Genomic DNA, 56,835 nt, shown 5'->3' with positions numbered 1-56,835 from the left:
ATATTTAATTTTATTAATGTCATAGTCACCAAACATGCCTGAAAGGAGAACAAAAACGGGGCGGATTCGTTTTCCGCCCGCTTGCAGCAAATGAAGACCTGCTTCACTTAATAATGCATAATCAGAGCGAACTGTTTGTTCAAGCTCTTTTTCAATTATATCGATATCATGATTTAAAAAAGAGATCATTGCTTTTAGTTTCATTATCTTCACCCAAATATCGTTTATTCAAAGCTTCTTTCCGATATGTGTTGCTGCTACACCGCCTGTAAATGGATGATACGAGACATCAGACAACCCGGCCTCTTCGAATAGAGCCGCCAGCTCTTTCATACCAGGGAACGTTTTGGCTGATTCTTGAAGCCATGAATACTCCTGATAACTTTTGGCAAACAGTTTACCAAAGAGCGGCATAATGTATTTGAAATAGATGTAGTAGCCCTGTTTAAAACCGATCATCTCAGGCTGTGAAGTCTCAAGACAGACGACCATTCCGCCAGGCTTCACTACTCTTGTCATTTCCTTTAACACCGTTAAATAATCAGGAACGTTTCTAAGTCCAAAACCAATGGTGACATAATCAAATGAGTTATCCTCAAAAGGGAGCTCCATCGCATTGCCATGAAGCAATTCAATTTGTTTGTAGCCCCCAGTCTTCACCTTCGTTTCTCCAACACTCAGCATGTTTTTACTAAAATCAAGGCCTTTGACCTCGCCTTTTTCCCCAACAGCATCTGCAAGCGCAATTGTCCAATCGGCTGTCCCGCAGCATACATCTAATGCTTTAGACCCTTTTTGCACATTCATAAGTTTCATTGTTTTATCGCGCCATTTTTTATGCTGTTTAAAGCTGATGACAGAGTTCATTTGATCATAGTTTTTATAAATTTTTTCAAATACACCGTGTACTCGCTGTTCTTTTGATTGCTGCATGACTTACCCTTCTTCCACTTTCTGATGGTACGCAGGCTCATTTTTCATATGATCCAAGCGATTTAATAGCTCTTTTTGAACGACCGGAAATGACACAAGATGCTCCTTGATCGGTCGTTTGGCCTTTTCATAGCCTTCATTCTCAAAATTGTCAAAACATGAATAGGCGTCCGTATAACGATCGTTCAAAAAAAGTTTTAAATGTTTGTCATTTTCTGCTTGTTTCATGAAGCGTTTATAAACAAGAAAACGACTTGCAATCTCATTCCAATGCGTTAATTGAAAGTGCTCAGAAATCCTTTGGAAAAGCGCAGATTCAACTGTAGCTACACTTTTGTAAAAGTGCGCTGCATCTTGAATGGACCGGTCATACAGTCTAATTTTATGTTCATTGATCTCTTTGATCGCCGTAGCGAGCGTGCGGATCATATAAATGTCTTTCATGTCAGAGAGAAGAGAATAATAGAGACCGCTGAAATAGTCTCCTGCCAGGATGGTCAGCTGACGATTTTTGAATTCGTCTTGCTTGATGGCTGCAGCAGTTGTGACTTCGTCATGGGTATCAAGGGCAATTTGCACAAGCATCGCCGTTAAAATATAATTTTCTTTTTTCTCTGCATCAATTTGAGCTTCTTCAAACATTGCATGAAAAAGAAGGAGCTTATCTTCATCGATGAGTGGTGCGCGTAAATGCTTCGCCAAATAAGGATGAGAAAGCTTTTTATTTAATTTTATATTTAGATTAGATAAAATTCCGTAGATGTCTTGCAAAGATATCACCCTTGTCCCAAAAATTACAGTTTCATATGTAGACCTGCACATTGTATAGAGATTTATTATACCATATCAGCTCTCACTTTTATGCTATCAAGTGCTACAAGTTCTTTATTTCTTTGCTTCGCTTTGAATTTCGCCGAAGCTTGTTTGAATGACAGCATCGCCTCTTACTTTGATCGCTGACGTATGCTCAGTAAATTGTGCAATGATCACTTCACCTTTATCGAGTTTCTCGGAATGGTGAAATCTTGTATCAGAGCCTCTTGTCAGGCCGATGACGTTTACACCATTATCAATGGCTTTAATCACCACAAAATCAGATGCTTTATTTTCACTCATTTTGTTCACCTTCCATCTATTGAATTAGTCGTTTTTAATAAAGGAAAGCACTTCTGCTCTTGCGGCTGCATCATTTGCAAATGTGCCGCGGACTGCTGAGGTCACTGTTTTAGCGCCTGGCTTTTTCACTCCGCGCATAGTCATACACATATGCTCTGCTTCAACGACAATCATCACGCCATGCGGATTAAGTGTTTCCACCATACTATCTGCAATGGTTGATGTAATGCGTTCCTGAAGCTGCGGGCGTTTAGCCACGGCTTCTACAGCTCTTGCCAGCTTACTAAGTCCCGTTACTTTTCCTCCGCGCGGAATATAAGCGACATGGGCTTTCCCGTAGAAAGGCACAAGGTGGTGTTCACACATTGAATGGAAAGCAATATCTTTTACAAGGACGAGTTCTTCGTGGTCTTCGCCAAAAATGGTTTTAAAATGTTCTTTTGGATCTTCATTTAATCCCGAGAACACTTCTTCATACATTTTTGCGACTCGTTTTGGGGTATCAAGAAGTCCTTCACGATCCGGATCTTCTCCGATTGCTTTTAATATATCGCGTACTGCGTGTTCGATTAATTCTTTATTTATTTCACTCATGTATTATATCCTCCAAAGGCGATTACATTTCATTCAGATTCTAGCACACTTCAGATCCTAAAAGCAAAGGAGAGCGTTCTAAACGAACCTTTTGATTCAAAAGGAAAAGCCCCTTATGAAAGGGGCTTTTCTAGACCAGTGTGAAACTGTATATGTATAACTCCTTCAACAGGATCATTACACATAACGATTATTTACCTGCCACCGCGTCTTTAAGTGCTTTACCTGGTTTGAAAGCAGGTACTTTGCTTGCAGGGATTTCGATCTCTGCACCAGTTTGTGGGTTACGTCCTTTACGAGCTGAACGCTCACGTACTTCAAAGTTACCAAAACCAATAAGTTGGATTTTGTCACCATTTTTAAGTGCATCTAAAATTGTATCAAAAACAGAATCAACTGCTTTTGTCGCGTCTTTTTTAGATAACTCGCTTGCTTCAGCAACCGCGTTAATAAGTTCTGTCTTGTTCATGCCTTTCACCTCCTCCCAAAAATATGCATTCAGTAGATTGTTATCATTTCTTCACAATTCGTCTTCTTTCTATACCCTTTTTCAGAAAAAAAGAGCGTCTAGAAAGCGTTATACATGGCTTTTCATTAGAAAACGTCTCTTTGAAGGAATGTTTGTCCAACAAAGTGAAGATTTTCTGTAAGTAGATTAACACATATGAAATACCATATCAAGCATTTTAAAGGGAAGAATCCTTATTCGTCAAGGATTAAGGGCACTTTTGCGAACGAATATTCCTAATTTCAGCCTGAATCTGACTAATCTTTATACAATTGTCTTTTTATGACTCATTCTACACGCAAAAAAAAGACCCCATCAATGAGAGGTCTCACTTGCTATAAAATAATCGCGATCAAACCGCCTGATCCTTCGTTAATGATTCTTTCAAGCGTTTCCTTCAGCTTATATCTTGCGTTTTCCGGCATGAGAGACAGCTTCGCTTGAATGCCTTCTCTGACAAGGGAGCTGAGGGAGCGGCCAAATATATCTGAATTCCAGATCGAAAGCGGATCATCTTCAAAGTCTTGCATTAAGTAGCGGACGAGCTCTTCACTTTGTTTTTCTGTTCCGATAATCGGTGCAAATTCGCTCTCTACATCTACTTTGATCATATGAATAGATGGAGCGACCGCTTTTAATCTCACGCCGAACCTTGATCCCTGCCTAATGATTTCTGGCTCATCTAAACTCATATCGGACAACGCTGGCGCTGCAATCCCGTAACCAGTCTGCTTCACCATTTTTAATGCGTCTGATACTTGATCATATTCTGTCTTAGCATGAGCAAAATCTTGCATCAGCTCTAGAAGATGGTCTTTTCCTCTAATTTCTACACCAACCACTTCTTTTAAAATATGATCATATAGATCATCTGGCGCATACAGGTCAATCTCCGCAATCCCCTGACCCATTTCAATTCCTGCTAAACCCGCTCTTTCGATAAAATCAAATTCACTGAATTGACCAACGACACGGTCGACATCTCTTAATCTTTTAATATCCTTTACAGTTTCCTTTACTGAATCCTGATAGCTCTCTCTCAGCCAGTGATCTTCTTTTAGCACCATCACCCAGCTTGGCAGGTTCACATTCACCTCTAGGACTGGGAATTCATATAATGCTTCACGAAGAACGCTGAGTACGTCTTGCTCTCTCATACTTTCTACGCTCATGGCGAGTACTGGAATATCATACTTTTGGCTAAGTTCCTGCCGGAGCGCTTCTGTTTCAGGATGATATGGCCTCACAGAGTTAATGACCATAATAAACGGCTTTCCAACCTCTTTGAGTTCATCAATCACACGTTCTTCAGATTCAATATAATCATGTCTTGGAATTTCTCCAATGGAACCATCTGTTGTAATCACTACACCTATTGTTGAATGCTCTTGAATGACCTTGCGTGTACCAATTTCCGCTGCTTCATGAAACGGGATTGGCTCTTCATACCACGGCGTATTGATCATTCTTGGGCCATTTTCATCTTCATACCCGCGCGCACCAGGGACAGTGTATCCCACACAATCGACAAGCCTGATGTTGACATCAAGACCGTCACTCACGTGAATTGATGCTGCTTGATTCGGTACAAATTTAGGCTCTGTGGTCATAATGGTTTTTCCTGCTGCGCTTTGCGGCAATTCATCCTGTGCCCTTGCACGATCTGCCTCATTATTGATATTCGGGAGCACCACGAGCTCCATAAACTTTTTAATAAACGTAGATTTCCCTGTACGAACAGCGCCAACGACTCCTAAATATATATCGCCTCCTGTTCGTTCAGCGATATCCTTGAAAATATCGACTTTTTCCAAGTGATCCCCTCCCGGACTTGCTATCCTCGTTTTCAAATGAAATACTCTATTCTTCAATCAAACTGTGCTTGAAAGGTGTCTGGACAATATATGTGTATGACGTTGTCCTATTTGAATATGACACCTTTTTGTTTTGAGAGTAAGTTTAGCCATAAAAAAAACCTTTCTCCTCATTTATATGCAGAGGAAAAAGGTTCATTCTTGTTTATGACGTCTTTTTTTCTAAAAAGGCAGGCTCACCTTTTTTGTTGATGGTATATGGGACAGAAAACGCGGGTACAAACGGGGTTTCCTGCCAATATACATCTTGAATGTTTTCACCTGGTTTCAGCTTTTGCTTCGTATTCTTCAAAATGTGAGCAAAATCACTGCGGTAGTCCACATAGATGTCACCGTTTGATGAAATCAGTAGTGGGAGGGAATTCCCTGTCACAGGACTTATCACCGCAGGCGACGATTTTAATCCTAGTTTTTTTTCATTTAACGTATATAAATTGGCTGATACGACTTTGCCGTATGGCGGATATGTATGTTCATCTTGATACATCTTGATTCTAAGCCGTAATTCATTGATGGTCTGTGTCATTTTGACATCAAGCAGTTTCACAGTGGGTTTCTTTTCGACGTCTGTGAGGACATAAATATATTCGCCCCCGCCTTCATAAGATGTAGACGGTACATCGTGTAAATATCTTGGTGACAAGCGCTTAAAGTCGATGACATATTTCTGATAAACCGGCGTGTCTGCTTCTTTCGTTTCTATAGGCAAAAGACCATTTGTTGCTTTTTGAAATTCCTCAATCGCTGTCTGTACACTTTGCAGCTGCTCTTCGTATGGCACCCGGTTCTCAGCTTTGCGATTTTCTGGATACAGACATCCTGTTAATAAAATAAATGCTAACAGTGTGACACTGACTTTTGCTTTGATCATCATATTCTTCCTTTTTCTTTATTCATTGACCGGTCCGCTAAAGACAACTAAAAACACAATGATACCTGATATCAGCATCAAGCTGTATGCAACGGTCGAGGCCGTTATTTTAAGAAATTTGCTTTTCAGCTTAAACCTGCTGAGATAAATGGTTACTACGGCTAAAAACATGAGCCCCATTGAACCAAGCGCAAACCACATCTTGATTAAAGCAAAACTCATCGTGCCTGTCCCCCTTCAAAACGAACGAATTGTAAGCGTTTATATTTCATTTTAAACCAAAAATAAGGTAAATATCAATCATTTTTCCAATCATTCAGAAAAAAGCGCATAAAAAAACTGAAGCAAAGAGGGGGACTCTGCTTCAGTCATTGGATCGACTATTTTCCTCATTCTGTAGAGGCAAAGCTCTATTCAAACTTCATTGCTATGTTATGCAAGTCTTCCCCTTCTTGCATCCTCTACATGCCTAAGTTCAGTCTTTCCTTTTATTTTGTTTGGTTTTCAAACATGTTCACAAGGTCTTCCATCTCATGTGTTTTCACACGTGCCATCAATGATTCTACAGCATCGTCCACCTTTTTCCCTTCAAACAGGACGCCGTAAAGAGCCTCTGTAATCGGCATGCTGACCTTGTATTCTTTGGAGAGCTGATAAGCGCCTTTTGTTGTGCGGACGCCTTCTACAACCATGCCCATTTTTTCAAGCACTTCTTCGAGCTTATATCCTTTACCGAGTAAATTCCCGCAGCGCCAGTTACGCGAATGAACACTTGTACATGTCACAATCAAATCGCCAACGCCTGTTAATCCGGCAAATGTAAGGGGATTCCCTCCCATTTTTGTGCCAAGACGTGCGATTTCAGCGAGTCCTCTAGTGATAAGCGCCGCTTTTGCATTGTCTCCATATCCAAGTCCGTCTGTGATCCCAGCCGCTAGAGCAATGATATTTTTCAATGCGCCGCCAATTTCCACCCCAATCACATCAGGGTTGGTGTACACCCTAAAATGATTGTTCATGAACAAATCTTGAACAAATTGAGCTGCTTCAATATTTTCTGACGAGACAGTGACAGTTGTCGGATGACGCAGACCTACTTCTTCTGCATGACTCGGCCCTGATAGGACAACGACAGCCTCTCTTTTCTCAGAAGGGACTTCTTGTTCAATCATTTGAGAAATTCTAAGAAGTGTATCTGGTTCAATTCCCTTACTGACATGGACAAATGGCACCTTCGATGAGATCAACTCATTTGCCTGCTTCAATACCTCACGAATGGCCTTTGTTGGCACAGCGACAATAACCGCCTCTGTCCCCTCTAAAACCTGCTTCATATCGGTTGTCGCCTGAATAGACGCTGGCAGTTCGACATTTGGCAAGTAATCATGATTTTCATGTTTCTCATTGATTTGATCAATGAGCTCTTGTCTATGTCCCCACATGTGTACATCATGATGATTATCAGCTAATACAAGCGCAAGAGCTGTTCCCCAGCTGCCTGCTCCAAGTACTGAAATTTTCTTCATCCTGCTCACCCTTTTTATTTTCTCGCTCTCGCAAATATTTTAATCGGTGTTCCTTCAAAACCAAATGCATCTCGAATGCGGTTTTCTAGGAAACGCTCATAAGAAAAGTGCATAAGCTCTGGATCGTTGACAAACACAACGAAGGAAGGAGGCTTAATGGCCACCTGTGTTGCATAGTAAATCTTTAGGCGCTGTCCGTTATGGGTCGGCGTTGGATTCATCGCCACCGCATCCATGATGATATCATTTAAAATATTGGTTTGAACGCGCATTGCATGGTTTTCGCTTGCTGTGATAATGGACGGCATTAATGTATGAATTCTCTTTTTCGTAAGAGCAGACATAAACAAGACAGGTGCATAATCAAGGAATTGAAAATGCTCGCGGATGTTTTGCTCAAATTCCTTCATCGTGCGCTCATCTTTTTCAACAGCATCCCATTTGTTCACAATGATGACAACAGCTTTACCAGCTTCGTGTGCATAGCCAGCAATTCGTTTATCCTGCTCAATAATGCCTTCCTCGCCGTCAAGTACAACAGCGACAACATCAGATCGGTCAATGGCTTTTAATGCACGAAGCACACTGTATTTCTCTGTTGTTTCATATACTTTCCCTTTTTTCCTCATACCTGCTGTATCAACAATGACAAAGTCACGCTGATTGTACGTAAACATCGTATCGACAGCATCTCTTGTTGTACCAGCGATGTTGCTGACAATGACGCGGTCTTCTCCGAGCATCGCATTCACTAAAGAAGATTTCCCTACATTCGGACGGCCAATTAAGCAGAACTGGACAACTTCTTCATCATATTGCGTATCCGGTAAATTTTTAAAATGTTCTGCCACTGCATCAAGCAGATCACCAAGTCCTAATCCGTGTGTTCCAGAAATCGGATACGGCTCGCCAAATCCGAGTGCATAAAAGTCATACACGTCGCTTCTCATTTCAGGGTTGTCCAGTTTATTGACAGCAAGTACAACTGGCTTTTTCGTGCGATATAAAATTTTTGCGACTTCTTCATCCGCAGATGTCACGCCATCTCGGCCATTCACCATAAAGATAATGACATCTGCTTCGTCCATTGCGATTTCTGCCTGATGGCGAATTTGCGCCAAGAATGGCTCATCTCCAATATCAATTCCACCAGTATCTATTAAATTAAAGTCATAATTTAACCATTCAGCAGAGCTATAGATTCGATCTCTTGTTACACCAGGTGTGTCTTCTACAATCGATATTCTTTCGCCTGCGATTCGATTAAAAATTGTAGATTTTCCAACGTTGGGCCTTCCAACAATGGCTACGACAGGTTTACCCATAGTACCCTTCCTTTCAATCCAGCCGCGATTCAATATGTTCATCATCATGTTTCAACCGGGATTTATAATTTTCATTCAGTTTTATGAAATAAACCCTTCAAACATGAAGGGTTCAACTTATATATTATATCAATTTTTAATCAGACCACAATGAATAACTTAAAAATGTTTGACAATCAAGTAAAGATCTTCTCCAATGCCGTGTGCAATTCCGTCTAAAATGGCCTCTAAATTCATGGCATACATGTCGAGCTCTTCTTTATTTTCACAGAAAAAAACCGCTGTTCCGCCAATAACCCGCTCTTTATTTGTTGTTGCCACAGCCAATATAAATTGTTCAATGGTGTTCGCCATGCCTTATTACCTCACTTTCTTTTTAATGAAATCTGTCGGCATTCTTATGGCATTTTCTAAAATAGGCACCTCTTCTAATACACGGACAGCTAAATCTTCACGGTACCATTGCGGTAAAATGAACACACCAAGTGTGCCGGTATTCAGATCACGTTTTGCGAGCGGACAGAGCGATGGTTCACCAGAATCGCGGTACACGCCAAGCACGTTTGATAAATCAAATAAAATCGCTTGCCGCTGTCCAAGATTGGCAATCGTTGTAGCAGAGTTGAAATTTTTCGGTGTCAAAATAAAGCCCATCCCATGTTCTAAAATGAGTTTTTGCTTTTCGGGCAGCCCGATATTCATAATGTATATATCATTCACATAAAGCCCTGCCCCATCAAAGCGAAGCTCCCCTTTTTGAATGCTGACGATATCCTTTAATTGACTGCCTGACATTAAAAGCTTTGCCATGAAAAAACAAAGAATACCGACCACTGTTCCAACAACAAGTGAGAAGAAAATACAGGCTGTCGTTGTAATGAGTGCAGTGAGAATCGCAATATAATTTCGACTTTCAAAGGCAATGGCAATGCCTTCTATATATGTACTGCCTCGTGAGACAAGCTCATACGAATCCATTTGGGTTAACGTATTTCTTTCCATATTTCGGACATCTCGAAATTGCGTGGCTGCCAAAGTGAGAAAGGTAATCGCCGTAAATTCCTCCTGAATCAGTGCAGGCATAATGATCGCACCTAAGCCTGATGCAATAAAACCAAGCGCAATGTGAATCACTTGTCCATGAATATACGTAGGATATTGCCGGTAATCTGTTCTTAACATGTAAAGTCTGGCCGCCATCCCAAAGATGACACCAATAATCACAGGAAACGTATAGTCTGTCATGTTGATTTTGCAGCCCCTTTTACTGATTTTCTTGATGAACGGGCGTTCAAGAGCTTTTCAAGCTGATCGACACCTAATAGGAAGACCGCTCCTTGAACAACGAAGGAAAGAAAAGAGAGATCCCCTATGACAATAGATGATGTGAGGCGGTGAATCGTCAGCGCATAAAGGGCTTCGCCGAGACATACTGACATCATCCATAGGGTGATTCGTTCCGTTAACGGCTGTCCATATGTCATACACATTAAGATCAGCAGGGCAAATACGACCCAATCCACCTTTATTATCGTGAACCAAACAGGGTCATATAATGCAAATATCATAAAAAAGGCATACGCGCTCACCATCGAGCCCAATTGCATGATTCTCATCATTCGGTAACTGGGCCTGAATATGACGAAAGCGGCACATGCATATAAAAAAGTCATCAAGAATCCCGCATTGATTCTTATATCTAAAACGGATATCATGACATGACTGAATATAATATGGACAAGTACACAAATGCCCAGCACGCTGCGCCACAAACTTTTTTCCATGATAAATGTCACCATAATCCAAACGAACCATATAGACCAATAATAGTACAAAGCCTCCAACGCCTCATCACCTCAATTACATTATGGGAAAATCTCCAATTTTTAAACATGCGGATCGTTACCGGCTTTGTATGAAATAAACAAGAGGTGACACCCTAATAACCTGAGGAGGGATACATGATGGGAAAAGATAGACAGGAAAAGCGTTTAAAGGCGTCAAGAAGAGTGGAATCTGACCGCGATCAATCCATTCATCATAAAGGTGCAACAGCATTAGAAGGTCCAGAAAGCGCTCGAAAAAGAAATCAATAAAAAAAGGCATGTGATCATCACATGCCTCTCTTACTATAGTACGTTGTGTCAACGCCTCTTTCTTTGAGCCAATGACTTGTTTCCCCTGAGATCACAACTTGAGCCTGTCTCAGTTCTTCAATCGTCTTCACGCCAAGCACTGTCATCATCATCTTGATATCTTCTTGAAGTTCCATGATATCTGCGATGAGGCCGCTTTCTCCTCCACTGGTCAATGATTTTAAGAAAAATCCAGCTAGACCAGCAGCAGATGCGCCAAGAGCCATTGATTTGGTTACATCAAGAGCATCTTGAATACCTCCGGAGGCTAAAATCGTTTGATTCGGAAAGGCTGTATGTACTTCAGCAAGACTCGCTGCAGTTGGAATTCCCCATTGATCAAAATAACGAAGTGCTTTTTGGCGGCGGAGATTTTCAATCTTTGAAAAGTTCGTTCCACCAAATCCGCCTACATCAACGGCTGCAACCCCAGCTTGGAATAACTTTCCTGCCGTCTCCTTGCTCATGCCAAATCCAACTTCTTTTACAACAACAGGCACACCAACAGATTCAACGATAGCTGCAATCCGCTCAAGCGCTCCCCTGAAATCTCGATCGCCTTCAGGCATGACAATCTCTTGGATGACATTCAGATGAATTTGGAGCATATTTGCCTCGAGCATGTTGACTGCTTCTTGAGCTTGCTTCATTGTCGCTTCACTGCCTAAATTCGCAAATACAATTCCATCCGGATTGACTTTACGAACGACTTCATATGTTCGTCTTTCTTCTTTATCTTTCAGTGCAGCCATTTGTGATCCAACTGCTACTGGGATATTGGTCTCCTTCGCTGCGATCGATAAAGAGCGGTTGATCTCATAGGTGGATTCTCCGCCTCCGCCAGTCATTGCATTGATAAAAATTGGCGAACCGAAAGTCAGTCCGCCAATTGTCGTATGTGTATCAATTTGTGATGTCGCAAGATCTGGTAAACTGGCGTGAACGAAGGAAACATCATCTAAACCTGTTGCTGCATGCTGGCCAGTGGACAACGCATGCTCAATATGCTGCTTCTTTCTTTCTGCTCGCGTCAATTTTGATCACCAAATTATTTTAGTTTATTGAGTTTATCGCCGATCAGGTCACCAAGCTGGAAGCCGCTTGTGTTTTCCTCTTTCGCCTGATATTGACGATAATCCTCTTCGATTTGTTTTTCAGGATTTTCTTCTAAATCACGGATGCTTAGTGAAATGCGCTCTTCGTCTTCATTCACATCAAGCACTTTCACTTTCACAGTCTGCCCTTCTTCAAGGACTTCTTGCGGCGTGCCGATATGTTTATGAGAGATTTGGGAAATATGCACAAGCCCTTCTACACCTGGCAGAATTTCAACAAATGCACCAAAGCTCACAAGACGTTGAACGGTTCCTTCAAGCACATCACCTTGTTTTACCTTTTCACCAATTTGGCTCCAAGGTCCTGGTAATGTTTCTTTAATAGATAGTGAGATACGTTCGTTATCACGATCAACAGCAAGTACTTTGACCTTGACTTCCTGTCCTTCTTCTACTACGTCAGATGGCTTTTCAACATGCGCATGGGATAGTTGAGAAATGTGAACTAATCCATCAATGCCGCCAATGTCAACAAATGCACCAAAATCAGTAAGCCGCTGCACTTTACCATCAATCACACTGCCTACTTCAAGCTTTTGCAGGAAGTCTTGCTTTTTGTCTAATTGCTCTTGCTCAACGACTGCACGGTGCGAGAGAATCACGCGATTTTTTTCGCGGTCAAGTTCTACCACGACAAGTGAGAGTGTTTTTCCTTTGTAATCTGTGAAGTCTTCTACATAGTGTGCTTCTACAAGAGATGCAGGAATAAATCCGCGCACACCAATGTCAACGACAAGACCACCTTTTACAACGTCTTTTACTTCAGCTTCAAATACTTCTTTTGTTTCAAACTTTTTCTCTAGGTCTTCCCAAGCGCGGTCTGCATCAACAGCACGTTTAGATAAAATCAAAGCATCGTCTTCGACCTTTGTTACTTTAAGCTCTAACTCGTCGCCATCTTTCACGACATCTGATGCTTTTTCAACGTGAAGACTTGATAATTCACTGATTGGGATGATACCAGGTTGTTTCACATTGACGATATCTACATTGACATGCTTGTCCTCAACTTTAGAAACAATCCCTTTCACTACATCTCCAACCTCTGGTACCTGAACATCGATTTGATTCATTTCCTCTGTCATTTCGATAACCTCCTTGGTCCAAACCTACACAGCTTAGTTAAAACGACTGGGCGAATATGTGTCTTAAGCATGATGATTGCCAGCCGAATATGTATTATAGAAACATTCAAATCAATATAATTGCTTGAATGATCAATAAAAATAGTATTAGTATAAACTTCTAATAAAAGACCTTGTTTGTCAAGAGATAAACCTCTAACTTATAAAAGTTTTCTAAAATTTCTTACTGTTTCTCCACGCGGTCTGCTGCATCTAAAATTTTCCCTGCCACCTCTTGAATAGAAAGGGAAGTGGTGTCAATTTCAATGGCGTCATCTGCTTTCTTCAAAGGTGAAACTTCGCGCTCAGAATCAAGCTTATCGCGTCTTGCAATCTCTTCGATCAGCTGATCGTAATTGACATCGTAGCCTTTTTTCTGATTCTCTTCAAAGCGGCGTTTTGCTCTTTCTTCTACTGATGCAAGCAAGAAAATTTTCACTTCAGCATCTGGAAGTACGTGAGTGCCTATGTCTCTTCCGTCCATAACGACGCCGCCTCGTTTGCCAAGCTCTTGCTGCCTGCGGACCATTTCTTCCCGAACAGCTCTGTGCTTTGCAACAACCGATACTTGGTTGCTTACGCGGTCTGTGCGAATATCCTCTGTGACATCCGTGTTGTTTAGATGGACTTTTTGACCCTCGTCTGTTGTTACTAGTTCAATGACCGTTTTTTTCAGTAATGAATCAAGTGCCTGTTCGTCTTCAAGGTCTACACCTTGATTGAGTGCCGCAAGTGTAATCGCGCGGTACATAGCACCTGTATCAATATAAATATATGATTTTTTGGCTGCGACAATTTTTGCCACAGTGCTTTTGCCTGCTGCTGCAGGACCGTCAATTGCAATAGATAATTTCTTTTTCATAATACCTCTCCTTGATTGAATCTCCCTTATGAATTGTAACACGATCACCGCTCAAACGGGGGAATTTTCTATCAATCCTTCTGCTTAAACGTTTCAATCCATTCTTCAATGCTCATGTTGTTCACACCCTCATACTGCACGACTTTTGACAAAAAAAGTTCTCCTTTCGTCAAATGAAGTGTGATCTGAACGGTGAGCAATAAAACAAGCTGAATGAACACCACTTTCAATAACCATCTTTCCATTGTCTTCATACAAAAAGCCTCCACGCTAGATTCTTTCCTCTCTAGTATGGAAGCTTTTTACACCCTTTATTCTTATGCTTTTTTCACACGTGTTAAAAGCTGCTGCTGGAAGCAGTATTTCATGATGTGCTGCTGGTGGTCATTTGTGATCTCTGAAAACTCCATGATCGCTCTTGTTTTGCCAGACTGTTCATCTTCATATACTCGATTCATCTCTGCAACCGCTTTTATTTTCACGGGCTCTTTTAGGGGAAGTTCAAACTCTGTGACCACTTCTCCATATTCTTTCAATGACACGCCCTCAGGAACAGAGATTGCTACGCCGCCAGCACTCATATTCACAATAAACGTCTCAAAGGCCTCTTCGTCCGTTTGCATGATAGTAGCTTTGACCATCGTATCCACTCTCAGATATTCTCTTCGCTGAAGGCGAATCATTTTTTCTTTTGGCGGAATGGAAATGACAATCATCGGAATATCTTCTTTTCTTTTTCCGATGACTTCGCTTGTACATTTGTATGGAATTTGGTTTTCGTCAAAAAAGAAGACGGTGATTTCTGTTTGCTGGTTTAAGTAGATGGTGCGTCCCGTTTCTTGATCAGCTGGATAATTAATGCAAATATCATCGTTATTATTTTCCAAAACCTTCGATTTTGCTGTTTTCACTTCTTTGTTCTCATTGACATATTCAATTGTGATTGCATCCCCTATTTGTAACATTCCTCATCACTCTTTTCATCTGTGAAATCGTATCCTCTCCTATATTAAACCATGTCTAAAACAAAAGGAAAAGACTTATTAGCCTTTTCCTCGTTTCCTCTTCTATAGGTCTTTATATATAGGTTCTGCGTTTTTTAGTTTATCTACTCGTTCCTCTTTTCCAGTATCTGCATTAATGAACATGCGATACGTATCGTTTTTTATCGTTCCGAGGAACTCATAGCACAGAACTTCCTCTGACATATCATTTTGTACAATCGCTAAATGAGTATCTTCGATCTTTACATGCTGATTTAATGTTTTCTTCGCTTCTTTTTGCGAGATTTTAGGTGCTTTAATGTCTCGTGTTTTATGATTCGTTAAGTAATCCTTCGCTGAAAACCCAACAACCTCACCATCGTCCAATGCGACTTTCATGCGTATACTATCTGGATAAAGCAGAACATTTTCCTGAAGAGGAACATAGGTAAATACACCGATATTATCAAATTGTGCACTTTCATCTAAATGGAACGATTCTGTGTCAAACCCTTGCTTCTTTAAAAAGCTGAGTGCTTTTTCTGATGCCTCATTTAAACTGATTTTCTGTTTTTTCACGTCACGATTCTGAAGAAGGTAGACTGGGTGTCCTCCTTTTTCAGTTAAATCTAAGTAAAAGTTTGCATGGCTGTCTGGATCAGACATCGATAAGCTGTACACGTCGCGATTGGTTTTGCTGCCGCTTTTTCTCACTTTAAAATGTTGATTATGGTCGGGTGTGAATTGCTGTGCAATGCGGATCGCTTCTTTTTTTGTAATCTTATCGCCTTTTAAATGATTGTAGCCTTGTGTTTCTTTTTCTGTGGACACATTTGTAGGCCCAAGATCGACATCTGCAAATGCATCTGCATTTCTCTCGACTGTTTTCAGCCCGTCAATGATGGTGTTGTCGTTCTTTCGATCGCCGTCAGCGAGCGCCATTTCAACATCCATCCATTTTAAGTTTTTATTAAGTACGAGGTGCTGCACTTGTCTAAGTTCGTTTTGGATATCTGACGCTTGATTATATAGAGCTGTAATGGTTTTGTGTGTATCTTTATTTAATGGTTCATCTGATAAAGATTTGACTGATGATTTGTAGCTAAAATCTCCGACATTCGCCAGAAATTCTTCCGTTTTATTAAAAGGCATCAATGTGAGAGGGAGCTGGCTGACATTGTTATGCGCTTCTGATGACATTCTCCATACATCTGCAAGTGCTGGTGAGATGGATGTTTGGCTGTTCATCGCAAGTGTTGCGCCCAGTTTGTCATGCAGCTGATCCACCTGATACGTTAAATCATGGAAGGCTCTTTGGTAGTTGTTCTCAGCATGAAGCAGCACGGCGTCTTTTTCTTGATGTTCTTTATAGCCCCAGTAACCTGTTGAGATGACAGCAATTCCTAAAATAGCAATCAATATTCCTCTGATCATTTATTTACACCCCTTTTTATTCGCAGAATATATGTTTCCCGATTCGTTTAATTTGTGGTCTTCCCCAAATCCAAGGACTTGTTGCTGTATCAGGATTAAAGTAATAGATGGCGCTCTCAGATGGATCCCAGCCATTGATTGCATCAAATACAGCTTTTTTTGCCGTTTCATCTGGCGTCATATAAAATTGTCCATCTGCTACAGCGGTAAACGCAAGCGGTTCAAAAATGACTCCTGCGATCGTATTTGGAAAGGTCGGATTGTTCAAGCGGTTTAAGATAACGGACGCGATGGCCACCTGTCCTTCATACGGCTCACCTCTTGCTTCACTGTAAACAGCTTGCGACAAGAGCTGAATGTCATTACTAGAAAAGCCACCAGGCATGTTGGCTGCTGTTTGTTTTGGTGTTTGATTTCCCTGCTGGCTGCCTGACTGATTGCCAGACTTCCCAGATGATCCACTTTGACTTTTTTGATTTTCGTTTGTACCTTGGGCTGTCTTTTTTTGCGAACTTCTTTGCGCAGGAGCCTTTGTTTGCTGATCAAGAGGCTTCCCGCCATAATGGGTAAACTGGTTCCCTTGCTGCAGCTGCTTTTGAACAAACTCTTTGTAGTATTTCGTCTTTTGAACTAATAAGTTTTTTGTTTTCTGACCTACAAGTCCATCGACCTTCTTCATGCCAAATTGGCTTTGAAAGTTGCGAACGGCCCAGTACGTCCCCCAGCCATAGACGCCATCGATTTTGCCATTGTAAAACCCATTGTATTGGAGCCGCGCTTGCAGCTCGACTACATCTTCTCCTGTTGCCCCGCGCTGGATGACTTGGCCGGTGAATGCTTCACTTTTACTGGCTGTCAAAAGTGAAGACGCAAGAAGAACGATTGAGAAGATAAGAACAATTTGTTTCATGAAACGAGCTTTATCCATATTTGATCCTCCTGTACTTTTGATGTTTGAATATATGTTTCTTCCGATCCCTATTTTTATACATTCAACACAGGAGAGAATTGGATGGAAAAGACAAAAAAACGCCCTATAAACAAATAGGACGTTTTCCAAAATTAAATTTGCACCATTTTTACCGCACGGGCTTTTTTTGCTTTCCTTAAACCAAACCACCATAAAAAAATCATGAACGGCACCATGATATATCCCCAGTTTTTCATCCCTAATAGAATGAAATCATACAGGCCGTGAAACAGCACAGGGAGCGTTAAAGAAAGGATCAGCCATTTGCGCTGCTCTTTTTTATCAGAGAAGCGGGCTTTTCCGATATAAAAACCCATCACAACACCAAATAATGCGTGACTTGATACAGGTAATAAAGCACGGGTAAACGCATATTCGACCCCGTGACCGACTAAGTAAAGGATATTTTCAAGTGTTGCAAAACCAAGTGAGACACTCGTTCCATACACAATTCCGTCATAGTGTTCGTCAAACTGGGCATGTGCATAAACGCTGACCATTAAAATAAACCATTTTAATGATTCCTCTAAAAAGCCCGACGTCACAAATGAAATCAAGATAGGGTTTGTTGCGATATTTTCCTCTTGAAGGACATATTGAATAAACATGGTTGGAAACACAAGTATGACACCTAGCATAAAAGATCTGATGACCATGTGAACCGGCTCATTGTCGTACTGATCTTTCAAATAAAAATAACTTAAAAGTGCGATGCCGGGAGCTAAACCTGCTGAGATGATTGCGATCATAACCAGACCTCTTTCCCTACATTATCCTTCATTATCGTACCATGATTTACCCTTTTTTTATATGACTCGGGCCCATTTTTCTAAAAATATCTTTCTATATAATCCCAATTTATATAAAAAAGAACCGAACCCCTTTGAAGGGTTCAGTTCTTTTTTTATCCGTTCATTCTTTTGTTGATTTCTTCTGCAATGAGTCCGCCATGAAATCTTCCATTTTCGATGAAAATTTCATTGGCATTATTACCAGCAGCAATGACTCCCGCAATGAAAATACCTTCAACATTCGTTTCCATCGTCTGTTCATCAAATGCTGGACGGCCTGATTCTGGATCAATCTTGACACCCATTTTTTCTAAGAAAGAATGATCTGGGTGATAGCCAGTCATAGCAAATACATAGTCACTTTTCACTCGATCCGTTTGATCTTGCTGGTTTGTAAAAATCACATCTTCTTCTGTGATTTCTTTCACCTGCGCGCCAAACTCCATTCGAATCGTTCCATTACGGACAAGCGCTTCAAACTCTGGCAAAATCCAAGGCTTGATGCTGGATGAATATTCGGTTCCTCTATACAGCACAGTGACTCTGCTTCCGCATTTCACAAGTTCTAGCGCAGCATCCACACTGGAGTTCTTTCCGCCGATCACCGTCACATCTTTATCAAAATATGGATGTCCTTCTTTAAAATAGTGATATACGTGGGGAAGGTCTTCTCCTTTGACATTCATATAGTTTGGATGATCATAATAGCCAGTCGCAATGACGACGTAATCACATGAATAGTCGTCTTTTGATGTACTCACCGTAAAACGGCCATCTTGTTTCGTCACGGCGTTTACTTTTTCAAAAGCATGCACACGCAGTTTTTTTCGTCTGACGACCTCTCGGTAATAAGAAAGTGCCTGAATACGAACGGGCTTACGGTTCTCAGTAATAAAAGCGACATCACCGATTTCAAGTTTTTCACTTGTACTAAAAAAGGTTTGATGTGTTGGGTAATGATAAATACTGTTCACGACATTCCCCTTTTCAATCACAAGTGCATCAATCCCAATTTGCTTGAATGCGATGGCAGCTGATAACCCGCAGGGGCCGCCTCCTATTATGATCGCTTTTTCTTGTTTCATTTGTTCCACTCCTGTCATTTCACTGCAATAACAATTGCTGGGCTGTTTGATTCTTTGTTCCATTCCATAAAAAAATCTCCTATTTAAGGATAGGAGATTTTAAGGCGCGATGCAAATCAGCCGCTTAAATCCAGCCTCTGAATCGAGAAGCTTCAGCCATTTTACGTACACCGACCATATATGCAGCAAGACGCATATCAATTCGGCGGTTTTGCGCCATTTCATAAATATTATTAAATGATTTCACCATCATATCTTCTAAACGAGTTTCAACTTCTTCTTCTGTCCAGTAAAACCCTTGGTTATTCTGAACCCATTCAAAGTAAGAAACAGTTACACCACCCGCGCTCGCAAGCACGTCTGGAACAAGCAGTACACCACGATCTGAAAGAATTTTGGTTCCTTCCAGTGTCGTTGGACCATTTGCTGCTTCTACGACAATTTTGGCTTTAATGTTTGCCGCATTATCTTCTGTGATTTGGTTTTCAATGGCTGCAGGTACTAAGATATCACAATCCAGCTCAAGCAGCTCTTGGTTTGTAATTGTATCGTTAAATAGTTTAGTGACGGTTCCAAAGCTGTCACGTCGGTCAAGCAAGTAGTCAATGTCTAGACCATCTTCATCGTATAATCCGCCGTATGCATCTGAAATCCCTACGATTTTTGCTCCAGCATCATACATGAATTTAGCTAAGTAGCTTCCTGCATTCCCGAATCCCTGTACGACAACACGAGCTCCGTTAATGTCAATTCCTTTTTTCTTCGCCGCTTCTTTGATGCAGATCGTCACACCTTTTGCTGTTGCAGTATCACGTCCGTGTGATCCTCCAAGAACAATTGGTTTTCCTGTAATAAATCCTGGCGAGTTAAACTCATCAATTCTAGAATATTCATCCATCATCCATGCCATAATTTGAGAGTTCGTAAACACGTCTGGTGCTGGAACATCTTTTGTTGGTCCAACAATTTGACTGATGGCGCGAACATAGCCGCGGCTTAGTTTTTCAAGCTCTCTGAATGACATTTCTCTTGGATCACAGATAATACCGCCTTTTCCTCCGCCATAAGGAAGATCCACAATTCCACATTTTAAACTCATCCAAATTGAAAGCGCTTTTACTTCTTTTTCCGTAACGTTCGGGTGGAAACGGATTCCGCCTTTTGTTGGACCGACAGCATCATTGTGCTGTGCACGGTAACCAGTGAAAATTTTCACCGATCCATCATCCATACGTACTGGAATTTTGACCGTTAATAGACGAATTGGCTCCTTCAGCAATTCATACACTTCCTGCGGATACCCTAATTTGTCTAGCGCTTTATGTATGACGGTTTGAGTTGACTTTAAAACATCTAGCTTATCTTCTGCGTTATGAGCGGCGTTTTGATCGGCTGCCATTAAAATAAACCCCCTAGAAATCTTTCATGATCTACTGCTCCCTTTCAAGCAATAGTATACACCTTCGTACTGGTAAAGCAAAGGTAAAAAGCGTTTTTTATCAAAATAAAATATCAGCGTTTATAAATATAAAAAAGGATATAAAAAAATACTGTTGTTTCATCACAACAGTATTAAATATAATAGAAAAAAGTGATTAAAAATACATTTGAATCGTTTTCACAGCATCTTCTTGCATGATCACTTTTCCATATTCTTTTAGCCGGTGAATGGTGAGTGTCGTAGGTGAACCAAACTCTGCTAAAATCGAAATGACTGTATCAGCAGATAATTCTCCAACATCATCCAGGCTGAGATAATATTGACCTTCATAATGGTAAACTGTACCCCCTAAAAGTCCAATACGACTTAAACTATGGGACAGTTGAATCACATCTTCAAACGAGGCAAATTGATAGAGCACATGCTTACTCTCGTCGAGCTTGACTTGCATCTCAATGTAATCTTCATCAAACTCATCATCAGCATCTTCCTGCTGACTCTTTGTGACAATGACGACCATCCCCTGCGCCTGAAGAGAAAATACTTCAACTGCAATCGGTCCATTCGCTTCAAAACCGAGCTCCTGATTCGCTTCGTTCATCATGTCTTTAAACAGCTGATGGACTTTGAACGAATCTTTCCAAAGGTCTTCTTTCGTAAGACCTCGGTCTGTCAGGTCATCTAGTGTGAGAAAAATTTTGATTTTATTATAATTCAGACGCTCCAGTCGCATAACGTTCCCTCCTGCCTCTTCTAAACACACATCATACTGTAGTATATGAGATGATGAGTCATAGGTTCTTAATTTTGTATTCAGTTTACACTGTGTCAAGACGGAAGACAAGCATGAAGCTATGCTTACGGTGACTTTTATGGAAAATATTGAGGGTGCCGCAAGTTAACGTGTTTTTAGAGGCATTAAATAGATCAGATGGGTTTCTGGTTCTGCTCCGAGACGCATGGGAATTTTTGTTGTCCCGTAGCCATTACTAATGAGAAAGAACGCACCCTTGACCTGGCCTGTTCTTCCTTTTTCATATGGACCAAATTTCCCAATTCGGATCTGCCCCCCATGCGTATGACCGCTCAGGACAAGGTCGATTCCCTCTTCTTCACTCATCAAATGATGTACATCTGGATTGTGTGATAAGAGAATATTGACATCATCTTTCACAAACTCAGGCCGTATGGCTTCATAATCTGCTTTTTCAAGCCGAATATCATCAATTCCTCCGATTTTGATTCGCTGGCCTTCGAAATTCCATACAGCCGTTTCATTTTGCAAAGTCGTGACATTGTATGCATGAAGAATCTCTTTAAACCTTTGCTGGTGCAGCTCATGATCATTATTTCCCCAAACAAAATAAACCGGCGCAATTCTTGATAAACGTTTCACATTTTCTTCAATCCTTGCATAGGGTACACCTTTTTCTGCTAAATCTCCGCCAATCATAATCACATCTGGCTCTTCCTGTCTGATTTCTGCTAATAAAGTGTCACTGATGAGACGTCTGTGTGTATCAGAAATAAAGAAAATGACAGCAGGCCGATCTGATTGAAGTGCTTCTATTGTAAAATAATGCTTTTTGATGTTGTTTTGTTTTGCCGTTTTCACCATTTTTGCCGTTACACACACACCTGTTGTAACAGCCGCAATGGCGGCAGTAAATCCGATGGCATATTTCATCACAAATGGCTCCCTTACGTATCTTTCTTTCATAAGACGCTTGAAAGAAAAAAGACGTTTCAACTGTTAAACGTCTTTTTTCTCATTTATTTACTTTCATAATAGAGATTAATGTCATATTGCTTCTGCATAAAGTGAAAAACCGTCTCGCGCTCTTTCCACTGATTTGATTGAGGCCATAAATCTGTGCTTTTTTGTATAATTTCACATCTAAGCCGATGATATTCATCCTCAGCCTTTTCTTCTTTTTTCTTATAGTAATAAGAGGCGTAAAAAGCAAAGACCTCGGCCATGATCCAAAACAGAAATACTTCATGACCAAGCAGTGTTGCAATCATGGCTTCCGGCTGAAGCGAGCCGCCTCCCGCATTTGCCGTGATCACAAAATAAAACAAAAGAATGGCCAGCGATAGAAGGGCTGTCCATTGCCATCTTTTGCACTGCTTGGCAAAACCCTCATATTTATGCTTTCTTTTGATCAATGTTTCCATCATCTTCTGTGTCGGCTGATCCATATATCGGCTGATTGTGTGCAATGTCATCACATACACCCTGTCCCTTTTTTCTACATATGTATGTGCGTGCTTCTCCATTCATGTCAGGTGATTAGTTTTCTAGTGGAATATTTAGCACTTGACCACTGTACACGCTGTTACCTTTTAAATGATTATAGGCTCTAATTTTCTCTTCACCCGAACGGTTTTTGTAATACTTCATTGAAATTCGATACAGGTTTTCCTCTGGACCAACAGTGTGCTGTACGACACGGACTGGCTTTTCTTCCTGCTGCTTTTTCTCTTCGGCTTCTTTTCTTTTTTTCTCTTCCTGTTGCTTTTGCAAGGCTAGCTGCTGCTGTTCACGCTTTTTGGCAGCTTCAGCTCTCTCGCGTTCTTTTTTTTCTTTCGCTGCTTGTTCACGCTCTTCTTTCTCTTTAGCAGCTTTTTCTTTTTTCTTCTGTTCAGCTTTTTCTTTCAATCGCTGTTTTTCTTCCTCTTTTTTTTGCTTCTCATCATCAGACGCATCCGCTTTATCAGTATTAGAATCATTTTTCGTTTCGACAAGTGCTGACGGGACTGGGTCTGTGTCAGCACTTGATGTAGAATCAATATTATATACATCTTGATTATTATTATGGTTGATTTCCTTTGATGTGTAGTAGATCAAAAGGAAGAACACTGTGACAACGATAATAGGAAAGATAATAGCCAGTGTTGTAAATAATGGATTTCGCACCTTTTTCGTGCGCTGCTTTTTATATTCATGGAAATCTTCTCTTGTAGGAAAGTGAGAGTCATCTGAAGGCTGAACTTCTTCTTCAAAAATTTCCTCTGCATCATCATCATGGATGTTTGTCAGCTGCTCCTTCTTTCTCTTCATTCTCGACATTTCTTCCATGTTCATCCCTCCCCCTATATTTCAAACGAATTTGACAAGCAAAGACTAAGTCAATGACAAAATGGGTCATGACAGGAACAAATAAATTCCCCGTCCACTCGTATAAAAGTCCTAAAAAAATACTAATAGAAACCACAAGGATAAACAAGAGTATTTTTGATAAGTAGCGAAAGTGAAGGAGCGCAAACACAATACTGGCAATTTCCAATCCAAATTGCTGCTGGACGATCCCTCGGAATAGAATTTCCTCTGAAAAGGCGATGAGCAGTGTTAACCAAACAATATGCGGGATGCTGCGGTTTTTGAACATTTTTTCATTTAAACCGCCATCATCATACATATGAGCAGGAAACACCTTCATGACAATCGCATCCACGATGATCACAAGCACAGCGCCGCCAATTCCATAAGTCAGTATCCGCGCATCTTGGATCTCCCAAAGGGATGTAAAATCTGTCCAATGATCGAACATAAATATACCTAGTAAAAAGGAAATGACCAGCATCAGCAGCTGCGTGAAATACAGCTGTTCTACCACTTGTCGATCGGTTAATTTTTCGATGATCCGGCGATGTTGTTCAATCAATGCTGCGCCTCTTTTGTCAGATGAAACATACGATCCAGCACGATCTTCCAGTGTTTCATTTCATTCAGCTCCAATGGTTGATCTTTTTTTTCATAATCAGACAGGTCAAGTCCGCAAGAAGAGCAGCAGCTGCCAGAGGATGCGCTCTCCGTTTGATCAAGCTGTTCGTAAAAGTATGATAACAGAGATTGTCTAAAGCAGCTATGATCTGTGATTCGCTCTTTAAATTGCCACACTTTTCTCAGTTTTTCTGTTTGTCTGTCCTGCAATTTCTCTTTCAGTTTCACCAGGAGCACACGCGGCTCGTCAGACTGATACATCCTGTAATAATGGATCAGCATTCTTGCACGTGTCTCCTGAAGCCCTGATTCCATCAATTGTTCACGTAATTTCTTTTCATCATTTGTCTGCATTTGTGTCAGCCTAGCTAAGAAGAAATTAATTTCTGGCTCATCAAAGCCCTCTGCTTGTATTAAATGCTGTTGAATGTCCGCATCCTCTTCTGTATATAAAAGAATGCTGACACTCTTTTTCCCGTCCCGTCCTGCTCTTCCAATTTCCTGCATAAATGCTTCAATTGACTGCGGCGGGCTCATATGAATAACAAATCGTATATCTGCTTTATCAATTCCCATTCCAAAAGCACTTGTACAACAAATGAGGTCAAGCTGTCCGCTGATAAATTGCTGCTGAATAAGCATACGGTCTCCTGCATCCATCCCGCCATGGTAATACTCTACACGCTGATGGGTTTTTTGTTTCATTATGAGCGCCATATCTTCTGTCATTTGCCGGGTCGGGCAATAAATCAGGCCAGGGCTTTGCAGGAATTCCACAAACTCAACGGCCCGTTTCTCTTTTGCTTCTTTCGTTTCGTGCGCTTCTTTGACTAATGCGATGTTTGGCCGGTTGACAGAATGGATATGAAAGTCTGGATGCTGCAATCTTAACGTTTGCACGGTATCTTTTAGCGTTTGTTTCGTTGCTGTTGCCGTCAGTGCTAATGCGACAGGATGACCTAACGCTTCTCTCCATTCTCCCAGCTTGGAATATTCCGGACGGAAATCATGCCCCCATTCCGATATACAATGGGCTTCATCGACGACGAACAGACCAATGTGCATCGATTTGAGCTGTTCTAGCAGCACCTCTGACATTAATGCCTCAGGCGCGACAAATAAAAACTTATATGATGGCAAATGCCGAATGATATGCCGTCTCTCCTGAAAAGACAATGTGCTGTTCAATGCCGCCACTCGTTTTTCTCCGCGCATTTTCATTCGTTCGACTTGATCCTCCATAAGCGATAACAGCGGCGAAATAATGAGAACTAATCCTTCAGTCATATAGCCGGGAATTTGATAGCAGATGGACTTTCCGCCGCCAGTAGGCAGCATGGCAACCGTATCTTTCTGATTCAGTACACTTTGAATAATGTCCTCTTGACCTGCCTTAAATGAGTCGTAACCAAAATATCGCATGAGCGTCTGATGAAGCTTATCCATTTGCTTTCACCATCCTTGTCAGAGCCAATCGTATTTGAAAATAAGTAAATGGATGTTCGAGTTTTTCTTTAATCAGCTTCATTTTATTTGTTTGAAGCTCCCTGGCTACTGCATGAATGGCCTGCTGCTCTTCTTCGCTCACATACGGCTCTATTGAGAAGCTCGGTTCATGTATGGAAAGCTCGACAATATGGTCTTCGATCGTTGCCTTTTTTAATGAACGAATGTGAGCAATCTGATCAATATCATAGCCCTTTTGCACAAGCTCGAGCGTTTTATGGGTAGAGGTTGTTAGCACGCGTTTGAATTCAAGGTCAACTACGAGCTGCTGCATGACCTGCGCTTCACCTTTTTGGGCAACATGAATAAAATAATGGAGGACATTCCAAAAAAGCAGGTACACATACCACACATCTTCTTTTAGCCACTCTGCCATTTGCTGATACGTACGCCCAATTCTTTCATTTGAGGTCAATGAATAAACAAATATCAGCGCCTCTTGATCACTTATACGGCTAAGGAGCTTTTCGAGTTCATGATGCAGCTCTTCCGAAAGCTTATTCTTCTCGTGATGCTGTTTTAAGAAGGATTTCGTCCAGCTTTGTACAGATACATCTCTTTGTATTGGGACATATTGATGCGATCCAGCCAGATGGTGAGACAGCACTTGTACAAGTAACGAGAGCCTCATCCATAGTACCTTTGCTTTATCATGATATTTGGCACCATGAAAATAAGCGGGCATCGGTTTTTCTGAGAAATACTGGTTTAGCATATGCTGTCCTGCATCTGTAACAGTGAATGTCTCCCCTGTTTTTTTGATGTAGTGCTTTTCGTCAAGTTTTATAGTAGAGCGATTCAGCTGATTCCTCGTAAACCCCGGGTAACAGCCGAAATACTTTGAAAGCTGAAACAAACTGGCATCCTGTATGGTTTGTGATGATTTTTTTCCTTTAAAAAGATGGTAGACAGCACTTATGGAGCGTTCGCCGTTCAATTTATGTACGCTGTCCATTAACATGACATCCAAGTAATGAAGAGTCATTCGCCAAAGCACCTGTCTTCCTGACAAAATTCGAATATTTTCTCCCTTTATTTTAACAGATTTCATAGAAGAAGAAATGTTTAAACTCAATTTGTGGGGGAAAGTTATGAACAAACCCTTATGTGATAAGCATTCTCAATCACTTTACAGTTGAAATGTGAAATTAAAATCATTACAATAAGGTTTGAGGAAATTGTTTTTTATCGGTGAAACTAAAAAGGTTAGACCATTTGTTCCATCGAACAATCTGGGAGGTATTTTTTTAACATGGCAAAATATACAATTGTAGACAAAGACACATGTATTGCTTGCGGCGCATGCGGTGCAGCTGCTCCAGACATTTATGATTATGATGATGAAGGCATTGCATTTGTTACGCTTGATGACAACCAAGGGACTGTAGAAGTTCCAGAAGTGCTTGAAGAAGATATGCTTGATGCATTTGAAGGATGTCCAACAGATTCAATCAAAGTTGCGGACGAATCTTTCGATGGTGACCCGCTTAAGCACGAATAGTATAAAAGCCCCTTATGCAGGGGCTTTTTTTATATTAACTATTTTGAAGTCGGCGTTTATTTTCAAACCATGGACGCATTTTCACAAAAATGAGGCTAAACACGATGGTAATGATGATTCCTTTAATAAAGTTAAATGGTAAGATCCCTGCTGTAATGGTCGTCTTGAGCGCATGATCAGATAGTTCTGGCGCGTTTAAGAACCATGTGTAAGCTGGCAGGAATAAGAAGTAATTTAAAATACTCATCATCACAGTCATAAGCAATGTACCCGCGATCATAGACCATGCCATCCCTTTTGCTGATTTGATTTTTTTGAACATAAAGGCGACTGGCAAGATAAATAATGTGCCTGCAATGAAGTTCGCGACTTGCCCAACAGGAACACCGGACATACTGCCTTGAATGAGGTAATGCAGTACATTTTTTAATGCCTCAACAGCAATCCCTGCACCCGGTCCATAAATTAAAATCGCAATAATCGCCGGGATATCACTGAAATCAATTTTCAAATACGCTGGAAGACCCGGGAAAGGAAAATCCAATAAAATTAACACAAACGAAATACTGCTGAGCATACTGGTAACAACTAAACGCTTTACTTTACTTTGATTCAATATTCTCTCTCCTTTTCGATCAAATCTTTCGAAAAGAGGATTGTTCCATTTTAGCCACAAAAAAACCGCCCTTGAAAACAGGAGCGGGGAAATTGGGCTAGACAAATAAACGTGTGAACATCAATGTTTTCAACGTTTACGAACCTCCATCTTCTCCCATCCAGACTATACTGTCGGCTTCGGAATCACACCGAATCCTGCCAAAAAGGCTCGCGGGCTTAGAGACTATGCTCATCACCGCCGGTAGGGAATTACACCCTGCCCCGAAGATTGATCATTATTCAATTCGACATCATTATATATGATATATGAGCATTTGTACAGATAAAAATCCTGAGCAAATTTATCAGTTTTAAGAAATCGTAAAAAACACAAAAATTATAATGACAAATGCGCAAAAATTGGTTATCTTTTGTTTAAAGGTGTTCATTCTTTATAAAGACACAAAGAAATGTTCGTGTTTTCTTTTTCACTTTACTGCTTTAATTTGATTGACACAGTGAAAAGGAATATGGTAAATTATCAGATATTTATGACGTTTATTTTAGGAGGAAATCTTACGATGTTTCGAGTATTAGTCTCAGATAAGATGAGCAATGATGGTCTTCTACCACTTTTAGAATCAGATTTTGTTGAAATTGTCCAAAAAAATGTAGCAGAAGCAGAAGATGAATTACACACGTTTGATGCCTTACTTGTCAGAAGTGCCACGAAAGTAACGAAAGAGCTTTATGAAAAAATGACTTCATTAAAAATTGTCGGCCGTGCCGGTGTGGGAGTAGACAATATTGACATTGATGAAGCGACCAAGCATGGCGTCATTGTAATCAATGCACCAAACGGTAATACGATCTCGACAGCTGAGCATACGTTTGCTATGATTTCATCACTTATGCGTCATATTCCGCAGGCCAATATTTCTGTCAAATCAAAAGAATGGAACAGAGGTGCTTATGTTGGTGCTGAGCTTTACGGAAAATCTCTTGGGATTGTCGGCTTAGGCAGAATCGGAAGTGAAATCGCCCAGCGTGCAAGAGCATTTGGCATGACAGTCAACGTGTTTGACCCATTTCTCACAAAGGAACGTGCAGAAAAAATTGGCGTCAATGCGAAATCACTTGATGAAGTACTCGAAGTATCAGATATTATTACTGTACATACGCCATTAACAAAAGAAACACGAGGACTTCTCAATAAAGAAACGATTGCAAAAACGAAAAAAGGTGTTCGCCTTGTAAACTGTGCGCGCGGCGGCATTATTGACGAAGCTGACCTTCTTGAGGCACTTGAAAGCGGCCATGTGGCAGGAGCTGCACTCGATGTATTCGAGGTAGAACCGCCAACTGATAATCCGCTTGTGGATCATCCACACGTCATTGCAACTCCGCATCTTGGTGCCTCTACAAAAGAAGCACAATTAAATGTAGCGGCGCAAGTATCTGAAGAAGTCCTTCAATTTGCAAAAGGTCTTCCTGTCATGTCATCTATTAATCTACCAGCGATGACAAAAGACGAGTTCAAAAAGATTCAGCCTTATCATCAATTTGCAGGAAAACTTGGACGTCTTGTCTCTCAATCCATGAGAGAACCTGTAAAAGAAGTAGGCATTTCTTACGAAGGCTCTATTTCAAAACTCGAAACATCCTTTATCACAAAGAGTCTCCTGTCAGGGTTTTTAAAAGAGCGTGTTGATTCGACTGTGAATGAAGTAAATGCTGGAATGGTCGCAAAAGAACGAGGCATTAGCTTTAGTGAAAAAATCTCTTCCGGCGAATCTGGTTACGAGAACAGTATTTCTATTGAAGTCAAAGGTGATCTTTCAACCTTTACTCTAAAAGCGACTTACATTCCGCATTTAGGGGAACGCGTTGTTTCTATTAATGGCTTTAATATTGATTTTTACCCAGATGGACACCTTGTCTATATCCAGCATACAGATGCACCTGGTGTGATTGGAAAGGTTGGACAGATTTTAGGCGACCATGATGTCAACATCGCAACAATGCAGGTGGGACGTAAAGAAAAAGGCGGCGAAGCCATTATGATGCTTTCTTTTGACAAGCATCTTGAGGACGAAATTGTGAAAAAATTAACTGAAGTGCAGGATATTCTTTCTGTCCGACTGATTGATCTATAAAAAAACTGTGATAAACCTCATGCAAAAGCATGAGGTTTATTTAGTTGAAACCATTAAACGGTCTCCTGTTCGAATGAGGTGAGTGGTCAGCTCATTGATCTTTTTCAATTGTTCCACAGTCATATCGTGCGCCTTTGCTATCGACCAAAGGGTATCCCCTTGTTTAATGACATATGTATTTTTTTCATGTCCATTTACATGAAGAGCCGGCTCTTGGAAACGTTCCACAGCAATCATTTTGAGCGGATCTATTGCATCCTTTTTGCTGACTGACCAATTGCCACGATGTACTTCAAAATGCAAATGAGTGCCTCTGGAGGCCCCTGTGTTGCCAATTATGCCAATCGGCTGTCCCGCTTGTACATGCTCACCCTTTTTCACAAAACGCTCGTGTAAATGAGCATAGACAGTTTCATATCCGTTTGGATGCTGAATAAATACAACTTCTCCATATGTAGCCGATACATACGAACGCGTGACCACACCTTCACTTGCAGCAAAAATGGATTCTCCTTCTGGCGCAGCTATATCTAATCCCTTATGCGAGCCGCCCCTTGTCCCAAACAAGTCAGTGACTTCTCCTTTCACTGGTTCCACCCATTCGGTTGTCTTCTGCGCATGGGCAAATGGCGCTAAGATCAAGAGCAAAAAGCTGGCACCTATGAAGCAATACCTTTTCATCAGTGACTCCCCTTCTTTGAGGTTCTTTTCATGACAGCTTAGTATACAGCAAGAAGACCATTTTCTATACATCAAAAAAGAACGCAATGAAATGCTTGCGTCCTTTAACGTTCTTTTATGACAACTGGATTCGGCAGAGCCGGTACCTCTATTGGTTCATTTAATTCATATGGTCCTACTTGATCTGTTCCTGCATATTGAATGGTGACATCTGTAAAACCAAAATCTTTCGCTGTGAGCAGCAGACCTTCAATGAGTAGAGTATGATTAATTGAGTCCGATAATTGTGCTGATGCTCCAAACGTGATGGTTACATGCTTACCTTTTGATGTCACTTCTTTAATGGGTTCTTCTTTAATTAATGGTTCAAGTCCAGAATCACTCGTGCGTTTCATGGCCTCTACCGCTTCTTCATAAGTAGAATAATGTGTTTTTGAGGGCACCAAAAAAGTCCCGCTCTTATTTTCTAGCACGTAATAAGCTTTCCTCGTTTGTTTATCAATTGATATCGTGCCAAAGCTGCTAGTCCCTAATTGAAGATGAGAGCCTTTGACTGACCTGACCTCCACTTGTTTATACCTGCTCCATTTGAGCGTTTCTTTTACCATATCTTTAAATCGATTGGCTTCCTTTATCGTATCAAGGGACAAATCATTTTTTAACTGAAAAACAAGTGTATTCCCATTTTCACGAAGGTCCACCATCTCAAGATATGATTGAAGAGGCTTTGTCATTTCAGGCAGCTGCACCTGTTCATATGTGTTCATCATTTCCTGCAAATGGCCATGTTCATTCTCTTTTTCAATACTTATGGGAACCACTTGAGATGTCGATTCATCTATGTATGCAACCGTCATATACTTTTGCTTGTCTTCATGAGAAACAACGTGTGTGGTACCATTTGCCTGTTTGACCGGCTCTAATGTGGCATTTGCCTGTCCTTTGTCAGCACTTGATTCCATTTTCATCTGTTTATGCTGTTCTTGAGCAGCCGGCTGAAATAAATGAGGAGAAATTAAAAACGCCATAAATAAAACTACAACGGTTGCCACCGCTGGACCGATCCATTTGACACTTTTCTTTTTCTTCCCGCTTGCCATCAGCACCTGCTGGTATATCTGCTTAGATGAACGGTTGTCCTCCACCTTTGGAAGCTGACTTAGTAACACCTTGATTCGTTCTTCGCTCCAATCGGACCTGTTCGTTTTCATTCACTAGCTCCTCCTTCAAAAGCTCCATATGTTTTCGGAGCACTTTCAGGCCTCGGTGCTGCGTTGTTTTAACTTTGCTTTCCGAGAACTTTAGCGCCTTTGCCGTCTCCATGATTGAGTAGCCCTGGATAAACCTTAAAATGATGACAGCTCTTTGATCAATCGTGCAGTGATCAAGCGCGGCATAAATTTCTTTAGTATTTTCATCCTGTACAGCCAGTTCGTCTGGGAGCAAGTCTGGGTCTTTTACATCCTGCTTATCCCAATCAAACGTGCCGAGTACCCGTTGTCTTATGGTTTGCTGTTTGCGAAACCAGTCAATCGCTACATGCCTTGCAATTGAAAACAGCCATGTTTTCTCGCTGCTTCTTCCTTCAAAAGTTTTATATGAGTGAAGTACCCGAATGTAAACCTCCTGTACGAGATCCTCTGCCTGATTTTTATCTTTAACCATATAAAATAAAAACTGGTACAAATCTTGATGGTACGAATCATATATTTTTTGAAAGGTTTCATGCATAGGAAACCCCTCCGTTCACTTATTTTTGTCGAGTGACTCTTATAAAACGTTACATTACAACTTTATGACAAATATATTACAAGTTCGACAGTTTGGAAAGGGCTTTTTGTTTAACTTCTCCTTAAAAATTTGAAAATAGAAAAAACACTTCATTTTCTTTACGAAAAGAAGTGTTTCTCATGTAACAAGATTCTTCGTCAAGATTAGACGAGTTCCTGCTTTTTTCTCGGAATATAGAATGTGAAGTGTGTACCTGCACCCGCTTTGCTATGAGCATGTATAGAGCCTTGATGCGCCTCGACGATGTTCTTCACAATCGCAAGGCCAAGTCCAGTACCAGAACGTCCTCTTGTCCTTGCTTTATCGGCTTTATAGAAGCGTTCGAAAATAAAGGGCAGATCCTCTTCCGGAATTCCACTCCCCGAATCTTTTACATCCATTTTCAGTCCGTTTTCCACCGATTGAACCGAGAAGTGAACCTCGCCGCCCTCTGGTGTATGACGAATGGCATTATCAATGAGATTCGTAAACACTTGCTCAATCTTATCTGGATCGAATACAAAGTTCGGTTCATCCACTTGAATATCATACGTAAGGTCGATTTGTTTTTCTTTCGCAATCCCGAGAAACTTACGGTAGATCTTCTCTGTCAGCTCTTCCGTATCTGTTGATTCAAGATTCAGTGTAATATGACCTGCTTCCATTCTCGCTAGATCTAGAAGATCATTTACAAGTCGTCCCATTCGAAGTGATTCATCATAGATAATTTGCGCAATCTCTTTCTTTTCCTCTTCTGATCCTGCAATATCATCTACAATCGCCTCACTGTACCCTTGCAGCATGGCAATTGGCGTACGAAGTTCATGACTGACATTGGCAATGAAGTCTTTTCTCAGCTTATCTAGTCTTCGTTCCTCCGTCATATCACGAAGGACTGCAACTGCTCCCCTGACATCCTGCTGATTATACAGCGGAGACATGAGAAGAACCCAAGTACGCCCTTGCAGCGTAACTTCGATCATTTGCTCTTTTTCTGTGCTGACAGCTGTATGAAATAGCTCGCGCGCTTCTGGCGGCAGTTCATCTCCATCTTTGATCTTCATATTTTGCTCGTAATACCATGCCTGCAAAAATCGTTCTGCTGGAGGATTTGTCATCAAGATCGTTCCATCAATATTGATGGTGATGACGCCATCAGCCATACTGCTTAAAATATTAGATAAATGTTCTTTTTCTTGATTTAAGGCTGTGATATGGAATTTAAGCTGCTTCCCCATTTGATTAAAGGCGATCGCCAGTTCTCCAATTTCATCTTGCGTTAAAATAGGAATCTTTGTATCAAATTTCCCTTTCGCCAAATCTTGTGCACCCTCTCTCATCTTTCTGAGAGGATAGGTGACACGTGTTGACAAGAAGAAAGCGAATATAGTGGTCAGTACAATCGCAATTCCGGCGGCTAAAAAGATGTAGCGTGTCGTATGTTTCGTTGTTTGTTCTACAGCGAGGAGTGACTGAGAAAGAAAGACCATGCCTTTTTTTCCGTTCGCCTCATATGGAACACCGACTACAATCCGTTCATCTTTTTGATTGCCTGCATCAGGTTCTGCACGTTTACTGATTTTTTTACGATCTTGCAGTGCTTGATTTAAATCGCTGTCTGCTTCAATTTGTTTCTTTGTAATCGCAGGAAGCTTGCCGTCTTTTTCAGACGAATACCACTCTAGCCCGTCCTCTTGGATGATCGCAATACTCGTCAATTTGTCAGCGAGCTCTGATGTAATCGACCTTGCAAGCGATTGATCCTCATGGCTTTCTAAAATGACCGCTACTTTGTTTGCCATTTGTGTTAAATCAGATTTTGCTTCTTCTACATGATAATTCTCAATGAACTCTAAAAGAAGCACAGTTAAAATAGATAAAACGATCAGGACGAGGAAAAGAATGGTTAACCATAGCTTTCCTACAACACTTTTCCACAGTTTCATTCAGCGCCGACCTCAAATTTGTACCCGACACCCCATACAGTTACGATTTTTTTCGCTGCTTCTGGTGACACTTTATTCAGTTTTTCACGAAGTCGTTTGACATGGGTATCGACTGTTCGTAAGTCTCCAAAGAATTCATATTGCCATACTTCTTTTAGTAGCTTTTCTCTGTCATAGACCTTATCTGGTGTTTTTGCAAGGAAATATAAAAGCTCATATTCCTTCGGCGTGAGGCTGACTTCTTTGCCATCAGCCGTCACTCTATGTGCATCATGGTCAATAGAAAGATGAGAAAACACAAGAACATCCTTTGTTGTTGTCCCAGTATTCAAATAAGACGTTTGAGACGATCTTCTTAGCAATGCCTTTACACGTAAAACCACTTCACGCGGGCTGAAAGGTTTGACGATGTAGTCATCCGTTCCTGCCTCAAATCCTTGAACGCGGTTGGCTTCTTCTCCTTTTGCCGTCAGCATAATGATTGGAGTCGCTTTTTTGTCTCGAATTTGATTACACACTTCGATTCCATCTGTACCAGGCATCATTAAATCGAGCAAAATGAGGTCGTAATCGGTTTGAAGCCCTTTTTGAATCGCCTCATCTCCATTTTCCGCTTCATCGATTTCATATTTTTCACGTTCTAAATACATTTTTAAAAGGCGGCGAATTCTTGCCTCATCATCTACGACTAATATTTTCGTTTGAGTTGTGTGTTCCATTAGACAGTCCTCCTGCTTTCTCCGTTGTTACATTCATTTTAACAAAAAGCCGAATTGAATCATAAAAGTTGGCTTTTCCTTGTGATTATGCGTAAGAATGAAGCCCCGCAATGACAAGGTTGACAAAGATGAGATTAAACATAATAATGGCGAAGCCGATCACAGCAAGCCAAGCGGACTTTTCACCATGCCAGCCTCGCGACAAGCGAAGATGAAGATAGGCAGCATAAAAGAGAAACGTAATCAATGCCCATACTTCCTTCGGGTCCCAGCCCCAAAACCTAGTCCATGCAATTTGCGCCCAGATCATGGCAAAGATCAGCCCGCCTAACGCAAATACAGGGAAACCAATCGAAACCGCCCTATACCCAATTTCATCAACTAAATCTAGGTTCACCTGTTTCACTAGCGGTTGAAGCAGTGCGCTCAGTCGTTTGCGAATGATCAATCGAATGAGTCCGTATATGATCAGCCCTACGCCAAATGACCATAACACCGTATTGACCTTTCTACCCGAAAAAACAGGCGGCAGCTCAACAAACGGTTCCAAACGATCTTCCGTCACAAGCTCCCCTTTATGAGGTCCGACAAGAGCTGGCAGCTCATAGACCATCTCACTTTTTTCTTTATTTTTATCGATCCAATTAAATGTCGCTTCATATCCTGTCATTCTAAAGATAGACGTGACAGCGATAAATGCAAGTGTGACCACAATCATAAACATGACAAGCTCTAAACCAAACGTCTTCTTCCCTGGCTTTGTTTGATCCACATGCTTTAATAGAAAGATGACACCTGCCACAAAGCTGATGGCTAAAATGGCTTGGCCAAGTGCTGCTGTTGTCACGTGAATATAAAGCCAATTACTTTGAAGTGAAGGAATCAGCGGTGAAATATCTGATGGGAACATACTTGCATAGGCAATAATCAATAAAGCGATTGGAAGTGTGAATAAACCAAGTACAGACACTTGATACACAAAATATAAAATGATGAATGCAAGCACCAGCATCATGCCAAAAGCCGTTGTGAACTCAAACAAATTACTGACTGGTGCATGACCAGATGCGATCCATCTTGAAATAAAATAGCCCAACTGGCTCAAAAAACCGATGATGGTAAGCGTAATGCCAATGAGTGCCGCCTTATTCCTGCGCGGTCCTTCTTCTTTCTTTTTTCCCTTAATGGCACCACCAAAAAAAGGAACTGCCGCTAAATAAAATAGAAAAGCTGCAAATAACAGATTTTCACTGACTGCCGCCATCTAATCCTTCCCCCTTGCTTTTGCTGATACTTGTTGTATCAGGCAGTTCTTTTTGATCAACTGGCTGTTTGATGCCACTGCCGTGCAGTAACACACTAAGATCGGACTTTAAGCCGAACCAGTTTTTGTTTGTATGTCCTGCCACCAATACTTTTCCATCCTTTGCCGACAGCCAGATTCTTCTATGCTGCCAATACATCCCCTGCACGACACCAATCATGAAGATGATTCCGCCTACTATGAGCACGCCAAGTGTTAAATCCTTTCTCACTGTTAACCCTGTGACGTTTTTCGTTTCGACCCGATCAAACTTCATTTTATATAGATTGTTATCAGAACCCTCTACTGTCTCTTGAATGGCGACAAAGCTTTTTTCACCTTTAGGTTTTTCAGGAGAAATCATTTCAAACACGAAAGCAGGATTATTCGGATTTCTTGTTTTCGTACTTGGCGTTCCATCATCGTCAAAATAAAAATCAGGCAGATAGCTCATCACCTTGACTTTGTAACCGCTACCAAGATCATATTCTGACTTAGGCTCCAGCAGATTAATCTTCACTGTACCGAAAGATTTTTCTGTATCTTTACGAATCAGCTGAAAGACCATTTGATCGAGTTCATTTTGCTTAAAATCCACTTGATATAATGAGAAATTGTCAAACTTGAGCGGTTCATTCACTTTGATATCGTGTTCTGTTACCTGCTTCAGCTTGGGCTTTTCACCAAATACAACTTCTCCTTCACGTTTGTATAAAACGGCATCCGTTTTATAGCTTTTCACCACTTGACCATCGCCAGCTTTTTCAATGGCATTCTCAAACACTTCTTTTTCATTTCCAGTTTCATAGCGATCAATTGAAAACGCATTATTTTTCAAGAAGTATTGACCATCCGTACCTGGAATTGGTGCAGTTTCCCCTTCTCTGACCCACAGCGTTTCATCCACGTACATGCCCGGGACAAACCGGAGCATCGCTCCAATGAGAAAGATGATTAGTCCAATGTGATTGACGTAAGGTCCCCAGCGTGAAAAACGTCCTTTTTCGGCTAAAATATGCCCATTTTCTTCTCGCACGCGGTAACGCTTTTGTTTCATTGCTCTTATGATGCCTTCATATGTATGCTGATCTAATGTTTTGTCTGTCTCGCTAAACAGACGCTGTCTTCTCATAAAGCCTTCTTTTTTGATAACCCCTTGGTTTTTGAGTGCTCGATAAAGAGGAATAACACGGTCGAGACTGCAAATAACAAGGGAGATTCCGATAGATGCGACAAGAGCTAAAAACCACCAAGAATTATAAAGATCATGGAATCCAAGTGTGTAATACAGTTTGCCAAACGATCCATATTGCTCTTCATAATACGTGGAAGCAGATGCACCTGGCGGAATAAATCGCTCCTGCGGAAAAATCGTTCCAAGCGAAGAAGCGAGCAGTGTAATGACAATCAGCCACACACCCACTTTAACGGAAGAAAAAAAGTTCCATACTTTATCAACAATCGTTTTGTTGTATGTTTGCGAGCGTCTTGCACTGCCGTCATATCTCATATCAAGCAGCTTTGAAGAGTTTTTCTCTTTAGCCGCAATGGGATTCCCGCATGATTCACATAGAACAGTACCGATTGGATTAATATGTCCACACTCGCACTTTACCTCTTTCATTCTATGACCCCTTTGGTTTAATCAAATTCATATATTCATAGACATTACGTTCTGTCATCGTTCCTTTTATGACTTTGATTACCTTGCCTTCAGGACTGATTAAAAATGTGGTTGGCAGCGGCGTAATATCATATGCCTCTGTCACTTGACGATCTTTGTCCATGGCAACAGGAAAATTCACGCCATAGGATTCCATAAAATTTTTCACGGCAATCTTGGATTCCGCAACATTGACTGCAACAATTTCCACACCGCGATCCTTGAACACTTCATATTGATTCGCCATATAAGGAAATTCTTGTTTACACGGACCACACCATGTACCCCAAAAATTAAGAAAGACACCTTTGCCTTTTAAGTCCTTTAACTCAATCCGATCCCCCTCGACAGATTGAAGGACAAAGTTTGGCGCAATAGATCCTTCTTTGACTCGATCCTGTTTGGCAAATACTGAGTTATACATTGTATAACATAGTGCAGCAAGCATCACGAGGAGAATGCCCGTCCGTATGAAAAACCGTCTTTTTTTCATCTGAAGTACCCCTTCCCCATAGACATTCAGGTAAATTATAGCATTCTCCTTCTTTTGATGCTTCTTCATTTTTTGAAGTTTATGTGAAAATTAAAAAGCGCTTTTCCCATGATCGGCAATTGCTCTCAGGCGCTTTACTTCATGCGGAGACAATTCTCTGCGGTCTCCTGGTCTCATACCTTCAATATGAAGGAACGAATATTGCTCCCTTTTTAGCTTTAACACATCATGTCCAATCGCTTCAAACATGCGGCGCACCTGTCTGTTTCTGCCTTCGTGAATGGTTAATTGAACAATACAAGTTTGCTTTCGTTTATCAATAGAAAGCATTTTCGCACGAGCAGGTGCTGTTTTTTTATGATCTAACATGATCCCTTTTTCTAGCTTTCTAAGCAGTTCCTTTGATGGAATGCCTTTTAGCTTCGCTGCATACGTTTTATCAATTTCGTATTTCGGGTGCATGAGCTTATGGGCAAATTCCCCATCATTTGTAATCAAAATCAAACCGCTCGTATCATAATCTAACCGGCCGATTGGGTAAAGACGCTGCGGGACATCATCAAAGAAATCTGTGACGACCTTGCGTCCTTTATCATCCTCGGCAGCCGAAATGACGCCGCGCGGTTTATAAAGCATAAAGTAAACCGGTTCTTCTCTTTCAAGCTTTAATCCATTGACTTCAATTTTATCTGAAGAGCCCACCTTCACTCCGAGCTCTGTCACTGTTTGACCATTAACGGTAACTCGTCCTTCTTTAATTAATTCTTCAGCCTTTCGTCTTGAAGCGACGCCGGCATGTGCAATTACTTTCTGTAAACGTTCCATTTGTCTTTCACCTCATGTACTATCTTACTTGCTTGACTTAAAACAAACAAGCATTCGTGGAAAAATAAGCGTTTCGTCTGTCTAATTTCAGCTAAAAAGCGATTTTCCATCCATGAAATACAAAAAAGCGCCTGATTAGGCGCCGCTAAATAACAAACTGACGATAATCACAGAGGCAATGACACCAATGAGATCTGCAAGCAAACCTACTTTCAGCGCATCTCCCATTTTTTTAATCCCGACTGCTCCAAAATAAACCGTTAAAATGTAAAGGGTGGTGTCTGTTGACCCTTGCATGACAGCTGCAAGCTGGCCAATAAAAGAATCTGGGCCATACGTCGCTATCAAGTCTGATGTCATTCCAAGTGCAGCCGTTCCTGATATCGGGCGAATAAACGCAAGCGGCACCACTTCTGGCGGGAAACCAATCGCTGTAAAGACTGGTTTTAATAGTCCCATAACAAAATCAAGCGCACCTGACGCACGGAATATCGTAATGGCTACAAGCATACCGACTAAATAAGGAATGATTGAAAAGGCAATTTGAATGCCCTCTTTTCCTCCCTCTACAAATGTTTCATAGGTTGGTACCTTTTTAATGGTTCCAGCAATCAAAATCCCTGCGATGATCAGTGGAATCAAAGCAAGTGACAGCCAGTTAATAAATGCCACAAGATCACCCCCGCCTGCTTCTGCGATAGTGGAAATAACGATCGATGATGATTGCACCGATTCCTGAAATGAGTGTTGCTAAAATGGTTGGCCCTACAATGTCTGTTGGCTGATCTGCCCCATAGGTCATTCTTATTGCAATGACGGTTGTTGGCACAAGTGTGATAGAGGATGTGTTGACCGCTAGAAATGTAATCATAGAACGGCTTGCCTCATTTTTCCCGCCGTTTAATGCTTTCATCTGCTCCATCGCCTTAATTCCAAGCGGTGTAGCGGCATTCCCGAGACCAAAGAAATTCGCCATGAGATTGGACAAAATATACCCCATTGCAGGATGATTAGGCGGAATATCCGGGAATAGCTTTGAAATAAAGGGCCGGCACAATTTACTAAAGAAATTTAACAGCCCTGCCTCTTCGGCAATCTTCATGAGCCCGAGCCAAAAAACGAGGACACTAATCAAACCAATTGAAATAGTAACCGCTTCTTTTGAGCCTTTAAATACAGCCTCGTTCACTTCCTGCATCGTTCCATTAAACATCGCATAGACAAGACCGATGACAGTGAGAAATACCCAAATTAGATTGACCATGAAGATCCGCCTATAGATGTCTGAAAGACAGACTTAAACATTTCTTGAAAGCTTTTTTGAGGCATGCGGTTTCGTTTATTTTCATAAAAAATCGGTAATTGCTCGATCACCTGTCCATCTAATAAAATCGTCATTTTTCCTACAACATCTGGGATGGCTTCGGCGTTATTTTTCCACTTCTTTTTAGGAGCGAGCATTTCCGTTTCAATTTTGACAAGTTTTTTTTCATCTTCATTTAAAAAATAGTCCACATCACGCTTGATAAACGCTTTTTTTTCGTAAAAGGTCCCTTTTAACGAAGCAAGCCTTCCTTTTTCAGCAAGCACATACGTTTTATAGTGATCAAATGCATATTCAAACATAGATATATGATCCTTCCAGTCGTCAGGTGCATTAATGGTCACAGCGATCAGCTGAGCATCATTCTTTGCAGCGGTGGAGACAAGTGTTCGTTTTGCAAGCTTTGTATATCCTGTTTTCCCTCCAGTGGAATATTCGTATAAACCGGTGAGCAGCTTGTTTTTATTTTTCCAATAGCCTTCCATTGTCTTCGCTTTATAGAAAGTTGTACCGGCAATTTTTTGATATTGTTTATGCTTCATCGCGTATTTTGTTAGGATCGCCATGTCATAGGCTGATGAATAATGATTTTTATGATCATCGAGTCCGTGCGGATTTTGAAAATTCGTATTCTCCATTCCTAGTTCAGCCGCCTTTTGATTCATCATAAAAATAAAGCCTTCTAAGCTGCCGCCAACATGCTCTGCAATGGCAACAGCTGCATCATTTCCAGAACGCAGCATGAGCCCGTATGTCAAATCTTCTAAGCTCACCTTCTGCCCTTCCTTTAAATAAATGGATGACCCCTCCGCCCCAATCGCACGTTTTGATACTTTGACGGTATCTTTCATTTTTCCTGATTCAATGGCTAATACAGCTGTCATGATTTTTGTAATACTGGCGATTCTTCTTTTTTCGTGCTCGTCCTTTCCAAATAGGACTCTGCCTGACTGTCCATCTATTAAAATGGCGCTTCTTGCACTCACTGATAATGAAATGTCTGCTTTGGCATGTGAGGAAAAAGGCAGTAAGAGTGTAAATAGAAGAAGGACTGCTGTTCCAATTTTTAAATAGGGCATGTTCATTCACGTCCTTGTCCGTTTTGTACAAGTGTATGCTCAGCTGAAAAAGTTATGATGCCCCGTCCATAAAAAAAAGCGCCTCTACATGTAGAGACGCTTCTTCTAATTGCTTATACCATTTTCACTTGCTGATGAGAAGTCGTATATTCGAGCTCTTCTCTCATCGCTAAAAAGTCTTTTTCTAATGAAGAAAATAATTGTTTCATATCAGCGGATACTTCATGGTGAAAAACAATGCTGCTTTTTCCTGTATAGGCCGAACGGCTGTCTTCATACCATGTATCCTTTTTAGGCGTGAAAAATTCTTCAATACATTGATGATAAATACGGTGGAGCATCTGCTGTGCGGCTTGCTGCGGGAATGTCTGCTGCTGGCCCATTTTCCTGCAAACTGCTGCTGCATCCTCGCTGTACACTGCAAGCTTCCGTAATGTACTCAATATGTCACAATAATAGGCTTCCGCTTCGGGGTTTAATCGTTTCAAGCTTGATAAGGTGGTTTCGTTCAGAAAACCATTCATTTCAATTGCAACCTTTGATAAAAAGACGCCTGCTTGATCAACTTGAGCCTTTACATTCATATGTGCCATTTGTTTCGTGTTTACCTTCCCCTCATGGCTTTGTCACCATTTTATCTGTCATCAAAAGATTTTAGACCTAAAATCTTTTTTATATTTTATCATACATTTTTCATTCTTTTGAACTATTTTATGTCTTCAAATGTTTGATTGAAGTTTTCAAAAAATAGATCGGCCTCTTCTTGTACTCCATCTGCTTCCACATTCTCTGGAAGCGGCGGTAATTCATCTAAGGCTTTTAAGCCAAATTGCTCTAAAAAGGTAGGGGTTGTCCCATAAAGAATCGCTCGTCCCGGACCATCGGCACGTCCTACTTCACAGAGCAGCGCTTTGGCTACTAAGCTATGAAGTACCCGCTCTGATTTGACTCCTCTAATCTCCTCTACCTCACTGCGTGTAATCGGCTGTTTATAAGAAACAATGGCAAGCACCTCCAGCGCTGCCTGCGACAAACCCTTGGATGGTGTCTCGACTAATTTTTTTAAATACATGCTGTATTCTTTTTTCGTCAGCAGCATATATGAATCTGCATATTCAATGAGCTCAATCCCTCGTTCTTGTTTTTGATATTCTTCCTTTACGGATGACATAATGTCGAGTAATACCGACTCATCTACTTCAAGAACAGACATGAGCTGTTTTCTTGTTAAGCCTTCGTCACCTGCTGCATACAGCAGCGCTTCTAAGATGGCTTTCCAATTCACGATATCAAGCGTCATGAATCGTTTCACTCCCTATGATATAAATGTCTTCAAAGTTCCCTTCCTGCTCTAACATGATTTGATGACTTTTCATCAATTCGAGAACAGCAAGAAACGTCACGACAAGGTGTTCCTTTTGATCATGTTGAAATAGAGTCATGAAATTGGTCCGCTTTTTTGTTTTTCTTAAATGGTTCATAATCTCATTCATTTTGTCTTCAATCGGGATTTCTTGTCTTGTAATCTTTGATGGTGCTGGTTTCGTTATTTTCTTTCGATTTAATACCTTTTGGAACGCACCTAACATATCATACACCGTTACGTGTAAATTTGTGTCCTTCGCTTCTGATTCTTTTGCAAATTCGCTTAAATCACTCGGTGGTTTTGTAAAGGCATTTTGCCTTTCTTCTTCGCGTTCCTTTAGTTCTTGTGCTGCATTTTTATACTTGCGGTATTCAATCAATTTGCCAATCAGCTCTTCTCGAGGGTCTTCTTCCTCTTCGAGCAGGTCTTCATCAAACAGCTCTTCCTCTTGTTTCGGAAGAAGCATTCTGCTTTTAATACTCAGGAGGGTTGCAGCCATGACCAAATATTCACTCGCAACATCGAGCTCAAGCTCCCTCATCGTGTGGACATATAATAAATACTGCTCCGTTATTTTAGCGACGGGAATATCATAAATATCAATTTCCAACCGGTTAATTAAATGTAACAGCAAGTCCAAAGGACCCTCGAACGAATCTATTTTCACCTGATATTCCAGCATCTTTTTCTCACCATTTCTACTGTCTTCTAAGTACCGTTTCACCGGCTAACCTTTAGTATAAGACAGGATAAAGCTCTCGTCCAATATAATTTCGGCCAAAATGCCTTAGGCAAATCAAGAAAAACAGTGGATCCGCCCATACCAATAAGGGCATTTATACATAGAATACCATTGTAATCAGAACTGATGAAAAAGGAGGCCGTATCATTATGGGAGATGGCTATAACTTCGGCGGAGGATTCGCGCTAATTGTCGTGCTTTTCATCTTGCTGATCATCGTTGGCGCGGCTTGGGTTTATTAAAGAAACAGAGCGTCCTTTTCACTAAAGGGACGCTCTTTCTTCTTTTCTTTTCGATATGTTAGACTGAGAGTGGAAAAGGAGATGACCGCTGTGTATCCTGAAGCGTACGTGGCTTTTTTACACGAATTTCATACGACAAGAGATTATTTTGAGTGTCATGAAATTTTAGAGGAATATTGGAAAGAAGATCCCCCTGAGCAGCGCAAAGAATATTGGGTCGGGCTCATTCAGCTCGCAGTTGCCTTGTATCATCAAAGACGGGGAAATGGAAAAGGAGCAAAACGGCTCATTTCTAACAGTCTTCATTTGTTAGAAGCAAACCGTTCAGTATTATCGAATCTCGGTCTGGATGATGAGGCATTTCTGATGCTTCTGAGAACGCTGAAAAAGAAAATGGATGAAGATTTGCCCTATGAAAGTGTGATGCTGCCAATCAAAGATGAAGCACTTCTTTCTTTATGCCAAGAAATGGCCCAAAAAGAAGGACTGCTCTTTGGACAGGAAAGCAACTTATCCCATACATTTTTAATCGAAAAACATAGACTCCGTGACCGGACAGAAGTTTTGCTGGAACGAAAAAAGCAGATTGAACGTAAAAAAAGCAGAGGACTGTAGCCTCTGCTTTTACATGTGTGATATTTAATTTGATTCGCTGTGACACTTATGAAAGAAGCCTTGCGTTAATTCATTTGGAATGAGTGTTTTGGTTTTAAATATTTCTTCCACGGCTAAAACCATTTCCTTGCCGATTCCTTGATCACGATGGGATGGATTCACACTAATATGCTCAATTTGTACTTGGTCGTCTGTTTTCAACACACCAATAGCACCTACAATATCCTCGCCATCTTTCCATAGGAACAGCTGCCGATCTTCATCCATTTCATATGACTTCATCGTCTGCTGAAGCTGTTTGACGTCTTTCTCACCCGGCATAAAGGACAGAAGTCCCATGGCAATTTTTTCAAAAGACCTCTTGTAACGAATTAACATATATACCCCTCAATATTCAAATTATCCTAATTTCCAGCAAATGTCTTATGATTCATTTGCTCATCACACATTATAAACATTTTTATACCGTTTTTAAACTCTTTTTCACTAAATTAAGAGAACGTTCGATTGAGATTCGCCATTTCAATAGCAGCTGCAGCCGATTCGCTGCCTTTATTTCCTGCTTTTGTACCAGCTCTTTCAATGGCTTGTTCAATAGATTCTGTTGTGAGTACACCAAAGATAATCGGTACCCCTGTTGACATAGCACTCTGAGCAATTCCTTTAGCAGCTTCATTACAAACGTAATCATAGTGAGTCGTTGCGCCTCTGATCACGGTTCCAAGTGTGATGACTGCATCATATTTTTTGGTTTCTGCTAATTTTTTTGCCATGTACGGGATTTCAAAAGCGCCTGGTACCCACACAACATCGATATCATCACCATTTGCTCCGTGTCTGAGTAATGTATCTTCTGCTCCATCTAACAGTTTACTTGTAATAAAATCATTGAATCTCGCTACAACGATTGCAAATTTTAGTCCTTCTGCTACTACATGACCTTGTATTGTATTCATATGTTGATCATCCTTTTTTGTGATTTTTATTTTGTTTCAATAGCGGCTGTTCGATTGTTGTTTAAATATGTCTGTAATGCTTCGATTGTCAGCATCTTTAAATCATGCTGTTTTTGGATCTCCTTTAGTTCAGGGACTCGCGCCATTGATCCATCTGCATTCATAATTTCACATATGACACCCGCTGGCTCTGAGCCTGCCAGTTTAGCAAGATCAACCGCCGCCTCTGTATGACCTGGTCTTTCTAGTACGCCGCCCTCTTTTGCAATAAGCGGAAAAACATGTCCTGGACGGGCAAATTCGTCTGGTTTTGCGTCTTTATTTAACATGGCCAGCATGGTCGTGGAGCGCTCAAAAGCACTAATACCAGTTGTCGTTGTCACATGGTCGATGCTTACTGTAAATGCTGTATGGTGTGCATCCGTATTATGTTCAACCATTGGATGCAGATTCAGTTGTTTGGCAATCGACGCATGGACTGGCGTACAAATGAGGCCTCTTCCATGTAAAGCCATGAAGTTAATCACCCTAGGCGTGGCATACTCAGCAAGTGCCACAAAGTCTCCTTCATTTTCTCTGTCTTCATCATCCACTACGATAATGATTTCTCCTTGTTTAAGGGCATTTACTGCCTCATCAACGGAATGATACATACAATCGCCTCCTAGAATCCGTGCTCTTTTAGAAATGATGGGGTCAATCGAGATGGCTGTTTTTCGCTTTGCTCTTTTGTTAAAAAACGATAAATGTATTTACCGATCATGTCACACTCTATATTCACGATATCCCCCATAGATTTAGTCGGGAAAATAGTTCCTTCAAGCGTGTGAGGAATAATAGAGACTGTGACATGTGAATCTCGCAAATCGAAAATGGTCAAGCTGACACCATCTATTGCGATCGAACCCTTTTGGGTGAGCATATCTGTGAGGGTCTTGTTCATCTTTAAATCATAGTAAATGGCATTACTCTTCTTTTCTATCCGGGTAATGACAGCCGTTCCATCAACATGGCCTGAGACAAAATGGCCGCCAAATCGTCCATTTGAGGACATGGCTCGCTCTAAATTCACTGGACTGCCTTGTGTCAGCTGATCCAGCGATGTCGCTTTGACCGTCTCTGGCATCACATCTGCCGTAAACTGTTCTTTTGTGAAGCTTGTGACTGTGAGACATACTCCATTAATGGCGATACTGTCTCCGAGTTGAACATCTTCCAGCACACGGCTGCATGTAATGACAATTTCCATGGCATCTGCTGACTTTTTACTTATTGACTGAACGGTGCCAACTTCTTCAATTATCCCCGTAAACATGTGATCCTCCCTTTCGTTTCATTTGTATTTCTCACTTTTAAAAAAAGCGATGTTAGGGACATGTGATCGATTGAGCACCTTCGTCGCTTTTTATGGTCCATACAAGGTAGATGAGGGATCACCTAATAAACACTGCATGCAGTCTATTAACGACAAAATCATACAGAAAGCCCCGGAAAAAATTCCGGGGCTGTGGTTTTTTTGCATCAGAAATAAGACTATGATCAACAAATATTTTTCGTTCATAGCTTTCTTTATCCTTCTCCCATCCAGACTTTCACTGTCGGCTTCAGCTTTTCACTGAATCAACCGTTAATAAATTAACGGGTCACGGGCTGTAAAGCATTTGCTTTATTACCGTCGGTCGGGATTTTCACCCTGCCCCGAAGGATACAATCGATATTTAGCTGTCCTTAGGGGCTATTATAGCGATCCTTGTTGTCAAATGCAACAATCAAGATTTCTTCACAAAAAAAGTCTCCTTATAGGAAAGGAGACATGTCAATTTACGACTTTTACTACTTTTATCAGTCCATCTATTCTTTTTTCATTACTAAAGTAGGCTTTAATACGATCGCCTTTTTTCAGATCGGCCACATCATCTTCAAATTTCTTACCATTAAAAATGATTTTTGTGCCATTCTTCGCTTGACCGTAATATTCATCTCCATCAATTTTCGTAATGGTATATTCATAGATGGTGTAATCTTTATCATTATTTGTTAAGCTTTCGCCAATAGCTGTTGGCACATCTTCAATTTTCATGCCATTCATGTATAAATAACCTGCGCCTAAACAAAGCAGTAAAACAAATAAGATCGCAATTTTTAATTTAATTTTCCCCATATTTAGAACCTCCATCATCTGCACTTCGCCTATTTGTATGTTTTATTCCTTCTTTTATTGAAATAAAACCAAAAAAGCTGATTTTCATTAATGGTTACTTATATAACGATTCAGATGGCCCTTTGGTTCCACCTCTTAATCATTACATATGATACGAAATGCGTTCTTTATTAAGGGGGTCTTTTTCCTGTTTATTAGTTCGTAACACACCATACTGCAAGCTTTTCATTATATTCTTTTTTCGAGTGCGAATAAGTCTTCCTCTAACAATTGTGACCGCTGAACAGCGATGCTGCGGCTGTCGCGAACCCCTTGATTATAGTAGTAACTTCCAAGGTTTTTTGTGATAAATTCTAGTATATTAATGGCTGCTAATTCACCAATCTCTTCTTCTCGTTCTTCGGCAAAGTAACGCTGAATGGCCATCATCATTTGATTTTTCTCTTCTTTTGTGAGTGGTTTCAAAGTATCCCCTTCTTTCTTCATTTGCATCTGGATGTGCTGGCACCCCGCAAATACGAATGTTTGTTCTCCTATCATATCATAAAAATACATTCTGCGCATGACTGCCCTATAAGAAAAAGCGTATTTTGATGTAATGGATCAAATACGCTTTCACTATGCTGTATAATTTTTTCATGGAAGCTGCCATAGCGCGTTGTCCATTTTATTTTAAAATGGACAGGATCGTCGCTACAGAATGATCTACAAATGAACGCTCTGGACGTGACTTCATTAGGACGGTAAGCCCGATGAAAGAAACGACCAGTGTCTGTGCTAAGGCTTTAGCATTCAAGCTGCTTTCAAGATCACCTGAGCGAATACCTTGCACAATCTTTTCTTCAAATATGACCGAAAGATACATCTGATGCTCTCTTGTCAGAATTTCAAATTTCTCTTCGTGTGGAGCAAGCTCCACTATCGTATTAATGCAAAAACAGCCTTTACTCGGACCATCTCTATATTCCTCTTCCACTACATCTGTAAATAATGTATGAAATGCTTTCTTTACAGATTGATTGTTTTGAAGTTTTGTTCGAATGCGGGCTGCATGCTGCTTTGTATATTTACGTAATGCAGCCTCAAATAACTCCTCTTTATCTCCAAAGGCTGAGTATAAGCTTGGCCGCTGTATTCCCATTTTTGCAGTCAAATCGCTTAACGTTGTAGCTCTATACCCCTTTTCCCAGAAAAGCACCATTGCATCATCCAACGCTTTTTCCTCATCAAACTCACGCTGTCGAACCATCATCAATTCCTCTTTTCAACAATAAAATCATTTCACCAAAACAATTATTCATTTATTTGTAAGGATATCATTTTTTATTACCAATCAGTACATTATAATTTTATTTTATTCATGTAAAATTGTCAAACTGTCTTTCTTTTTTCAAGTTCAACTTAGAATAACTGGATTAAACTCTTGACTTTAAAATATTTTGTTGGTTATCCTTAACAGGAATCATTTTATACCGATCGATATATTATACTTTTTAGTATAAAAAGGAGAGAATGCAATGAATGGTTAAAGATAAAATGAGTCCAAGAGATCATCCTGATATGAAAACGGCTCATTTTCGAATAAAACCTGAATCAAAGATGAGTCACTATATGGCACTACTTTTTGCAGCAGCGTGCGGGATGGCTGTTGCAAACATATACTTCGCACAACCGTTACTAGATTCACTGGCAGACGAATTCGGTATCACGTATTCATCCATTGGTATTGTCATTACGATTACTCAGCTTTGTTATGCGGCGGGGCTACTACTGATAGTACCGCTTGGTGATCTGTTGAATCGACGACGGCTCATTATCGGTCAGATGCTTTTATCTGTGCTTGCCCTCATTCTAGTCGGCATCGCTCCTATCGTCACCGTCCTATTTCTAGGATTAGCAGTGGTCGGACTGCTCGCTGTAGTCACTCAGGTACTCGTTGCGTTTGCAGCAAGTTGGGCTGCTCCAGAAGAACGCGGCCGTATAGTCGGCTTGGTGCAAAGTGGAATCGTAACCGGCATTCTTCTCGCTCGAACCTTTGCTGGTGTATTAACCGATTTTGCTGGCTGGAGGTCTGTTTATCTTGTTTCTGCCGTCATCATGCTTATCCTAACTGGCGTATTGTTCCGAGTGCTCCCGCGTGATGACAGCAAAAGAGAGTCAATATCCTATGTTCATCTGCTTCGTTCATTGTTTATATTGTTCATACAAGAACGAATTCTGCGCATCCGTGGGATTTTGGCTCTTCTGATTTTTATCGTCTTTGGTACGTTATGGACTTCACTCGTACTGCCTCTCAGTACTGCGCCATACTCTCTTTCACATACTGCAATTGGCGCATTTGGTCTTGCTGGAGCAACCGGAGCCTTAGGGGCTGTTCGGGCTGGCAGCCTTGCTGATCGAGGTTTTGGACAGTTCACAACTGGTATAGCTCTTGTCCTATTATTCATTTCATGGTTTTTCATCAGTTTGACTGAACATTCACTTATTGCATTAGTCATTGGCATTATCATTCTTGACCTATCTGTGCAGGCAGTTCATGTGACCAATCAGAGTATGATTTTTACAGTACGGGCTGAGGCGAGAAGCCGGCTTACTGCGGCTTACATGATTTTTTACTCCATCGGCAGTGCGACCGGCTCAATTGTTTCAACCAGTATATACGCGACCTATGGCTGGGGCGGAGTATGTCTCTTTGGTGCCTCTATCAGCGCTTTAGCCATTTTGTACTGGTTCATCACCTACCGCCTAACGAAACAAATCACAGTAGGTTCACAAACAAAATAAAAAACACCGCGATTAAGCGGTGTTTTAGATTAAGCATCTATAACTTCAACTTTTTCCATGCCTTGGCCTTGCTCCATATCAAGTACAGCCTCGATACCAGATGTTACCTTGCCAAAAACAGTGTGAACACCGTTTAAGTGCGGCTGCGGGTCATGTACGATAAAGAATTGGCTGCCGCCTGTGTCTTTACCAGCATGCGCCATTGATAATGAACCTCTTTCGTGCTGATGTGGATTTCCTTCTGTTTCACATTTAATTGTGTAACCAGGACCACCCGTTCCATTACCGTTTGGGTCGCCGCCTTGGCTGACAAAACCTGGAATCACGCGGTGGAATTTCAATCCATCGTAGAAGCCTTCATTCGCTAATTTTTCAAAGTTTGCTACTGTACCTGGAGCAGCCTCTGGGTAAAGTTCAAACTCAATTTTCTTTCCATTCGTTAATTGTATGTATCCTTTTTTCGCCATTTTTCACATTCTCCTTTCAGGTTAAACAACGCTCATTATAGCACATTTTCGGTGATGTTAAACATCCCCTGCTCTTCGATTGTCATTTACCTCTTATCTGATGATTGATAAAATAGGGTTGCTTGATTCTTTTTTCCTAATAAAATGATATCTGACTAAATGACATGTCTTCATTTATCGGAACAGGAACACATCTTAAAAAGAAAATTGAAACGTCGAGCCAATTTGTTACGTCTATATGATGGAGTGCACTTCATCACGTGTACTCAAAAGATGAGTTTCTCTTGAAAGAGGAACGCTTTCGACTTGAAGGAGGTCAACATGTTTAAAAAAATGATGCTTGGTATGATGGCAGCGCTCCTTTTCCTAATTGGTGCGCCAAAAGTCAGCTTAGCGGATGCAGCTGTCGGCGATGTCATCGTCACACTCGGGCAAGACCTAACACCGGCTGATCGCCAGAAGGTGCTTGACGAGTTGAACCCACCTGAAAATGCGACAAAAATTGAAGTAACCAATAAAGAAGAGCACGAATATTTAGGAAAGTATATCCCTCGTTCTTCTATCGGGACGAGAGCATTATCATCTTCATCGATCACCATTGAAAAATCAGGTACTGGTCTGACTGTGGATACACACAACATCAAGACCATTACAGATGAGATGTATTTAAATGCTTTAATGACAGCAGGTGTCAAAGATGCCAAGGTTGTCGTGACTGCTCCATTTGAAGTATCTGGTACAGCCGCACTGACGGGCTTACTAAAAGCGTATGAGGTGTCAAGCGACAAAGCCATTCCAGAAGATGTGAAGCAGGTGGCAAACGAAGAGCTTGTGACAACTTCTAAATTGGGTGACTCTATCGGGAAAGATAATGCTTCTGCCCTTATTGCAAAAATCAAAGATGACATTGCAAAAAATGGTGTTCCTAAAACCACGAAAGAAGTAGAAGAAAAAGTGGATCAGGCTGCTTCTGATTTGAACTTAAATCTGACGCAGGATCAAAAAGATCAGCTTGTCTCGCTATTTGATAAAATGAAAAACATCAATATCGATTGGAATCAAGTAGGATCTCAAATTGATAAAGCAAAAGACAAGATTACTAAATTCATAGAATCGGATGAAGGGAAAAACCTTCTTCAAAAGATTTGGGATTTCTTTGTCTCCATTTGGAATGCGATCGTTTCTGTATTCACTGGAGGAAAATAATTCATGAAAAAAAGCTGCCTGAACTCCAGGCGGCTTTTTTTAAGTAGATGATTTCACTTTTGATTGATATGGTAAATCAAGTTTGACAATGTCCTCATATGTTTCACGCTCAACCACTAGCTGCGCTTCCCCGTCTTCTACAAACACAACAGCTGGGCGCGGGATACGGTTATAGTTGTTTGACATACTATAGCCGTAAGCTCCGGTACAAAAGACAGCTAATAAATCCCCTTGTGATAATTCTGGCAGATCGATATCCCAAATGAGCATATCTCCGCTTTCACAGCATTTCCCGGCAATTGAAACCGTTTGATCATGCGTTTGGCTCATTTTGTTGGCACTTGCGGCTTCATATTTCGCTTGATATAAAGCTGGACGAATGTTATCACTCATTCCGCCATCTATCGCTACATAATCACGGATGCCAGGTACATGTTTTGATGATCCGATCGTATAAAGAGTCGTCCCTGCATCTCCAACAAGAGAACGGCCTGGTTCTATCCAAATCTCTGGCATATCAAACTCATAGCGGGCCACGTTCTCTTTCACAGCTTGGATAATTTTTTCGACATATTCTGTCGCAGGAAGTGGTTCATCCTCTTCTGTATAACGAATCCCAAAGCCGCCGCCTAAGTTTAATACTGTAGAAATAAAACCAAATGATTCTCTCCATTCATCCAGCTTCAAAAAGATTTTATCGGCTGCAAGGACAAAACCAGCCGTATCAAAAATTTGTGAACCGATATGACAATGAACACCTAAAAGCTCGATCACTTCTGACCCAAGCACTTGTTTCACCGCTTCATCTGCTTGTCCATTGTGAAGATCAAAGCCAAATTTTGAATCCTCTTGACCTGTCGTAATGTAATCATGCGTATGCGCTTCGACACCAGGCGTGATGCGGAGCAATACTTTCACTTTTTTTGACAGCTCTTGACCAAGCTGTTCAATGAGCTTCATTTCATAGAAATTATCCACAACAATACAGCCGATCCCATGCTCTAAAGCCATTTTTAATTCTTCTCTGCTTTTATTATTGCCATGGAAATGAATTTTTTCTACTGGGAATCCAGCGCAAATGGCTGTGTGAAGCTCACCGCCTGATACGACATCAAGAGATAATCCTTCTTCTTTGGCAAGCTGAAACATGGCGATGGAGGAAAATGCTTTACTCGCATATGCTACCTGTGCCGTTAATTCTTCTTCTATAAATGCTTTTTGAAAGCTTTTTGCGCGCTCCCGTATTAAAGCCACATCATATACATAAAGTGGTGTCCCATACGTTTCAGCTAAAGAAACAGCATCAACACCACCAATTTCTAAATGACCGAGTTCATTTTGTCTGCAAGTGCCGTGTAAATACAATGTCATTCCCTCTTTCTCCACTTCGGCTGAAAAAAGGCAGCTGCGTGAGCTGCCTTTTGCCGTGTCTCAAAGTTAAAAATACAATATCACAATCTTCAGCCACTTTCAATGAGCGTTAAGAATTTGGCGGAATTTTTGATCTGTTTTGAGGGTGAACGATGCTCGGCCTTACTTTTGAGCCAGGAACAGACGTCCGAATTAGTACTTGCCACAAAGCCTTTCCATTAAAAGGAATGAACGGCCACATATAAGGCGTCTGCAATGAACGAATGGATGTTAAATAAATGATTAACAACGTAAAACCAATGATGAGTCCATTCAGCTTAAAGATCGCTACTAGTGCTAGGATGATGAGCCTTACAATCTTATTGGCGACACTCAGTTCATAGCTTGGCGTTGTAAAGGTACCGATCGCTGCCAGCGAGACGTATAAGATGACCTCTGGTGTAAATAAACCAACATCAATGGCGATTTGTCCAATTAAAACAGCCGCGATCAGCCCCATGGCGGTCGACAATGCGGTTGGCGTATGAATCGCAGCCATCCTTAAAAATTCCACCCCGAAATCAGCAAGAAATACTTGGAGAATCACAGGGATATGAGAAGGTTTGTTAAATCCAATATAGCTTAAATTGTCAGGCAGGAGATTTGGTTCGAGGATAAAAAGAAACCAAATCGGCAAAAGAAAGGTAGAACATAAAATGCCTAAAAAGCGTACCCATCTTAAGAATGTACCAACGGCAGGTGCCTGGCGGTATTCTTCTGCATGCTGAACGTGGTGAAAAATAGTGGTTGGTGTAATGATAACACTAGGGGATGTATCCGTAATGATGATGACATGCCCTTCTAATATGTGGTTAGCGGCGACATCTGGACGCTCGGTGTAACGCACTAGCGGAAAGGGATTATATCCTTGCTTAATTATAAATTCTTCAATCGTTTTATCAGACATCGTCAGCCCATCGACTTTGATTCCTGATACTTCTTTTTCTATAATATCTACTAAGTCAGGGTCTGCAATATCTTCAATATAGCAAACACAGACATCCGCTTTTGAACGTTCGCCTACTTTGAGCATTTTGTATCTCAGCTTTTCATCCCGCACTCTTCTTCGAATAAGCGCTGTATTCACAATAATATTTTCAACAAAACCGTCCCTTGCTCCCCGGACCACCTTTTCCGTATCCGGCTCCTCAGGCATTCTGCCAGGATAGCTTCTAACATCAATGATAAAGGCGTAATTTTCACCTTCTACAACGACTGCTACAAGCCCAGACAGCACTTGATCCACTGCTTCATCCAGCGTTTCTACCTTTGAAACCTGCTGATTGACAAGGCGGTTCTCAACTACATGTGCAAGATCATCTGATTCAGGTTCGTTGTCATTGATTTCGATTAGTTCTTTTAATAAGTAGATGACATACTGTGTATCACACAATCCGTTTACATAGTAAAGCTGGATTTCCTGATCGTGTATATAAATTTTCCGAACACCAAGGTCAAAGCTGAGACCCATTCCGACATTTTCCTTGAAGTAATCTTCATTTTTTTTCGGGTCTCGGTACACGTTTACCTTGTCTTTCTTCATGGTAACCACTCCTTTCTAGTATTAATTCCACTGCTTTCATCGTGATTGGAGATCCCTTGCTCAGATCATCTTTTCGTCCCATCTTGCCAATATCTCCAATCCCGACAACTAACGGAAGGTTGAGGGAGTCAAGGCAATACACTGTATCCCCGCTCATTTTATGGGGCTCCATTTCGGGAAGACCGTGTTTGTCGACACCATATTCTGTCAGTTCACCTTCCCGGTCAATGGAGACATGAACCTTTGTCCATTCTGCTTGATGCGTCTTGGATGCAACTGCGATCGCACCAATAACTTCGATTTCAGGATGGCGCGCCACATGTTTCATCGCCGTCTCCCCTGTTCCTTCACCTGTCAGACCAGAATCATCAAACATCACAAAGACTGGATCATACGGCGTTTTTAAAATCATCTGAACAAGTTCAGGTCCTGTCCGTTTGCTTGGATTTCCTTTTGAGCTGGAAATACATCGTCCGCCGACGTTTTTAGCAGCAAGCTCTATGGTTTTGGCAGCATATATATCTCCGTCTGTCACTAAAATGACTTTCCGTCTTTGCCCCATATTCGGTTATCCTTTCGGTTTAAAAATAAGCGCGACAATAAATGAGAATAAAATCGCAGCTGATATTCCAGCAGAGGTTAATTCAAAAATACCGATACCGATGCCGATGAATCCATGTACATCTGCCTGATGCATTGCCCCATGAAGCAAGCTATGACCAAAGCTGACGATTGGTACGGTTGCGCCCGCACCTGCAAATTCAATAAATTTATCATAAATACCGAATCCATCTAAAATGGTACCCGCTACAACAAAAGTAGTCATGACATGTGCAGGCGTGAGTTTAAGTACGTCTAGTAAAAGCTGGCCAATGACGCAAATAAGTCCGCCTGCCACAAAAGCGATAAGATAATCCATTAGCTCTCTCCTCCTGCACGCTCAAATACGACACCGTGCGCAATGGTTGGAATGGTCTCTTTTTGCTGAACCATCATCGGGCTGAGTAACGCCCCGGTTGCCACAACGAGTACTCTTTGCAAATTCCCTGCTTTCATTTCTTGAAAAATATGACTAAATGTCACAATAGCTGAACAAGCACAACCGCTGCCTCCAGCGAATACGTTTTGGTCGGGTGTATAGATAATTAAACCGCAATCATCGTGCTTTCGCCCAAGCTGAATGCCGTCTTCTTTCAGGAGATCCTTTAAGATCGGTGAACCAATGCCTGATAAATCACCAGTTAAAATCAGATCGTAATCATCTACTGTTCTTCCTAAGTCTTCTAAATGCTGCTTGATGGTGTCTGCCGCTGCCGGTGCCATGGCCGATCCCATATCAAATGGATCTGTAATGCCAAGATCCATG

The 56,835-nt window shown here is 41.1% G+C and carries 66 protein-coding genes, 1 pseudogene and 2 riboswitches (2 of these 69 only partly in view); of the genes and pseudogenes, 7 read left to right on the top strand and 60 right to left on the bottom strand.

The features are described 5' to 3' along the window. The 14 genes from hepT to BAE31_RS17580 all read right to left on the bottom strand — a co-directional run. A protein-coding gene (gene hepT / locus BAE31_RS17650) for a heptaprenyl diphosphate synthase component II (protein ID WP_041109630.1) crosses the window boundary here: on the bottom strand, positions 1-204 show its 5' end (the start). 759 nt of this gene lie to the left of the window's left edge; only the first 204 of its 963 coding nucleotides appear in the window; it begins with the start codon at positions 202-204; its stop codon lies off the left edge, out of view. 24 nt (positions 205-228) lie between these two features. After that, the gene (locus BAE31_RS17645) at positions 229-933 is read right to left on the bottom strand and encodes a demethylmenaquinone methyltransferase (RefSeq protein WP_024422810.1); all 705 of its coding nucleotides are present in this window, start codon (positions 931-933) and stop codon (positions 229-231) included. A 3-nt stretch (positions 934-936) separates the two neighbouring features. Then, positions 937-1,704, bottom strand: coding sequence for a heptaprenyl diphosphate synthase component 1 (locus tag BAE31_RS17640; protein WP_041109632.1), 768 nt, complete (start codon positions 1,702-1,704; stop codon positions 937-939). 114 nt (positions 1,705-1,818) lie between these two features. Beyond that, a complete protein-coding gene (mtrB, locus tag BAE31_RS17635; RefSeq protein ID WP_008344541.1) occupies positions 1,819-2,049 on the bottom strand; it encodes a trp RNA-binding attenuation protein MtrB in 231 nt (76 codons plus the stop codon). A 24-nt stretch (positions 2,050-2,073) separates the two neighbouring features. Next, positions 2,074-2,643 (bottom strand): GTP cyclohydrolase I FolE, encoded by a 570-nt coding sequence (folE, locus tag BAE31_RS17630; protein WP_003215789.1) that lies wholly within the window; start codon positions 2,641-2,643, stop codon positions 2,074-2,076. Positions 2,644-2,833: 190 nt separating this feature from the next. Next, the gene (gene hbs / locus BAE31_RS17625) at positions 2,834-3,112 is read right to left on the bottom strand and encodes a non-specific DNA-binding protein Hbs (RefSeq protein ID WP_003215863.1); all 279 of its coding nucleotides are present in this window, start codon (positions 3,110-3,112) and stop codon (positions 2,834-2,836) included. Positions 3,113-3,486: 374 nt separating this feature from the next. Further along, on the bottom strand, positions 3,487-4,965 hold the full coding sequence (gene spoIVA / locus BAE31_RS17615) for a stage IV sporulation protein A (RefSeq protein ID WP_008344534.1): 1,479 nt from the start codon (positions 4,963-4,965) through the stop codon (positions 3,487-3,489). A 205-nt stretch (positions 4,966-5,170) separates the two neighbouring features. Further along, on the bottom strand, positions 5,171-5,896 hold the full coding sequence (locus BAE31_RS17610) for a hypothetical protein (protein WP_041109634.1): 726 nt from the start codon (positions 5,894-5,896) through the stop codon (positions 5,171-5,173). Positions 5,897-5,914: 18 nt separating this feature from the next. Further along, a complete protein-coding gene (locus BAE31_RS17605) occupies positions 5,915-6,118 on the bottom strand; it encodes a DUF2768 domain-containing protein (RefSeq protein ID WP_024422813.1) in 204 nt (67 codons plus the stop codon). Positions 6,119-6,384: 266 nt separating this feature from the next. Next, positions 6,385-7,422, bottom strand: a complete 1,038-nt coding sequence (locus tag BAE31_RS17600; RefSeq protein ID WP_041109636.1) for an NAD(P)H-dependent glycerol-3-phosphate dehydrogenase — start codon at positions 7,420-7,422, stop codon at positions 6,385-6,387. 14 nt (positions 7,423-7,436) lie between these two features. Further along, positions 7,437-8,747, bottom strand: a complete 1,311-nt coding sequence (der, locus tag BAE31_RS17595; RefSeq protein WP_024422815.1) for a ribosome biogenesis GTPase Der — start codon at positions 8,745-8,747, stop codon at positions 7,437-7,439. Between the two features lie 159 nt (positions 8,748-8,906). Next, the gene (locus BAE31_RS17590) at positions 8,907-9,101 is read right to left on the bottom strand and encodes a capping complex subunit for YIEGIA (RefSeq protein ID WP_008344527.1); all 195 of its coding nucleotides are present in this window, start codon (positions 9,099-9,101) and stop codon (positions 8,907-8,909) included. A gap of 6 nt (positions 9,102-9,107) precedes the next feature. After that, positions 9,108-9,992, bottom strand: coding sequence for a YIEGIA family protein (locus tag BAE31_RS17585; protein WP_041109639.1), 885 nt, complete (start codon positions 9,990-9,992; stop codon positions 9,108-9,110). Next, complete coding sequence (locus BAE31_RS17580; protein WP_422851166.1) at positions 9,989-10,582, bottom strand: YphA family membrane protein; 594 nt, start codon at positions 10,580-10,582, stop codon at positions 9,989-9,991. Before BAE31_RS17580 ends, BAE31_RS17585 begins: the two co-directional genes overlap by 4 nt. A gap of 129 nt (positions 10,583-10,711) precedes the next feature. On the opposite strand from BAE31_RS17580, the gene BAE31_RS17575 reads away from it, so the two are divergent. Continuing rightward, complete coding sequence (locus BAE31_RS17575; protein WP_073206119.1) at positions 10,712-10,843, top strand: YpzI family protein; 132 nt, start codon at positions 10,712-10,714, stop codon at positions 10,841-10,843. Between the two features lie 17 nt (positions 10,844-10,860). On the opposite strand, the gene fni is transcribed toward BAE31_RS17575, so the two are convergent. The 17 genes from fni to BAE31_RS17490 all read right to left on the bottom strand — a co-directional run bounded on the left by fni (position 10,861) and on the right by BAE31_RS17490 (position 26,905). Continuing rightward, positions 10,861-11,916 (bottom strand): type 2 isopentenyl-diphosphate Delta-isomerase, encoded by a 1,056-nt coding sequence (fni, locus tag BAE31_RS17570; RefSeq protein ID WP_076841010.1) that lies wholly within the window; start codon positions 11,914-11,916, stop codon positions 10,861-10,863. A 14-nt stretch (positions 11,917-11,930) separates the two neighbouring features. Continuing rightward, positions 11,931-13,082, bottom strand: a complete 1,152-nt coding sequence (rpsA, locus tag BAE31_RS17565; RefSeq protein ID WP_024422818.1) for a 30S ribosomal protein S1 — start codon at positions 13,080-13,082, stop codon at positions 11,931-11,933. 223 nt (positions 13,083-13,305) lie between these two features. Beyond that, positions 13,306-13,983, bottom strand: a complete 678-nt coding sequence (cmk, locus tag BAE31_RS17560) for a (d)CMP kinase (RefSeq protein ID WP_024428083.1) — start codon at positions 13,981-13,983, stop codon at positions 13,306-13,308. Positions 13,984-14,054: 71 nt separating this feature from the next. After that, entirely contained in the window at positions 14,055-14,237 is a 183-nt protein-coding gene (locus tag BAE31_RS17555) for a YpfB family protein (protein ID WP_041109645.1), read from the bottom strand. 63 nt (positions 14,238-14,300) lie between these two features. Continuing rightward, complete coding sequence (locus BAE31_RS17550) at positions 14,301-14,948, bottom strand: flagellar brake protein (RefSeq protein ID WP_041109646.1); 648 nt, start codon at positions 14,946-14,948, stop codon at positions 14,301-14,303. A 102-nt stretch (positions 14,949-15,050) separates the two neighbouring features. Further along, entirely contained in the window at positions 15,051-16,400 is a 1,350-nt protein-coding gene (gene ypeB / locus BAE31_RS17545) for a germination protein YpeB (RefSeq protein ID WP_041109647.1), read from the bottom strand. Between the two features lie 16 nt (positions 16,401-16,416). Further along, complete coding sequence (gene sleB / locus BAE31_RS17540; RefSeq protein WP_041109648.1) at positions 16,417-17,328, bottom strand: spore cortex-lytic enzyme; 912 nt, start codon at positions 17,326-17,328, stop codon at positions 16,417-16,419. Between the two features lie 134 nt (positions 17,329-17,462). Next, on the bottom strand, positions 17,463-18,119 hold the full coding sequence (gene prsW, locus BAE31_RS17535; protein ID WP_024422824.1) for a glutamic-type intramembrane protease PrsW: 657 nt from the start codon (positions 18,117-18,119) through the stop codon (positions 17,463-17,465). A 155-nt stretch (positions 18,120-18,274) separates the two neighbouring features. Further along, complete coding sequence (locus BAE31_RS17530) at positions 18,275-19,246, bottom strand: YpdA family putative bacillithiol disulfide reductase (RefSeq protein ID WP_041109649.1); 972 nt, start codon at positions 19,244-19,246, stop codon at positions 18,275-18,277. 124 nt (positions 19,247-19,370) lie between these two features. Next, positions 19,371-20,645, bottom strand: a complete 1,275-nt coding sequence (locus BAE31_RS17525) for a Glu/Leu/Phe/Val family dehydrogenase (RefSeq protein WP_007500982.1) — start codon at positions 20,643-20,645, stop codon at positions 19,371-19,373. A 196-nt stretch (positions 20,646-20,841) separates the two neighbouring features. Continuing rightward, positions 20,842-21,420, bottom strand: a complete 579-nt coding sequence (locus BAE31_RS17520) for a genetic competence negative regulator (protein WP_024428080.1) — start codon at positions 21,418-21,420, stop codon at positions 20,842-20,844. 165 nt (positions 21,421-21,585) lie between these two features. Continuing rightward, entirely contained in the window at positions 21,586-22,374 is a 789-nt protein-coding gene (locus BAE31_RS17515) for a metallophosphoesterase (protein ID WP_076841009.1), read from the bottom strand. An 86-nt stretch (positions 22,375-22,460) separates the two neighbouring features. After that, positions 22,461-22,916: a DUF2663 family protein gene (locus tag BAE31_RS17510; RefSeq protein WP_041109651.1), complete on the bottom strand. Its 456-nt coding sequence runs from the start codon at positions 22,914-22,916 to the stop codon at positions 22,461-22,463. Between the two features lie 64 nt (positions 22,917-22,980). Next, positions 22,981-23,769, bottom strand: coding sequence for a LysM peptidoglycan-binding domain-containing protein (locus tag BAE31_RS17505; protein ID WP_041109652.1), 789 nt, complete (start codon positions 23,767-23,769; stop codon positions 22,981-22,983). Next, positions 23,714-24,355 carry a CPBP family intramembrane glutamic endopeptidase gene (locus BAE31_RS17500; protein ID WP_041109653.1) on the bottom strand — a complete coding sequence of 214 codons (642 nt, stop codon included), beginning with the start codon at positions 24,353-24,355 and terminating at the stop codon, positions 23,714-23,716. The genes BAE31_RS17505 and BAE31_RS17500 overlap by 56 nt, the downstream gene beginning before the upstream one ends. Next, a complete protein-coding gene (locus BAE31_RS17495; RefSeq protein WP_076841008.1) occupies positions 24,352-25,860 on the bottom strand; it encodes a RecQ family ATP-dependent DNA helicase in 1,509 nt (502 codons plus the stop codon). The genes BAE31_RS17500 and BAE31_RS17495 overlap by 4 nt, the downstream gene beginning before the upstream one ends. After that, positions 25,853-26,905: a YpbB family protein gene (locus tag BAE31_RS17490; RefSeq protein WP_076841007.1), complete on the bottom strand. Its 1,053-nt coding sequence runs from the start codon at positions 26,903-26,905 to the stop codon at positions 25,853-25,855. The genes BAE31_RS17495 and BAE31_RS17490 overlap by 8 nt, the downstream gene beginning before the upstream one ends. 267 nt (positions 26,906-27,172) lie before the next feature. On the opposite strand from BAE31_RS17490, the gene BAE31_RS17485 reads away from it, so the two are divergent. Then, positions 27,173-27,421: a ferredoxin gene (locus BAE31_RS17485; protein ID WP_008361239.1), complete on the top strand. Its 249-nt coding sequence runs from the start codon at positions 27,173-27,175 to the stop codon at positions 27,419-27,421. Between the two features lie 34 nt (positions 27,422-27,455). Here the strand turns inward: BAE31_RS17485 and BAE31_RS17480 are convergent, their stop codons facing one another. Next, complete coding sequence (locus BAE31_RS17480) at positions 27,456-28,037, bottom strand: ECF transporter S component (protein WP_041109656.1); 582 nt, start codon at positions 28,035-28,037, stop codon at positions 27,456-27,458. Positions 28,038-28,181: 144 nt separating this feature from the next. After that, a riboswitch (FMN riboswitch) is annotated at positions 28,182-28,312 on the bottom strand. 287 nt (positions 28,313-28,599) lie between these two features. Between BAE31_RS17480 and serA the strand changes: the two genes are divergently transcribed. Continuing rightward, entirely contained in the window at positions 28,600-30,174 is a 1,575-nt protein-coding gene (serA, locus tag BAE31_RS17475; protein ID WP_076841006.1) for a phosphoglycerate dehydrogenase, read from the top strand. Positions 30,175-30,210: 36 nt separating this feature from the next. On the opposite strand, the gene BAE31_RS17470 is transcribed toward serA, so the two are convergent. The 15 genes from BAE31_RS17470 to BAE31_RS17400 all read right to left on the bottom strand — a co-directional run bounded on the left by BAE31_RS17470 (position 30,211) and on the right by BAE31_RS17400 (position 44,025). After that, positions 30,211-30,855 carry a peptidoglycan DD-metalloendopeptidase family protein gene (locus tag BAE31_RS17470; protein WP_076841005.1) on the bottom strand — a complete coding sequence of 215 codons (645 nt, stop codon included), beginning with the start codon at positions 30,853-30,855 and terminating at the stop codon, positions 30,211-30,213. A gap of 104 nt (positions 30,856-30,959) precedes the next feature. Then, on the bottom strand, positions 30,960-32,066 hold the full coding sequence (locus BAE31_RS17465) for a sigma X negative regulator (RefSeq protein WP_076841004.1): 1,107 nt from the start codon (positions 32,064-32,066) through the stop codon (positions 30,960-30,962). Continuing rightward, positions 31,978-32,586: an RNA polymerase sigma factor SigX gene (sigX, locus tag BAE31_RS17460; protein ID WP_024422837.1), complete on the bottom strand. Its 609-nt coding sequence runs from the start codon at positions 32,584-32,586 to the stop codon at positions 31,978-31,980. The genes BAE31_RS17465 and sigX overlap by 89 nt, the downstream gene beginning before the upstream one ends. A 203-nt stretch (positions 32,587-32,789) precedes the next feature. Next, on the bottom strand, positions 32,790-34,571 hold the full coding sequence (locus tag BAE31_RS17455) for an ATP-binding protein (RefSeq protein WP_076841003.1): 1,782 nt from the start codon (positions 34,569-34,571) through the stop codon (positions 32,790-32,792). Next, complete coding sequence (locus tag BAE31_RS17450; RefSeq protein ID WP_075623424.1) at positions 34,568-35,290, bottom strand: response regulator transcription factor; 723 nt, start codon at positions 35,288-35,290, stop codon at positions 34,568-34,570. Before BAE31_RS17450 ends, BAE31_RS17455 begins: the two co-directional genes overlap by 4 nt. Positions 35,291-35,375: 85 nt before the next feature. Next, a complete protein-coding gene (ccsB, locus tag BAE31_RS17445) occupies positions 35,376-36,554 on the bottom strand; it encodes a c-type cytochrome biogenesis protein CcsB (protein WP_024428071.1) in 1,179 nt (392 codons plus the stop codon). Further along, complete coding sequence (gene resB / locus BAE31_RS17440; protein ID WP_076841002.1) at positions 36,538-38,217, bottom strand: cytochrome c biogenesis protein ResB; 1,680 nt, start codon at positions 38,215-38,217, stop codon at positions 36,538-36,540. Before resB ends, ccsB begins: the two co-directional genes overlap by 17 nt. A gap of 1 nt (position 38,218) precedes the next feature. After that, on the bottom strand, positions 38,219-38,749 hold the full coding sequence (gene resA, locus BAE31_RS17435) for a thiol-disulfide oxidoreductase ResA (RefSeq protein ID WP_076841001.1): 531 nt from the start codon (positions 38,747-38,749) through the stop codon (positions 38,219-38,221). A 90-nt stretch (positions 38,750-38,839) separates the two neighbouring features. Further along, positions 38,840-39,574 (bottom strand): 23S rRNA pseudouridine(2605) synthase RluB, encoded by a 735-nt coding sequence (gene rluB / locus BAE31_RS17430; RefSeq protein ID WP_024422842.1) that lies wholly within the window; start codon positions 39,572-39,574, stop codon positions 38,840-38,842. A 135-nt stretch (positions 39,575-39,709) separates the two neighbouring features. Continuing rightward, on the bottom strand, positions 39,710-40,246 hold the full coding sequence (locus BAE31_RS17425; protein ID WP_024422843.1) for a spore maturation protein: 537 nt from the start codon (positions 40,244-40,246) through the stop codon (positions 39,710-39,712). A 4-nt stretch (positions 40,247-40,250) separates the two neighbouring features. Continuing rightward, positions 40,251-40,838 (bottom strand): nucleoside recognition domain-containing protein, encoded by a 588-nt coding sequence (locus BAE31_RS17420; RefSeq protein ID WP_024422844.1) that lies wholly within the window; start codon positions 40,836-40,838, stop codon positions 40,251-40,253. Continuing rightward, on the bottom strand, positions 40,826-41,977 hold the full coding sequence (locus tag BAE31_RS17415) for a D-alanyl-D-alanine carboxypeptidase family protein (RefSeq protein WP_076841000.1): 1,152 nt from the start codon (positions 41,975-41,977) through the stop codon (positions 40,826-40,828). The genes BAE31_RS17420 and BAE31_RS17415 overlap by 13 nt, the downstream gene beginning before the upstream one ends. A gap of 113 nt (positions 41,978-42,090) precedes the next feature. Continuing rightward, a complete protein-coding gene (locus tag BAE31_RS17410) occupies positions 42,091-42,570 on the bottom strand; it encodes a YpuI family protein (protein WP_024422846.1) in 480 nt (159 codons plus the stop codon). Between the two features lie 113 nt (positions 42,571-42,683). Next, positions 42,684-43,277, bottom strand: coding sequence for an SMC-Scp complex subunit ScpB (scpB, locus tag BAE31_RS17405; RefSeq protein WP_024422847.1), 594 nt, complete (start codon positions 43,275-43,277; stop codon positions 42,684-42,686). After that, entirely contained in the window at positions 43,267-44,025 is a 759-nt protein-coding gene (locus BAE31_RS17400; RefSeq protein ID WP_024422848.1) for a segregation/condensation protein A, read from the bottom strand. Before BAE31_RS17400 ends, scpB begins: the two co-directional genes overlap by 11 nt. Before the next feature lie 209 nt (positions 44,026-44,234). On the opposite strand from BAE31_RS17400, the gene BAE31_RS17395 reads away from it, so the two are divergent. After that, the gene (locus tag BAE31_RS17395) at positions 44,235-44,327 is read left to right on the top strand and encodes a YjcZ family sporulation protein (protein WP_012010430.1); all 93 of its coding nucleotides are present in this window, start codon (positions 44,235-44,237) and stop codon (positions 44,325-44,327) included. Positions 44,328-44,417: 90 nt separating this feature from the next. Beyond that, a complete protein-coding gene (locus BAE31_RS17390; protein WP_041109664.1) occupies positions 44,418-44,942 on the top strand; it encodes a DUF309 domain-containing protein in 525 nt (174 codons plus the stop codon). Between the two features lie 24 nt (positions 44,943-44,966). Here BAE31_RS17390 and BAE31_RS17385 read toward each other — a convergent pair whose 3' ends face one another. The 7 genes and pseudogenes from BAE31_RS17385 to BAE31_RS17355 form a co-directional block, all read right to left on the bottom strand. Beyond that, a complete protein-coding gene (locus BAE31_RS17385; RefSeq protein ID WP_024422850.1) occupies positions 44,967-45,320 on the bottom strand; it encodes a GNAT family N-acetyltransferase in 354 nt (117 codons plus the stop codon). Between the two features lie 113 nt (positions 45,321-45,433). Next, positions 45,434-45,898: a 6,7-dimethyl-8-ribityllumazine synthase gene (gene ribH, locus BAE31_RS17380; RefSeq protein WP_029706184.1), complete on the bottom strand. Its 465-nt coding sequence runs from the start codon at positions 45,896-45,898 to the stop codon at positions 45,434-45,436. A 47-nt stretch (positions 45,899-45,945) separates the two neighbouring features. Beyond that, positions 45,946-46,551: pseudogene (gene ribB / locus BAE31_RS17375) on the bottom strand (3,4-dihydroxy-2-butanone-4-phosphate synthase); the annotation flags it as partial. Between the two features lie 11 nt (positions 46,552-46,562). Further along, on the bottom strand, positions 46,563-47,213 hold the full coding sequence (gene ribE / locus BAE31_RS17370; RefSeq protein WP_041109666.1) for a riboflavin synthase: 651 nt from the start codon (positions 47,211-47,213) through the stop codon (positions 46,563-46,565). A gap of 253 nt (positions 47,214-47,466) precedes the next feature. Beyond that, positions 47,467-47,608, bottom strand: a riboswitch (FMN riboswitch). Positions 47,609-47,714: 106 nt separating this feature from the next. Further along, positions 47,715-48,059 carry a hypothetical protein gene (locus BAE31_RS17365; RefSeq protein ID WP_008344451.1) on the bottom strand — a complete coding sequence of 115 codons (345 nt, stop codon included), beginning with the start codon at positions 48,057-48,059 and terminating at the stop codon, positions 47,715-47,717. A 228-nt stretch (positions 48,060-48,287) separates the two neighbouring features. Further along, positions 48,288-48,524: a DUF2164 domain-containing protein gene (locus BAE31_RS17360; RefSeq protein WP_039179646.1), complete on the bottom strand. Its 237-nt coding sequence runs from the start codon at positions 48,522-48,524 to the stop codon at positions 48,288-48,290. A gap of 202 nt (positions 48,525-48,726) precedes the next feature. Beyond that, positions 48,727-49,308, bottom strand: a complete 582-nt coding sequence (locus tag BAE31_RS17355; protein WP_076840998.1) for a TetR/AcrR family transcriptional regulator — start codon at positions 49,306-49,308, stop codon at positions 48,727-48,729. Positions 49,309-49,619: 311 nt separating this feature from the next. On the opposite strand from BAE31_RS17355, the gene BAE31_RS17350 reads away from it, so the two are divergent. After that, complete coding sequence (locus BAE31_RS17350; RefSeq protein ID WP_239500395.1) at positions 49,620-50,843, top strand: MFS transporter; 1,224 nt, start codon at positions 49,620-49,622, stop codon at positions 50,841-50,843. A 29-nt stretch (positions 50,844-50,872) separates the two neighbouring features. Here BAE31_RS17350 and BAE31_RS17345 read toward each other — a convergent pair whose 3' ends face one another. Continuing rightward, the gene (locus tag BAE31_RS17345) at positions 50,873-51,310 is read right to left on the bottom strand and encodes a peptidylprolyl isomerase (RefSeq protein ID WP_007501040.1); all 438 of its coding nucleotides are present in this window, start codon (positions 51,308-51,310) and stop codon (positions 50,873-50,875) included. A gap of 321 nt (positions 51,311-51,631) precedes the next feature. On the opposite strand from BAE31_RS17345, the gene BAE31_RS17340 reads away from it, so the two are divergent. After that, positions 51,632-52,516, top strand: coding sequence for a DUF1002 domain-containing protein (locus tag BAE31_RS17340; protein ID WP_024422856.1), 885 nt, complete (start codon positions 51,632-51,634; stop codon positions 52,514-52,516). A 39-nt stretch (positions 52,517-52,555) separates the two neighbouring features. On the opposite strand, the gene lysA is transcribed toward BAE31_RS17340, so the two are convergent. The 5 genes from lysA to spoVAD all read right to left on the bottom strand — a co-directional run. Further along, positions 52,556-53,881: a diaminopimelate decarboxylase gene (lysA, locus tag BAE31_RS17335; RefSeq protein ID WP_034280367.1), complete on the bottom strand. Its 1,326-nt coding sequence runs from the start codon at positions 53,879-53,881 to the stop codon at positions 52,556-52,558. A 115-nt stretch (positions 53,882-53,996) separates the two neighbouring features. Further along, positions 53,997-55,469, bottom strand: a complete 1,473-nt coding sequence (locus tag BAE31_RS17330) for a spore germination protein (protein ID WP_034280365.1) — start codon at positions 55,467-55,469, stop codon at positions 53,997-53,999. Next, on the bottom strand, positions 55,423-56,031 hold the full coding sequence (spoVAEA, locus tag BAE31_RS17325; RefSeq protein WP_041109671.1) for a stage V sporulation protein SpoVABEA: 609 nt from the start codon (positions 56,029-56,031) through the stop codon (positions 55,423-55,425). Before spoVAEA ends, BAE31_RS17330 begins: the two co-directional genes overlap by 47 nt. Positions 56,032-56,037: 6 nt before the next feature. Beyond that, complete coding sequence (gene spoVAE / locus BAE31_RS17320; RefSeq protein ID WP_024422860.1) at positions 56,038-56,388, bottom strand: stage V sporulation protein AE; 351 nt, start codon at positions 56,386-56,388, stop codon at positions 56,038-56,040. Beyond that, positions 56,388-56,835 carry the 3' portion of a stage V sporulation protein AD gene (gene spoVAD, locus BAE31_RS17315; RefSeq protein WP_076840997.1) on the bottom strand. It continues 569 nt past the right edge of the window, so only the last 448 of its 1,017 coding nucleotides appear in the window; its start codon lies off the right edge, out of view — the gene reads right to left on this strand; the stop codon is at positions 56,388-56,390. Before spoVAD ends, spoVAE begins: the two co-directional genes overlap by 1 nt.

The sequence above is a fragment of the Bacillus sp. I-2 genome (assembly GCF_001974945.1).
Classification (GTDB): domain Bacteria; phylum Bacillota; class Bacilli; order Bacillales; family Bacillaceae; genus Bacillus; species Bacillus safensis.
Note: the sequence above shows the minus strand (reverse complement) of the source record. Positions and strands in the feature narration are given on the sequence as shown.

Excerpts from the sequence above, each read along its gene's own strand:
- BAE31_RS17645 (WP_024422810.1), bottom strand. The coding sequence starts at position 933 with ATGCAGCAATCAAAAGAACAGCGAGTACACGGTGTATTTGAAAAAATT.
- mtrB (WP_008344541.1), bottom strand. The coding sequence starts at position 2,049 with ATGAGTGAAAATAAAGCATCTGATTTTGTGGTGATTAAAGCCATTGAT.
- folE (WP_003215789.1), bottom strand. The coding sequence starts at position 2,643 with ATGAGTGAAATAAATAAAGAATTAATCGAACACGCAGTACGCGATATA.
- hbs (WP_003215863.1), bottom strand. The coding sequence starts at position 3,112 with ATGAACAAGACAGAACTTATTAACGCGGTTGCTGAAGCAAGCGAGTTA.
- BAE31_RS17610 (WP_041109634.1), bottom strand. The coding sequence starts at position 5,896 with ATGATCAAAGCAAAAGTCAGTGTCACACTGTTAGCATTTATTTTATTA.
- BAE31_RS17605 (WP_024422813.1), bottom strand. The coding sequence starts at position 6,118 with ATGAGTTTTGCTTTAATCAAGATGTGGTTTGCGCTTGGTTCAATGGGG.
- BAE31_RS17600 (WP_041109636.1), bottom strand. The coding sequence starts at position 7,422 with ATGAAGAAAATTTCAGTACTTGGAGCAGGCAGCTGGGGAACAGCTCTT.
- der (WP_024422815.1), bottom strand. The coding sequence starts at position 8,747 with ATGGGTAAACCTGTCGTAGCCATTGTTGGAAGGCCCAACGTTGGAAAA.
- BAE31_RS17590 (WP_008344527.1), bottom strand. The coding sequence starts at position 9,101 with ATGGCGAACACCATTGAACAATTTATATTGGCTGTGGCAACAACAAAT.
- BAE31_RS17585 (WP_041109639.1), bottom strand. The coding sequence starts at position 9,992 with ATGACAGACTATACGTTTCCTGTGATTATTGGTGTCATCTTTGGGATG.
- BAE31_RS17575 (WP_073206119.1), top strand. The coding sequence starts at position 10,712 with ATGGGAAAAGATAGACAGGAAAAGCGTTTAAAGGCGTCAAGAAGAGTG.
- rpsA (WP_024422818.1), bottom strand. The coding sequence starts at position 13,082 with ATGACAGAGGAAATGAATCAAATCGATGTTCAGGTACCAGAGGTTGGA.
- cmk (WP_024428083.1), bottom strand. The coding sequence starts at position 13,983 with ATGAAAAAGAAATTATCTATTGCAATTGACGGTCCTGCAGCAGCAGGC.
- BAE31_RS17555 (WP_041109645.1), bottom strand. The coding sequence starts at position 14,237 with ATGAAGACAATGGAAAGATGGTTATTGAAAGTGGTGTTCATTCAGCTT.
- BAE31_RS17550 (WP_041109646.1), bottom strand. The coding sequence starts at position 14,948 with ATGTTACAAATAGGGGATGCAATCACAATTGAATATGTCAATGAGAAC.
- ypeB (WP_041109647.1), bottom strand. The coding sequence starts at position 16,400 with ATGATCAGAGGAATATTGATTGCTATTTTAGGAATTGCTGTCATCTCA.
- sleB (WP_041109648.1), bottom strand. The coding sequence starts at position 17,328 with ATGGATAAAGCTCGTTTCATGAAACAAATTGTTCTTATCTTCTCAATC.
- prsW (WP_024422824.1), bottom strand. The coding sequence starts at position 18,119 with ATGATCGCAATCATCTCAGCAGGTTTAGCTCCCGGCATCGCACTTTTA.
- BAE31_RS17530 (WP_041109649.1), bottom strand. The coding sequence starts at position 19,246 with ATGAAACAAGAAAAAGCGATCATAATAGGAGGCGGCCCCTGCGGGTTA.
- BAE31_RS17525 (WP_007500982.1), bottom strand. The coding sequence starts at position 20,645 with ATGGCAGCCGATCAAAACGCCGCTCATAACGCAGAAGATAAGCTAGAT.
- BAE31_RS17520 (WP_024428080.1), bottom strand. The coding sequence starts at position 21,420 with ATGCGACTGGAGCGTCTGAATTATAATAAAATCAAAATTTTTCTCACA.
- BAE31_RS17515 (WP_076841009.1), bottom strand. The coding sequence starts at position 22,374 with ATGAAATATGCCATCGGATTTACTGCCGCCATTGCGGCTGTTACAACA.
- BAE31_RS17510 (WP_041109651.1), bottom strand. The coding sequence starts at position 22,916 with ATGACATTGCACACAATCAGCCGATATATGGATCAGCCGACACAGAAG.
- BAE31_RS17505 (WP_041109652.1), bottom strand. The coding sequence starts at position 23,769 with ATGGAAGAAATGTCGAGAATGAAGAGAAAGAAGGAGCAGCTGACAAAC.
- BAE31_RS17495 (WP_076841008.1), bottom strand. The coding sequence starts at position 25,860 with ATGGATAAGCTTCATCAGACGCTCATGCGATATTTTGGTTACGACTCA.
- BAE31_RS17490 (WP_076841007.1), bottom strand. The coding sequence starts at position 26,905 with ATGACTCTTCATTACTTGGATGTCATGTTAATGGACAGCGTACATAAA.
- BAE31_RS17485 (WP_008361239.1), top strand. The coding sequence starts at position 27,173 with ATGGCAAAATATACAATTGTAGACAAAGACACATGTATTGCTTGCGGC.
- serA (WP_076841006.1), top strand. The coding sequence starts at position 28,600 with ATGTTTCGAGTATTAGTCTCAGATAAGATGAGCAATGATGGTCTTCTA.
- BAE31_RS17470 (WP_076841005.1), bottom strand. The coding sequence starts at position 30,855 with ATGAAAAGGTATTGCTTCATAGGTGCCAGCTTTTTGCTCTTGATCTTA.
- BAE31_RS17465 (WP_076841004.1), bottom strand. The coding sequence starts at position 32,066 with ATGAAAACGAACAGGTCCGATTGGAGCGAAGAACGAATCAAGGTGTTA.
- sigX (WP_024422837.1), bottom strand. The coding sequence starts at position 32,586 with ATGCATGAAACCTTTCAAAAAATATATGATTCGTACCATCAAGATTTG.
- BAE31_RS17455 (WP_076841003.1), bottom strand. The coding sequence starts at position 34,571 with ATGAAACTGTGGAAAAGTGTTGTAGGAAAGCTATGGTTAACCATTCTT.
- BAE31_RS17450 (WP_075623424.1), bottom strand. The coding sequence starts at position 35,290 with ATGGAACACACAACTCAAACGAAAATATTAGTCGTAGATGATGAGGCA.
- ccsB (WP_024428071.1), bottom strand. The coding sequence starts at position 36,554 with ATGGCGGCAGTCAGTGAAAATCTGTTATTTGCAGCTTTTCTATTTTAT.
- resB (WP_076841002.1), bottom strand. The coding sequence starts at position 38,217 with ATGAAAGAGGTAAAGTGCGAGTGTGGACATATTAATCCAATCGGTACT.
- resA (WP_076841001.1), bottom strand. The coding sequence starts at position 38,749 with ATGAAAAAAAGACGGTTTTTCATACGGACGGGCATTCTCCTCGTGATG.
- rluB (WP_024422842.1), bottom strand. The coding sequence starts at position 39,574 with ATGGAACGTTTACAGAAAGTAATTGCACATGCCGGCGTCGCTTCAAGA.
- BAE31_RS17420 (WP_024422844.1), bottom strand. The coding sequence starts at position 40,838 with ATGGTCAATCTAATTTGGGTATTTCTCACTGTCATCGGTCTTGTCTAT.
- BAE31_RS17415 (WP_076841000.1), bottom strand. The coding sequence starts at position 41,977 with ATGCCCTATTTAAAAATTGGAACAGCAGTCCTTCTTCTATTTACACTC.
- BAE31_RS17410 (WP_024422846.1), bottom strand. The coding sequence starts at position 42,570 with ATGGCACATATGAATGTAAAGGCTCAAGTTGATCAAGCAGGCGTCTTT.
- scpB (WP_024422847.1), bottom strand. The coding sequence starts at position 43,277 with ATGACGCTTGATATCGTGAATTGGAAAGCCATCTTAGAAGCGCTGCTG.
- BAE31_RS17400 (WP_024422848.1), bottom strand. The coding sequence starts at position 44,025 with ATGCTGGAATATCAGGTGAAAATAGATTCGTTCGAGGGTCCTTTGGAC.
- BAE31_RS17395 (WP_012010430.1), top strand. The coding sequence starts at position 44,235 with ATGGGAGATGGCTATAACTTCGGCGGAGGATTCGCGCTAATTGTCGTG.
- BAE31_RS17385 (WP_024422850.1), bottom strand. The coding sequence starts at position 45,320 with ATGTTAATTCGTTACAAGAGGTCTTTTGAAAAAATTGCCATGGGACTT.
- ribH (WP_029706184.1), bottom strand. The coding sequence starts at position 45,898 with ATGAATACAATACAAGGTCATGTAGTAGCAGAAGGACTAAAATTTGCA.
- ribE (WP_041109666.1), bottom strand. The coding sequence starts at position 47,213 with ATGTTTACGGGGATAATTGAAGAAGTTGGCACCGTTCAGTCAATAAGT.
- BAE31_RS17365 (WP_008344451.1), bottom strand. The coding sequence starts at position 48,059 with ATGGGGAAAATTAAATTAAAAATTGCGATCTTATTTGTTTTACTGCTT.
- BAE31_RS17355 (WP_076840998.1), bottom strand. The coding sequence starts at position 49,308 with ATGGTTCGACAGCGTGAGTTTGATGAGGAAAAAGCGTTGGATGATGCA.
- BAE31_RS17350 (WP_239500395.1), top strand. The coding sequence starts at position 49,620 with ATGAAAACGGCTCATTTTCGAATAAAACCTGAATCAAAGATGAGTCAC.
- BAE31_RS17345 (WP_007501040.1), bottom strand. The coding sequence starts at position 51,310 with ATGGCGAAAAAAGGATACATACAATTAACGAATGGAAAGAAAATTGAG.
- BAE31_RS17340 (WP_024422856.1), top strand. The coding sequence starts at position 51,632 with ATGTTTAAAAAAATGATGCTTGGTATGATGGCAGCGCTCCTTTTCCTA.
- BAE31_RS17330 (WP_034280365.1), bottom strand. The coding sequence starts at position 55,469 with ATGAAGAAAGACAAGGTAAACGTGTACCGAGACCCGAAAAAAAATGAA.
- spoVAEA (WP_041109671.1), bottom strand. The coding sequence starts at position 56,031 with ATGGGGCAAAGACGGAAAGTCATTTTAGTGACAGACGGAGATATATAT.
- spoVAE (WP_024422860.1), bottom strand. The coding sequence starts at position 56,388 with ATGGATTATCTTATCGCTTTTGTGGCAGGCGGACTTATTTGCGTCATT.